At 58.0% G+C, this 57,671-nt stretch carries 46 protein-coding genes, 2 pseudogenes and 1 riboswitch (1 of these 49 running past the window's edge); of the genes and pseudogenes, 24 read left to right on the plus strand and 24 right to left on the minus strand.

What is annotated here, in order from left to right:
• A pseudogene (locus WA157_RS16400) lies at positions 1 to 492 on the plus strand (IS66 family transposase); the annotation flags it as partial.
• A 48-nt stretch (positions 493 to 540) separates the two neighbouring features.
• Here WA157_RS16400 and WA157_RS16405 read toward each other — a convergent pair.
• The 4 genes and pseudogenes from WA157_RS16405 to WA157_RS16420 all read right to left on the minus strand — a co-directional run.
• Positions 541 to 717, minus strand: a pseudogene (locus WA157_RS16405) (ATP-binding protein); the annotation flags it as partial.
• Between the two features lie 116 nt (positions 718 to 833).
• Positions 834 to 1,472: a hypothetical protein gene (locus WA157_RS16410; RefSeq protein ID WP_422621981.1), complete on the minus strand. Its 639-nt coding sequence runs from the start codon at positions 1,470 to 1,472 to the stop codon at positions 834 to 836.
• Positions 1,473 to 1,784: 312 nt separating this feature from the next.
• Positions 1,785 to 2,513, minus strand: coding sequence for a tRNA-uridine aminocarboxypropyltransferase (locus WA157_RS16415; RefSeq protein ID WP_422621982.1), 729 nt, complete (start codon positions 2,511 to 2,513; stop codon positions 1,785 to 1,787).
• Positions 2,510 to 5,518, minus strand: coding sequence for a DNA topoisomerase III (locus WA157_RS16420; RefSeq protein WP_422621983.1), 3,009 nt, complete (start codon positions 5,516 to 5,518; stop codon positions 2,510 to 2,512). Before WA157_RS16420 ends, WA157_RS16415 begins: the two co-directional genes overlap by 4 nt.
• 110 nt (positions 5,519 to 5,628) lie before the next feature.
• Between WA157_RS16420 and WA157_RS16425 the strand changes: the two genes are divergently transcribed.
• From WA157_RS16425 to WA157_RS16435, 3 genes are read left to right on the plus strand one after another with little or no spacing between them, the layout of a single operon-like run.
• Positions 5,629 to 6,108 carry an SET domain-containing protein gene (locus tag WA157_RS16425; protein WP_422621984.1) on the plus strand — a complete coding sequence of 160 codons (480 nt, stop codon included), beginning with the start codon at positions 5,629 to 5,631 and terminating at the stop codon, positions 6,106 to 6,108.
• A gap of 6 nt (positions 6,109 to 6,114) precedes the next feature.
• Positions 6,115 to 6,921: a biotin--[acetyl-CoA-carboxylase] ligase gene (locus tag WA157_RS16430; RefSeq protein ID WP_422621985.1), complete on the plus strand. Its 807-nt coding sequence runs from the start codon at positions 6,115 to 6,117 to the stop codon at positions 6,919 to 6,921.
• A 40-nt stretch (positions 6,922 to 6,961) separates the two neighbouring features.
• A complete protein-coding gene (locus tag WA157_RS16435; RefSeq protein WP_422621986.1) occupies positions 6,962 to 7,621 on the plus strand; it encodes an SPOR domain-containing protein in 660 nt (219 codons plus the stop codon).
• Positions 7,622 to 7,636: 15 nt separating this feature from the next.
• Here WA157_RS16435 and WA157_RS16440 read toward each other — a convergent pair whose 3' ends face one another.
• The 3 genes from WA157_RS16440 to WA157_RS16450 form a co-directional block, all read right to left on the minus strand.
• Positions 7,637 to 9,091, minus strand: a complete 1,455-nt coding sequence (locus WA157_RS16440) for a sensor histidine kinase N-terminal domain-containing protein (protein ID WP_422621987.1) — start codon at positions 9,089 to 9,091, stop codon at positions 7,637 to 7,639.
• A 30-nt stretch (positions 9,092 to 9,121) separates the two neighbouring features.
• Entirely contained in the window at positions 9,122 to 9,796 is a 675-nt protein-coding gene (locus WA157_RS16445; RefSeq protein ID WP_011466211.1) for a response regulator, read from the minus strand.
• Positions 9,797 to 9,901: 105 nt separating this feature from the next.
• Positions 9,902 to 10,441, minus strand: coding sequence for a MarR family winged helix-turn-helix transcriptional regulator (locus tag WA157_RS16450; RefSeq protein ID WP_422621988.1), 540 nt, complete (start codon positions 10,439 to 10,441; stop codon positions 9,902 to 9,904).
• A gap of 155 nt (positions 10,442 to 10,596) precedes the next feature.
• On the opposite strand from WA157_RS16450, the gene recA reads away from it, so the two are divergent.
• The gene (recA, locus tag WA157_RS16455) at positions 10,597 to 11,712 is read left to right on the plus strand and encodes a recombinase RecA (protein ID WP_422621989.1); all 1,116 of its coding nucleotides are present in this window, start codon (positions 10,597 to 10,599) and stop codon (positions 11,710 to 11,712) included.
• A 5-nt stretch (positions 11,713 to 11,717) separates the two neighbouring features.
• Entirely contained in the window at positions 11,718 to 12,167 is a 450-nt protein-coding gene (gene recX / locus WA157_RS16460) for a recombination regulator RecX (RefSeq protein ID WP_422621990.1), read from the plus strand.
• A gap of 93 nt (positions 12,168 to 12,260) precedes the next feature.
• On the opposite strand, the gene argC is transcribed toward recX, so the two are convergent.
• On the minus strand, positions 12,261 to 13,196 hold the full coding sequence (argC, locus tag WA157_RS16465) for an N-acetyl-gamma-glutamyl-phosphate reductase (protein WP_422621991.1): 936 nt from the start codon (positions 13,194 to 13,196) through the stop codon (positions 12,261 to 12,263).
• Between the two features lie 161 nt (positions 13,197 to 13,357).
• On the opposite strand from argC, the gene sucC reads away from it, so the two are divergent.
• The 8 genes from sucC (at position 13,358) to WA157_RS16505 (ending at position 24,006) form a co-directional block, all read left to right on the plus strand.
• Entirely contained in the window at positions 13,358 to 14,524 is a 1,167-nt protein-coding gene (gene sucC, locus WA157_RS16470; RefSeq protein ID WP_422621992.1) for an ADP-forming succinate--CoA ligase subunit beta, read from the plus strand.
• A 19-nt stretch (positions 14,525 to 14,543) separates the two neighbouring features.
• Positions 14,544 to 15,437, plus strand: coding sequence for a succinate--CoA ligase subunit alpha (sucD, locus tag WA157_RS16475; RefSeq protein WP_011466205.1), 894 nt, complete (start codon positions 14,544 to 14,546; stop codon positions 15,435 to 15,437).
• Positions 15,438 to 15,557: 120 nt separating this feature from the next.
• Entirely contained in the window at positions 15,558 to 16,256 is a 699-nt protein-coding gene (locus WA157_RS16480) for a TerC family protein (RefSeq protein ID WP_422621993.1), read from the plus strand.
• A 208-nt stretch (positions 16,257 to 16,464) separates the two neighbouring features.
• Positions 16,465 to 19,179: a CHASE2 domain-containing serine/threonine-protein kinase gene (locus tag WA157_RS16485; RefSeq protein ID WP_422621994.1), complete on the plus strand. Its 2,715-nt coding sequence runs from the start codon at positions 16,465 to 16,467 to the stop codon at positions 19,177 to 19,179.
• Between the two features lie 12 nt (positions 19,180 to 19,191).
• Entirely contained in the window at positions 19,192 to 19,977 is a 786-nt protein-coding gene (locus WA157_RS16490; protein ID WP_422621995.1) for a Stp1/IreP family PP2C-type Ser/Thr phosphatase, read from the plus strand.
• Between the two features lie 48 nt (positions 19,978 to 20,025).
• Positions 20,026 to 20,703: an FHA domain-containing protein gene (locus WA157_RS16495; protein ID WP_422621996.1), complete on the plus strand. Its 678-nt coding sequence runs from the start codon at positions 20,026 to 20,028 to the stop codon at positions 20,701 to 20,703.
• Positions 20,704 to 20,797: 94 nt separating this feature from the next.
• Positions 20,798 to 21,589 carry a 3',5'-cyclic-nucleotide phosphodiesterase gene (locus WA157_RS16500; protein WP_422621997.1) on the plus strand — a complete coding sequence of 264 codons (792 nt, stop codon included), beginning with the start codon at positions 20,798 to 20,800 and terminating at the stop codon, positions 21,587 to 21,589.
• Entirely contained in the window at positions 21,586 to 24,006 is a 2,421-nt protein-coding gene (locus WA157_RS16505; RefSeq protein ID WP_422621998.1) for a GspE/PulE family protein, read from the plus strand. Before WA157_RS16500 ends, WA157_RS16505 begins: the two co-directional genes overlap by 4 nt.
• A gap of 126 nt (positions 24,007 to 24,132) precedes the next feature.
• Here WA157_RS16505 and WA157_RS16510 read toward each other — a convergent pair whose 3' ends face one another.
• Positions 24,133 to 25,902 (minus strand): methyl-accepting chemotaxis protein, encoded by a 1,770-nt coding sequence (locus tag WA157_RS16510; protein ID WP_422621999.1) that lies wholly within the window; start codon positions 25,900 to 25,902, stop codon positions 24,133 to 24,135.
• Between the two features lie 481 nt (positions 25,903 to 26,383).
• A riboswitch (cyclic di-GMP riboswitch) is annotated at positions 26,384 to 26,471 on the minus strand.
• Positions 26,472 to 26,739: 268 nt separating this feature from the next.
• Here WA157_RS16510 and WA157_RS16515 point away from each other — a divergent pair.
• From WA157_RS16515 to WA157_RS16530, 4 genes are all read left to right on the plus strand, one after another.
• Positions 26,740 to 27,009: a YbeD family protein gene (locus tag WA157_RS16515; RefSeq protein ID WP_422622000.1), complete on the plus strand. Its 270-nt coding sequence runs from the start codon at positions 26,740 to 26,742 to the stop codon at positions 27,007 to 27,009.
• A gap of 6 nt (positions 27,010 to 27,015) precedes the next feature.
• Positions 27,016 to 27,702: a lipoyl(octanoyl) transferase LipB gene (gene lipB, locus WA157_RS16520; protein WP_422622029.1), complete on the plus strand. Its 687-nt coding sequence runs from the start codon at positions 27,016 to 27,018 to the stop codon at positions 27,700 to 27,702.
• A gap of 48 nt (positions 27,703 to 27,750) precedes the next feature.
• Positions 27,751 to 28,767: a lipoyl synthase gene (gene lipA / locus WA157_RS16525; RefSeq protein WP_422622001.1), complete on the plus strand. Its 1,017-nt coding sequence runs from the start codon at positions 27,751 to 27,753 to the stop codon at positions 28,765 to 28,767.
• A gap of 71 nt (positions 28,768 to 28,838) precedes the next feature.
• Positions 28,839 to 30,548 carry a hypothetical protein gene (locus WA157_RS16530; RefSeq protein WP_422622002.1) on the plus strand — a complete coding sequence of 570 codons (1,710 nt, stop codon included), beginning with the start codon at positions 28,839 to 28,841 and terminating at the stop codon, positions 30,546 to 30,548.
• Here WA157_RS16530 and WA157_RS16535 read toward each other — a convergent pair.
• Both WA157_RS16535 and WA157_RS16540 read right to left on the minus strand, forming a co-directional pair.
• On the minus strand, positions 30,518 to 31,039 hold the full coding sequence (locus WA157_RS16535) for a hypothetical protein (RefSeq protein ID WP_422622003.1): 522 nt from the start codon (positions 31,037 to 31,039) through the stop codon (positions 30,518 to 30,520). The genes WA157_RS16530 and WA157_RS16535 overlap by 31 nt on opposite strands.
• Positions 31,040 to 31,086: 47 nt before the next feature.
• Positions 31,087 to 31,956, minus strand: coding sequence for a hypothetical protein (locus WA157_RS16540; RefSeq protein ID WP_422622004.1), 870 nt, complete (start codon positions 31,954 to 31,956; stop codon positions 31,087 to 31,089).
• A gap of 154 nt (positions 31,957 to 32,110) precedes the next feature.
• Here WA157_RS16540 and WA157_RS16545 point away from each other — a divergent pair, with 154 nt between their 5' ends.
• Positions 32,111 to 32,515, plus strand: coding sequence for a very short patch repair endonuclease (locus WA157_RS16545; RefSeq protein ID WP_422622005.1), 405 nt, complete (start codon positions 32,111 to 32,113; stop codon positions 32,513 to 32,515).
• Positions 32,516 to 33,059: 544 nt separating this feature from the next.
• On the opposite strand, the gene WA157_RS16550 is transcribed toward WA157_RS16545, so the two are convergent.
• The 9 genes from WA157_RS16550 to WA157_RS16590 all read right to left on the minus strand — a co-directional run bounded on the left by WA157_RS16550 (position 33,060) and on the right by WA157_RS16590 (position 43,357).
• Positions 33,060 to 33,941 carry a hypothetical protein gene (locus tag WA157_RS16550; protein WP_422622006.1) on the minus strand — a complete coding sequence of 294 codons (882 nt, stop codon included), beginning with the start codon at positions 33,939 to 33,941 and terminating at the stop codon, positions 33,060 to 33,062.
• Entirely contained in the window at positions 33,934 to 35,661 is a 1,728-nt protein-coding gene (locus WA157_RS16555; RefSeq protein ID WP_422622007.1) for a hypothetical protein, read from the minus strand. The genes WA157_RS16550 and WA157_RS16555 overlap by 8 nt, the downstream gene beginning before the upstream one ends.
• Positions 35,654 to 36,697 (minus strand): HD domain-containing protein, encoded by a 1,044-nt coding sequence (locus WA157_RS16560; RefSeq protein WP_422622008.1) that lies wholly within the window; start codon positions 36,695 to 36,697, stop codon positions 35,654 to 35,656. Before WA157_RS16560 ends, WA157_RS16555 begins: the two co-directional genes overlap by 8 nt.
• An 8-nt stretch (positions 36,698 to 36,705) precedes the next feature.
• On the minus strand, positions 36,706 to 37,521 hold the full coding sequence (gene thyX, locus WA157_RS16565) for an FAD-dependent thymidylate synthase (RefSeq protein WP_422622009.1): 816 nt from the start codon (positions 37,519 to 37,521) through the stop codon (positions 36,706 to 36,708).
• A gap of 23 nt (positions 37,522 to 37,544) precedes the next feature.
• Positions 37,545 to 38,600, minus strand: a complete 1,056-nt coding sequence (locus tag WA157_RS16570) for a DNA cytosine methyltransferase (RefSeq protein ID WP_422622010.1) — start codon at positions 38,598 to 38,600, stop codon at positions 37,545 to 37,547.
• Between the two features lie 188 nt (positions 38,601 to 38,788).
• A complete protein-coding gene (locus tag WA157_RS16575; RefSeq protein ID WP_422622011.1) occupies positions 38,789 to 39,814 on the minus strand; it encodes a TniQ family protein in 1,026 nt (341 codons plus the stop codon).
• Positions 39,815 to 39,819: 5 nt separating this feature from the next.
• On the minus strand, positions 39,820 to 40,719 hold the full coding sequence (locus tag WA157_RS16580; RefSeq protein ID WP_422622012.1) for a TniB family NTP-binding protein: 900 nt from the start codon (positions 40,717 to 40,719) through the stop codon (positions 39,820 to 39,822).
• Positions 40,719 to 42,632: a helix-turn-helix domain-containing protein gene (locus WA157_RS16585; protein ID WP_422622013.1), complete on the minus strand. Its 1,914-nt coding sequence runs from the start codon at positions 42,630 to 42,632 to the stop codon at positions 40,719 to 40,721. Before WA157_RS16585 ends, WA157_RS16580 begins: the two co-directional genes overlap by 1 nt.
• Positions 42,629 to 43,357: a TnsA endonuclease N-terminal domain-containing protein gene (locus WA157_RS16590; protein ID WP_422622014.1), complete on the minus strand. Its 729-nt coding sequence runs from the start codon at positions 43,355 to 43,357 to the stop codon at positions 42,629 to 42,631. Before WA157_RS16590 ends, WA157_RS16585 begins: the two co-directional genes overlap by 4 nt.
• Positions 43,358 to 43,501: 144 nt before the next feature.
• On the opposite strand from WA157_RS16590, the gene WA157_RS16595 reads away from it, so the two are divergent.
• Positions 43,502 to 46,888, plus strand: coding sequence for an EAL domain-containing protein (locus tag WA157_RS16595; protein ID WP_422622015.1), 3,387 nt, complete (start codon positions 43,502 to 43,504; stop codon positions 46,886 to 46,888).
• Between the two features lie 133 nt (positions 46,889 to 47,021).
• The gene (locus WA157_RS16600; protein WP_422622016.1) at positions 47,022 to 47,885 is read left to right on the plus strand and encodes a hypothetical protein; all 864 of its coding nucleotides are present in this window, start codon (positions 47,022 to 47,024) and stop codon (positions 47,883 to 47,885) included.
• 477 nt (positions 47,886 to 48,362) lie between these two features.
• On the opposite strand, the gene WA157_RS16605 is transcribed toward WA157_RS16600, so the two are convergent.
• On the minus strand, positions 48,363 to 48,632 hold the full coding sequence (locus WA157_RS16605) for a BrnA antitoxin family protein (RefSeq protein WP_422622017.1): 270 nt from the start codon (positions 48,630 to 48,632) through the stop codon (positions 48,363 to 48,365).
• A 657-nt stretch (positions 48,633 to 49,289) separates the two neighbouring features.
• Here WA157_RS16605 and WA157_RS16610 point away from each other — a divergent pair.
• On the plus strand, positions 49,290 to 52,826 hold the full coding sequence (locus WA157_RS16610) for an SNF2-related protein (protein ID WP_422622018.1): 3,537 nt from the start codon (positions 49,290 to 49,292) through the stop codon (positions 52,824 to 52,826).
• A gap of 8 nt (positions 52,827 to 52,834) precedes the next feature.
• On the opposite strand, the gene WA157_RS16615 is transcribed toward WA157_RS16610, so the two are convergent.
• Complete coding sequence (locus WA157_RS16615; protein WP_422622019.1) at positions 52,835 to 53,626, minus strand: exodeoxyribonuclease III; 792 nt, start codon at positions 53,624 to 53,626, stop codon at positions 52,835 to 52,837.
• A gap of 11 nt (positions 53,627 to 53,637) precedes the next feature.
• On the opposite strand from WA157_RS16615, the gene pyrE reads away from it, so the two are divergent.
• The gene (pyrE, locus tag WA157_RS16620; RefSeq protein WP_422622020.1) at positions 53,638 to 54,360 is read left to right on the plus strand and encodes an orotate phosphoribosyltransferase; all 723 of its coding nucleotides are present in this window, start codon (positions 53,638 to 53,640) and stop codon (positions 54,358 to 54,360) included.
• 2 nt (positions 54,361 to 54,362) lie between these two features.
• Positions 54,363 to 55,025: a DUF4124 domain-containing protein gene (locus tag WA157_RS16625; protein ID WP_422622021.1), complete on the plus strand. Its 663-nt coding sequence runs from the start codon at positions 54,363 to 54,365 to the stop codon at positions 55,023 to 55,025.
• Positions 55,026 to 55,096: 71 nt separating this feature from the next.
• On the opposite strand, the gene gatB is transcribed toward WA157_RS16625, so the two are convergent.
• Both gatB and gatA read right to left on the minus strand, forming a co-directional pair.
• Positions 55,097 to 56,587: an Asp-tRNA(Asn)/Glu-tRNA(Gln) amidotransferase subunit GatB gene (gatB, locus tag WA157_RS16630; protein WP_422622022.1), complete on the minus strand. Its 1,491-nt coding sequence runs from the start codon at positions 56,585 to 56,587 to the stop codon at positions 55,097 to 55,099.
• Positions 56,588 to 56,589: 2 nt separating this feature from the next.
• Positions 56,590 to 57,671: the 3' portion of an Asp-tRNA(Asn)/Glu-tRNA(Gln) amidotransferase subunit GatA gene (gatA, locus tag WA157_RS16635; protein ID WP_422622023.1), read on the minus strand. The gene runs 400 nt beyond the window's last position; only the last 1,082 of its 1,482 coding nucleotides appear in the window; its start codon lies off the right edge, out of view; the stop codon is at positions 56,590 to 56,592.

Raw genomic sequence — 57,671 nt, forward strand, 5'->3', positions numbered from 1 at the left:
TCGCCAGGGTTTACGACATTGAGCGCGAAGTCAAAGAACTGCTTCCCGATGAACGAAGGCGAATACGCCAGGAGAAATCAAAACCACTGCTGGATGCTTTGCATCAGTGGATGATCCTGAATCGGCAGAAGATCACGGATGGTTCAGCCACGGCCAAAGCGTTGGATTACAGCCTGCGTCGCTGGTCTGCGCTGACGCGTTTCCTCTCCGACGGTCAACTGCCGGTGGACAACAACCACATCGAAAACCAGATCCGTCCGATTGCCATCGGGAGGAATTATCCAAGACAGAAACAACTGGCTGTTTGCGGGATCACTGCGTGCGGGCAAGCGCGGTGCTGCTGTGATGAGTCTGATCCAGAGTGCCAGGCTCAATGGGCATGATCCGTTTGCCTACCTCAAGGATGTTCTAACCCGGTTGCCTACGCAGCGGGCAAGTCAGATTCATGAACTGTTGCCGCATCGCTGGCAGCCGCAAATTCAATTCACTTGATTCCCAGACACAGCCACTGCGCTGTGGTCAAGATGGGTTGGCTGCGTGCTTACTACCCGTCTCCACGATGTGGCAATGGTGGGTGAACCGGTCCAGCAGCGCCGTCGTCATCTTGGCATCAATAAACACGGCCGACCACTCAGAGAAGCTCAAGTTGGTGGTAATCACCGCACTGGTGTGCTCGTACAGCTTGGAGAGCAGGTGAAACAGCAAGGCAACACCGGATTAACGCCAGAGCGGGCCTTGCAGTCCCTACGCGGAATTCAGCATCACAGGGTACCTGGATTGGGAGTACGCTTTGGTGGCGCAGTTGGGGCGCAATGGCAGGCCCCATTTATCGCTCATCTAATAGCAGAGAGGATTTCTCGTTCGAGAGCTCCGGTGGCTACGCACTCGGCAGCACGGCCGTCAGAACCGGCCGGAAAAGAAGTACCGCCGCCCGAGTTGAACGAAATGCTATCCGTGCTGGATTGAGGGAAGTTGTTTGCAACGTTTCGGATAACTTGCTGCCGTTGAACTACGTATCGAGTGTTCGCAGTGACTCTGGTTTGAGTGGGAGACAACTCCTCGAATACAAGATTGACTCGACCTTCCAATGACATTTTCCGTTCAATGTTGAAAAGCCCGGTTCCCGGAAGCATTATTTCGTAGGTCTGGTGGCCCTTTGCCCCCGCAAACTCATAGGTGCGCTCGCCTCGCGCATTTTTTACATATGAGGTTATGCGCCCACAATCGATGTACTTCTCGGGTTCGCCGTTGTAACTAACATTTATGAGTCCTGAGGACTTGTCGAGGTTGTTAATCATGAAAAATTGCTTCCCAAGTTCTGGAACGCTAGCGTTCCACACTGCTTCGCGTGGCTTGTCGACTACCTTGACATTCGAGGACGAAGTGGTTTGCGAGATTGGTCGAATGTAGTCAACTTTTCCTGCGCAGGCTGTGAGTGCGAGAACAGCTATAGTGATAACGTAAAGGCGCATGTGAATCCTCCCTGTTTGGTTTTTCAAATGGTGGTGCTTTAACCGCGATCTAATGTACAGGAAGCCCAGCGTAGTCATTTCACCGTGCATTTGCCCTTAGCTGACAGGCTGAAATGCTTACCATTTCAGCCGTCAATCGAAAACTCTCAATGTCAGCATGCAGTCTTGAAGAGTCAGTGGCTGCGGAGTTGAGAAATTTTCTCTTGAAGGGGCGGTTCCATCTGCTCAACCGACGATCACATAAATCGATACCTACCATTCAGCTTCACGACTTGTCTGTCGTGAATGTGGCAAGGAATTCAACTACCCAACCTACGCAAACCCAGCCAGATCGCGCAAACGCCGATGCGCCACGTCTTCCAGATCCGGCGGCACGGACTGCCTGGAATTCAGGTAATGGTTGCTGAAGACCTCCAGATAGGTCTCCAGCGTCTCGGCCGCATGTGTCTCGCCGCCCAAGGCCAGGCATAGTGCGGCCACCTCCGATGTGCACAGGTGGTCATCGCGGGTCGAGCGGCGCAGGCGGTAGCGCGAGAGTTGTTCGGGTTGCAGGCTGAGCACCGGCAAGTGGTTCAGATAGGGGCTTTTGCGAAACATCTTGCGTGCCTGCGACCAGGTGGCATCCAGCAGGACAAACAGCGGGCGTTTGCCGGCAAGCACGGGCACCTCGGTCACGACGCGCTCAGGGGCGACATACTCGCCGGGAAACACCAGATAGGGCGCCCATTGCGGGTCGGCCAGCAGAGTCAGCAAGGCGGGGTCCACTTGCGTGCGCGACCAGCCAAAAGCGGCGGTGTCCGGCACCACGTCGGCGATCAACCAGCCGGTATTGCTGGGTTTGAGCGGCTCCATGTCACACATGATCAGGCACATACCAGCGCGGGTAGTCACCTGGGGCCGCAAGGCACACAGGCAGTGGCTGAAGATCACCCGGCAAGCGGGACAGCGCGGCGCGTGCGAACCGCGGGCAACAAAGGGCTTGTCAAGGCTCGCCAGGCTCGCCCTGCGCTGCTCGCGCAGGCGGGCGACCGCATGGCTCATGCCAGGTGTTTTCCGGCGATGCCGGCCAGCTCGAACATCGTCACCTGCGGCTTGCCGAACACGGCCAGCAGTTTGGCGTCGGCGTTGATGTTGCGTTTGTTGACGGCGTCCTGCAGATTGTTGGCCTTGATGTAGTCCCACAGCTTCTTGATGACCTGCGGCCGCGCCACCGGCTCGGCGCCAATCACGGCGGCCAATGCCGCGCTGGGCTGCAGGCCGGCGGCTGGGCTGGCCACTTTTTTGACCGCTGCCTTGCGCGGCGTTTTGGCGCTGGCCTTGACCGCGGCTTTGGGACTGGCTACTTTTTTAGCTGCCTTTTTGGCTGTAGCCCCCGTTGTTGCTGCCTGAATTGCTCCTGTTTTGGTAGCTACTGCGGCCCCGGCTGCCGACTTGGCGGCGGTCTTGCGCGGCGGGAATTTGCTCGGTGCAAACTCAAAATTCACTTTGCCGGCCTCGGCGTCCCAGGCCAGCATGGCTTTGAAGCCGCGCCGGGTGCGCATGGAGACAAACTTGTCGAGCAAATCGGTCTTGCCGGTGGCCAGCAACTTGTGCATCTGCTCGCGCTCAACCGGCTGCTGCAGGATGATCTGGCCGGTCTTGAAGTCGCAGCTGGGCGTGGCCTGGGCGTCGGTGGGCACGGACTTCTCGCAGACGTAGTTCTTGCCATGTTCAAACACGGCGCTGCCGCACTTGGGGCAGGCGCCCAGTGACTCCTGGCCGCTGAAGTCGATCAGTTCACCGCTTTCCTCGCCTTTTTTGTCGTCGCCAAAGTCAAATTCGAGCTTGTAGTTTTTGGTCTCTTCGTCGAACTTGATCACCATCTCAGCCGTGAACGGCCAGCCCGCCTTGGAGCGGAAACCGTCCAGCGGGCCAATCTTTTTGTCGCGTAGAAACTGCTCCACTTCGGCCACTTCAAAGGTGCGCCCGGCTGGTGTTTTCCCGAACGAGAAGCCGCAGCCTTCCTCCGCGCCGGTCTTGCCGGTGCAGGTGTAGCGGCGGTAGTTTTCCTTGATGATGCCGCCGCAGTTCGGGCACGGTGCGGTCAAAGTGGCGTAGTTGCCGGGTACGGTGTCGCGGTCGTATTCCTTGGCCTGTTTCACCATGCGCTCGGTCATGGCGGCAATCTCGGCCATGAAGTCGGCCCGGCTGAGCTGACCGTGCTCCATCAGTGCCAGCTTGTGTTCCCACTCGCCGGTCAATTCGGCTTTGGACAACTCCTTGACATCCAGGCCGCGTAAGAGCGTCATGAGCTGAAACGCCGATGCGGTGGGGATCAGCTCGCGGCCTTCGCGCAGCATGTATTTCTGGGTCAGCAGGCCTTCAATGATGCTGGCGCGGGTGGCCGGCGTGCCCAGGCCTTTTTCGTGCATGGCGGCACGCAGCTCATCGTCTTCAATGGTTTTCCCGGCGCCTTCCATGGCGCCCAGCAGCGTGGCCTCGGTGTAGCGCGCGGGGGGCCGGGTTTTCAGGCCGCGGGCCTCGACCGTCTGCGCCGTGACGCGTTCACCGGGCTGCACCGGCACCAGGCGCTGGCCCTTGTCGCCGTCTTTGGCGCCGTCACGATCCGTCACTTCATCGACGGCCTCTTTGCCATAAATGGCCAGCCAGCCGGGCTTGACCAGCACCTTGCCTTCGGTCTTGAAGCTGTGGCCGACGGCAACGGAAATTCGGGTCGTGATCTGGTATTCAGCGTTGGGGAAAAACACCGCCATGAAGCGGCGCACCACCAGGTCATAAATCTTCTGCTCAGCTTCGCTCAAGCCGCTGGGCGCCTGCAGGGTCGGGATGATGGCAAAGTGGTCGCTCACCTTGCTGTTGTCAAAGATGCGTTTGCTGGGGCGAATGTAGTTGTTGTTCAGCGCCGTCAAGGCGTGCGGTGCCAGATGGCGCATGGCGCTTTTTGAGAGCATCTCGAACGTTTGCTTGACCACCGGCAGGTAGTCCTCGGGCAGCGCGCGCGAGTCGGTGCGCGGGTAGGTCAGGGCTTTGTGACGCTCGTACAGGCTTTGCGCAATCGACAGCGTGGTTTTGGCGGAAAAGCCGAACTTGCCGTTGGCTTCACGCTGCAGAGAAGTCAAGTCAAACAGCAAGGGAGAAGCTTGCGTGGTCGGCTTGCTCTCTTCGGTGACGCTGGCGGGCTGGCCACGCACGGCGTCGGCAATCGCCTGCGCCTCGCGCTGCTGCCACAGGCGGTCGGCCTTGAGCTCCGGGTCGGCCTCCTCAAGGTTACCGGCGGCGGCATTGGCGGCGGCTTTTTTCCACTGCGGGTCAAACCATTTGGCGGGGTAGTCGCCCGCCTGCGCGGCGAAGGTGGCGTGCACCTCCCAATAGTCGCGCGACACAAAGGCGCGGATTTTTTCCTCGCGCTCCACCACCACGCTCAAGGTCGGTGTTTGCACCCGGCCCACGGTGGTCAGAAAGAAGCCGCCGTCGCGCGAGTTGAACGCCGTCATGGCGCGCGTGCCGTTGATGCCGACCAGCCAGTCGGCCTCCGAGCGGCAACGCGCCGCGTCGGCCAGCGGCAACATTTGTTCGTTGGAGCGCAGCGTGTTGAAACCATCGCGAATGGCTTGCGGCGTCATGGATTGCAGCCACAAGCGGCGCACCGGTTTGCCCAGCGGCTTGGCCCCGCCCGCGTATTGCTCGATCAGGCGAAAGATCAGCTCGCCCTCGCGCCCGGCATCGCAGGCGTTGATGAGCTGGTCCACATCCTTGCGCTTGGCCAGTTTGACCACGGCGTTCAGGCGCGTTTTGGTTTTGTCCACCGGCTTGAGGTCAAAGTGCGGCGGAATCACGGGCAGGTGGGCAAAGCTCCACTTGCCGCGCTTGACGTCAAATTCTTCCGGCGCCTGAATCTCCAGCAAGTGGCCTACCGCACTGGTGACGACATAGCTGTCGCTTTCAAAATGCTCGTCGTGCTTGTCGAACTTGCCCGCCACCGGCGTGAGGGCGCGCACGATGTCTTGGGCAACTGACGGTTTTTCGGCAATGATCAATGTTTTCATCTGACTACAATCCAGTTTCTCGCGGGCGCCCGGGCGCTCGCACACACGTGGGCACGCACACACGCGCCCATACGAGTTCACGATACCAAATTTTTTAGGCCGGTCCCCAAGTGAGCAAGAAAAACGCCCCCGCAGGCAATCGCCGCATTCAAACCCGGCGCTCCGGTGTCCATGGCAAGGGGGTGTTTGCCGTGCAGCCGATTGCCGAGGGCGAAACCCTGATCGAGTACGTGGGCGAGATCATCAGCTGGCCCGAGGCGCAGGCGCGCCATCCCCATGACCCGGGCAACCCCAACCACACGTTTTATTTTCACGTCGATGAAGACCATGTGATTGATGCGCTGTACGGTGGCAACTCGTCGCGCTGGATCAACCATGCATGCGACCCGAACTGCGAGGCCGAAGAGCAAAACGGCCGCATCTTCATCAAGGCCTTGCGCAACATCGAGGCGGGCGAAGAATTGAACTACGACTACGGCCTGATCATCGACGAGCGTTACACCCCCAAGCTCAAGGCCGAATACCCGTGCTGGTGTGGTTCCGCCAAGTGCCGCGGCACGCTGCTGGCGCCCAAACGCGGCCGCCGCTAACGAGGCATGGACACCCACGTCTTGGACGCCATCCGGGAGGCTGTGCAGCCCGACCTGCCCGGCTTTCGCGTCGAGTGGCTGCCCCAAATCGATTCCACCAACAGCGAGTTGATGCGCCGCGCCCGTGCCGGGCGGCTGGAGCCGGTGCTGCTGGTGGCCGGGCAGCAAACCGCCGGGCGCGGGCGTTTGGGGCGGCAGTGGCTCAGTGACACTGGCGCCGACGCCAAACTGGGCAGCGAGGGTTCCCTTACTTTTTCGCTTGGCTTGCCATTGGCGCCGCTGGACTGGTCTGGCCTGTCCCTGGCCGTGGGTGTCAGCGTGGTCCGCAGTCTTCATCCCGATCTGCGTTTGAAGTGGCCCAATGATGTGTGGCTGCGCGATCGCAAGCTGGCGGGCATTCTGATTGAAACCGCCAATCTGGCCGACACCCCCGAGGCTCGCTATGCCGTGGTCGGCGTCGGCATCAACATGAAACCGCGTGCTGCCACCGGCTTGAGCACGCCGCCGGCTTGGCTGGGCGAGGTGTTGCCAGGCGTGGAAGCGCCAGAGGCGCTGCTGCGTATTGCCGCGCCGCTGGTGCGAGCGCTCAAGCTGTTCGAGGCCAACGGGTTTTCAACTTTCCAGACCGGTTTTAACGAGCGGGACGCGTTGGGCGGCCTGGCCGTTACCCTCAGCGACGGCACGACGGGTGTTGCGCAGGGTGTGGATGGCATGGGCGCCTTGCTGGTGCACACGGCGCACGGCCTGAAGAAAATTACCAGCTCCGAAGTGAGTCTGCGGCCCCTGAACCCGCCGTCCTACGAAAATCTCTAGCCCTCCCCAGCGAAGACCGCTTGCCGGCACTCTATCGACCATGCTACGTTCTTTTGTCCTGGCCCTGCTGCTGATCAATGGTCTTTACTTCGCCTGGTCGCAGGGTTTTTTGCAGTCTTTGGGGCTTGCGCCCGCAGCGCAGACCGAACCCCAGCGCCTGGCCCAGCAGATCAAACCCGAGGCCTTGCAGGTGCGCACGGGGCGGGAGTTGCGCCTGACTGCGGCGCCGCCCGTGGCACCCAAGCCCGGCACGTGCTGGCAGGCAGGCGTGTTTGAAGGGGCTCAGGCCATGCTGCTGCGCGAGGCACTGGTCGCGGCAGATTTGCCCGCAGGCGCGTGGTCGCTGGACCCGGTCCTGGAGCCCGGGCGCTGGATCGTCTACATGGGCAAATTCGCCAATGCCGAGGCACTGGCGAAAAAAAGTGCAGAGCTCGCCACCTTGAAACTGAAAATTGAGCCCTTGAAAGACCCGGCGTTGCGCCCGGGACTGTCGCTGGGCGGCTACGAGACGCAGGCAGCGGCCAATGCCGCACTCGCCGTCCTGGTCCAGCGCGGTGTGCGCACGGCGCGGGTGCTGCCAGAGCGCGCCGAGGTGCGCGGTGTGATGCTGCGGCTACCCGCGGCCGATGAAGCGCTGCGCCGCAAGCTCGATGCGCTCAAGCCCGTGCTGGCAGACAAGGCCTTGAGCCCGTGCCCGTGAGCGCCCGCCCGGGCGTCAGGCCGGCGCCGGCTCGGAGCTGCTGGCCCAAAAGCGCACGCTGAAGCGGGCACCCGGGCGCGTCTGCCCGGGGTGGGTGGGCTCCAGGCTGACCGTGGCGTTGTGCTGGTGCGCGATTTCCATCACGATCGGCAAGCCCAAGCCGGTGCCATCGGCCTCGGTCCCCAGCGCGCGGTAAAAGGGCTGGAAGATCAGCTCGCGCTCGACCTCCGGCACGCCGGGGCCGGAGTCCTCCACCTGCAGCATCAGCGTCTTGCCAAACGGGTCGGTCAGCACCCGCGCCGTGATGACGCCGGGTTGGCTCAGGCTGGACGGCGTGTAGTTGATGGCGTTGTCCACCAGGTTGCGTATCAGCTCCTTGATCAGCGTCGGGTTACCCGCCAACTGGCCTGATTCGGTGCCCGGTTGCGTGCCTTCATAACCCAGATCAATCTGTTTTTCAATCGCCCTTGGTACGCAGTCGCGCACCACCGCCATGGTCAGCTCGGCCAGATCGCAGACCTGGCGCGGCATCGCCTGGCCACTGCTTTCGGCCCGTGCCAGCGCCAGCAACTGGTTGACGCTGTGGGTCGCCCGGATACTGGCGCGGCCGATCTGGCGCAGCGATTGTTTCAACTCTTCGGCGCTCGCCCCCTCGCGTTGCGCCAGCTCCGCCTGCATGCGCAGCCCCGCCAGCGGTGTCTTGAGCTGATGGGCCGCGTCGGCCAGAAAACGCTTTTGGGTCGCAATCGAGTCTTTCAGCCGCAGCAGGAGGTCGTTGACCGAATGCACCAGGGGTGCCACTTCCAGCGGCACGGCCTGCGCCTCGATCGGGCTCAAGTCGTCGGGTTTGCGCGCCCGAATGCGCTCTTCGAGCTGATGCAGCGGCTTGATGGCCTGCACCAGCGCCACCCATACCAGCAGAACCGCCATGGGCAGGATGGCAAACTGCGGCAACATCACGCCCTTGACAATTTCGGTCGCCAGCAGGGATCGTTTTTCCAGGGTTTCAGCCACCTGCACCAGCGCCGGTTTGGCGCCGGGTAGCGGCAACTTGACCCAGGTGTAGGCGACCTTGACCTCGTCGCCGTGCACCACGTCGTCACGAATGCGAACCTCCCCCGGCTCGAAGCCCTCTTCTTTGGGCGGCAAGGGCATCTCACGCTCGCCGCTCAGGTACTCGCCACGGGTGCCCAGCACCTGGTAATAGACCGTGTCGGCGTCGTTGGCACGCAGCAGTTCGCGCGCTGGCAGGGGCAGGCGAAATTGCGCCCGCTGGTCGCTGATGGTGACCAGCTGCGCCAGCGCCCGCACGTTGTACTCCAGTGCCCGGTCAAACGGCTTGCCTGCAATGTTTTGAGCGACCAGCCAGGTCAACACCAGACTGACCGGCCACAGCAACAACAGGGGCGTGAGCATCCAGTCCAGGATTTCACCGAACAGGGAACGCTGTTCGTGGTGGGGAATAGTCACGGTGCTGCGCGCCGAGGCGACCTCATCAAATTATTTGGGGATTTTTTCCAGGCAGTAGCCCAGGCCGCGCACCGTGGCAATGCGGATGGGGCCTTTTTCAATTTTTTTGCGCAGACGATGGATGTAGACCTCAATGGCGTTGTTGCTCACCTCTTCACCCCATTCGCAGAGTCGCTCGACCAGCTGGTCCTTGCTCACCAGACGGCCGACGCGCTGCAGCATCACTTCGAGCAGCCCGAGTTCGCGGGCCGACAGCTCCACCATCACGCCGTCGATGGTGGCGACGCGGCCGGACTGGTCATAAATCAAGGGGCCGTGTTTGATGGTGCTGCTGGCCGAGCCCATGCCGCGGCGGCTTAACGCGCGTACCCGGGCTTCAAGTTCATGCAGGCTGAAGGGCTTGGCCATGTAGTCATCGGCACCCAGGTCCAGCCCTTTGACGCGTTCTTCCACGCCGTCGGCGGCGGTCAGGATCAGCACGGGTAGCGCGGAGCCGCGGGCGCGCAGTTTCTTCAAGACTTCGAGTCCGTGCATTTTGGGCAGGCCCAGGTCCAGGATCAACAGGTCGAATTCGGTGTTGGTCATCAGCGCGGCGTCGGCTTCCGTTCCGCTGGCGACATGGTCGACGGCGGCGCCCGAACTGCGCAGGGTTCGCAGCAGGCCGTCGGCCAGTACCTGATCATCTTCGGCAATCAGAATTCGCATCTTTGACTCCTCGTTGGGGTGGTGCCTGAGACCTTGTCAGGCTCTTGTCAGCCGATTCTAGGCGTCCCTGCAGGGACACTGTATTTCGTCAAATGAGTCTGACATTCACGCGGCATACGCTTCCAGGCCAAGCGCCATGACCGTGGCTACTTCCGTGCCGACCGCCGTGCGCAGCTCGGCCTGTGCCTGCACCACCGCTTGCCGGTACGCCTGCAGCCAGCTCAGGCCCACGGGGGTGAACACAATGCGCCGTGCCCGGGCATCGTGTGTCTCCTGCACGCGCAAGACCAGGCCCCAGGCCTCGCATTGATCCACCAGCTTGCCCATGGCCTGCTTCGTCATGCTGGCGCGCTGCGCCAGCTCGGTCAGGCGGGCGCCGCCTTGCGCCAGGTGCCGCGTGATGTGGATGTGGGAGGCGCTCAAACGCCCGCGTGCTGCCAGGTTCGACAGCGCCAGCGGCACGTCGTCATTACGCGCCATCAGTGCCAGCACGCGGGCATCAAACTTTTGCAGCGCCTGGCCCAGCCAATGACCTACATGCGCCTGGCGCCAGTCGTCGGGCAGGATCGCTTGCGCTGCGGGCGTCGTCTCCTGCGGCTGTGGGGCGAGGGCGCCAGGCCGGGCCAAGTCGGGTCGTTCAAACATGGCTTGAATAGTAAGCCAAATTGACTAAAAAATGTATTTACAGATTTGAACAACAGCCGCTAAACTACTGTTCAAGCATCCAGCCTGTCATTAAAGCCAGAGGATGCGGCAGATTTGCCCAGATTCAACCGGTTCCTATTTTCAAGGAGATTTTCATGGATGCACCCGTCGTCGCTCTCAAGGCCCCCACACCCACACCCACACCCGCCCCCACCCCGATCAACAGCGAAAAAGCCAAGGCCCTGCAAGTGGCGCTGGCCCAGATCGAGAAGCAGTTTGGCAAGGGCACCATCATGCGACTGGGCGAGGGTGAGGTGATCGAAGACATCCAGGTGGTGTCGACCGGCTCGCTCGGTCTGGACATTGCGCTGGGCGTGGGCGGTCTGCCGCGCGGGCGGGTGGTCGAGATCTACGGCCCGGAGTCCTCCGGCAAGACCACGCTCACGCTGCAGGTGATTGCCGAAATGCAAAAGACAGGTGGCCAGTGCGCTTTTATCGACGCCGAGCACGCGCTTGATATCCAGTACGCCCAAAACCTCGGCGTCAATCTGCAAGACCTGCTGATCAGCCAGCCCGATACCGGTGAGCAGGCGCTGGAAATTGTGGACAGTCTGGTGCGCTCGGGTGCGGTGGACCTGATCGTGGTCGACTCGGTCGCGGCGCTCACGCCCAAGGCCGAGCTGGAGGGTGAAATGGGCGACTCCTTGCCTGGCCTGCAAGCCCGGTTGATGAGCCAGGCGCTGCGCAAACTCACGGCCCACATCAAGAAGACCAATTGCATGGTGATCTTCATCAACCAGATTCGCATGAAGATTGGCGTCATGTTTGGCAGCCCCGAGACCACCACCGGCGGCAATGCGCTGAAGTTTTACGCCTCGGTGCGACTCGATATCCGGCGTACCGGCACCATCAAAAAAGGGGACGTGGCGATTGGCAACGAAACCAAGGTCAAGGTCGTCAAGAACAAGGTGGCGCCGCCGTTCAAGACCGCTGAATTCGACATTTTGTTCGGCGAGGGCATCAGCCGCCAGGGCGAGATCATCGACATGGGTGTGAATGCCAACATCCTCGACAAGTCGGGCGCCTGGTATGCCTACAACGGCGAAAAAATCGGCCAGGGCCGTGACAATGCGCGCGACTTCCTGCGCGAGAACCCCGCGCTGTCGCAAGAGATCGAAAACAAGGTGCGCGCCTCGCTCGGCATACCCTTGTTGCCAGGCGCCCCAGAGCCCGATGTCAAAGCCAAAGCTGCCGGCAAAAAGGCGGCCTAGTTCTCGTGTCATTTGCCCAGCCTTCGCTCAAAGGCCGCGCCTTGCGGCTGCTCAGTGGCCGCGAGCATTCGCGTGCCGAGCTGATGCAAAAGCTGCAGCGTTTTGAAGAAGAGCCCGGCAGCTTGGCTCAGGCCCTCGATGAGCTGCAAGCCAAAGGTTTCATCAACGAGCAGCGGGTGATTGAGTCGGTGCTGTACCGCCGCGCCGCCAAGCTGGGCACGGCACGCATCAAGCAAGAGCTGCAAGGCAAAGGCCTGGAGCCCCAGGCGGTCAGCGCCGCGCTGGCCGGTCTGCAGGCCTCGGAACACGAGCGGGCGCTGGCGGTCTGGCAGAAAAAATTTGGCACGGTGGCGGTGGACGGCGCCGACGCGGCGCGCCAGATGCGGTTTCTGGCGGCACGGGGGTTTAACGCTGAAGTGATCCGGCGTGTGGTCGCCGGGCGGCGGGGCGAGTGAACCGGCTGTTGACTTGTTTTATAAGCCAAATCAGGCTCTAGCCCCCGTGTAATAAGCGTTATTAGCTATCAATACTATAGCTAATTTGGCAAGCTACAGCCCCAGCATCAACTGCAAGTTCTGCACCGCAGCGCCGCTGGCACCTTTGCCCAGGTTGTCCAGGCGCGCCACCAGCACGGCGTGGTGAAAGTCATCGCGTACTTGCTTGTTGGCGAACACGCGCAGTTCCATCCGGTTGGTGTCTACCAGTGCCAGCGGATCGAGCTTGTTGTCCGGGGTGGCGGGCAGCACGCTGACCCACTCGCTGCCCGCGTAATGCTGCGTCAGCGCGTCCTGCAAGTCCTGCGCGCTCACGTGCCCCGGCAAGAGATCCAGATGCAGGGGTACTTGCACCAGCATGCCCTGCCTGAAATTGCCCACTGAGGGGATGAACAAGGGGCGGCGCAGCAAGCCGGTGTATTTCATGATCTCGGGAATGTGCTTGTGTTTCAAGCCCAGGGCGTACAGCTCAAACGCGGGTGCTTCGCCTTTTTCATAGGCCTCGATCATCGGGCGGCCACCACCCGAGTAGCCGCTGATGGCGGGCAGGGTGATGGGAAAATCTTTGGGGATCAGGCCCGCATCAATGAGCGGGCGCAGCAGTGCGATGGCCCCGGTGGCGTAGCAGCCCGGATTGGCGACCCGGCGTGCCTGGGCCACCGCCTCCCGTTGCCCCGCAACGAGTTCCGGAAAACCAAACACCCAGCCTGGCGCCGTGCGGTGCGCGGTGGAGGCGTCAATGATCTTGGGGCCGATCTGGCCGGTGGCACGCGCCATGTCGTCGATCATGGCGACCGATTCAATCGCGGCTTCGTCGTGCAGACAAAGCACCACCAGGTCAACCTGTGCCATCAGGGCGCGCTTGGCGGCCGCATCCTTGCGCTGTTCAGGCGCAATACTGATCAGCTCAATGCCCGGCAAGGTTTGCAGGCGCTCACGGATTTGCAGACCGGTGGTACCGGCTTCGCCGTCAATAAAAATCTTGTGCATGGTTCATCTCGGTCGGGAGGTGCTGGCTTGTCCTGTCAGCTGGCCTCAGGCTTGGTGCATTGCAGCATGATACAGTTGGAGGCTGCGTTGTCCAGTGCCTGCCGTAGAGTCCTCAAACTCTGCCGCCGGATGAAAAACTACCTGTTCCTGAGAGAGCCTTCATGAAAATTCACGAGTACCAAGGCAAGGAAATCTTGCGTCAAGCTGGTGTACCGGTGCCGCGCGGCATTCCGGCCTTCACCGTTCAAGAAGCGGTGGAAGCCGCTCAAAAACTCGGCGGCCCGGTTTGGGTGGTCAAGGCCCAGATCCACGCCGGTGGCCGCGGCAAGGGTGGCGGCGTGAAGCTGGCCCGCTCGATCGACGAGGTCAGAAAGCTCGCCGGTGAAATCCTGGGCATGCAGCTGGTCACGCACCAGACCGGCCCCGAAGGGCAAAAAGTTCGCCGCCTGCTGATTGAAGACGGCGCCGACATTCAAAAAGAATACTACGTGTCCGCCGTGACCGATCGTGCCAGCCAGCGTGTGGCCATGATCGTCTCCAGCGAGGGCGGCATGTCGATTGAAGATGTGGCGCACGACACGCCCGAGAAAATCATCACCGAGATCGTGGACCCCGCCACCGGCCTGACCGTTGCGCAAGCCACCAAACTGGCCAACGCCATCGGCGTGCCTGCCGGCTCGACCGCGCAAGCCGTGGACGTGCTGCAAAAGGTTTACAAGGTCTACATGGACACCGATGCCTCGCTGGTTGAAATCAACCCGATGATTCTGGAAGGCAATGGCAATATCAAGGCGATCGACGCCAAGTTCAACTTTGACGACAACGCGCTGTTCCGCCATCCCGAGATCGTGGCTTACCGCGATCTCGACGAAGAAGACCCGGCCGAAGTGGAGGCCAGCAAGTTTGACCTGGCCTACATCAGCCTGGACGGCAACATCGGCTGCCTGGTCAATGGCGCTGGTCTGGCGATGGCCACCATGGACACCATCAAGTTGTTCGGCGCCTCGCCGGCCAACTTCCTGGACGTGGGTGGCGGCGCCACCCCCGAGAAGGTGACCGAAGCCTTCAAGATCATGCTGAAGAACCCCAACGTCAAGGTGATTCTGGTCAACATCTTTGGCGGCATCATGAAATGCGACACCATTGCGGCCGGCGTCATTGCGGCTTGCAAGGCCGTGAACCTGAATGTGCCGCTGGTGGTGCGCATGAAGGGCACCAACGAAGAGCTGGGCAAAAAACTGCTGGCCGAATCCGGCCTGCCCATCATCAGCGCCGATACCATGGCCGACGCAGCGCAAAAAGCGGTGGCTGCCGTTAAAGCAGCCTGAGACTGACTAGGAACAAATCATGTCCATCCTCATCAATAAAGACACCAAGGTCATCACCCAAGGCATCACCGGCAAGACCGGTCAGTTTCACACCGAAAAGTGCCAGGAATATGCCAATGGCAAGAACTGTTTCGTCGCCGGGGTGAACCCCAAAAAGGCGGGCGAGAAGATTTTTGACATCCCGATTTTTGCCTCCGTCAAGGAAGCTGCCAGCCAGACTGGCGCGACCGTGTCGGTTATTTACGTGCCACCGGCTGGCGCAGCCGCCGCGATCTGGGAGGCCGTGGAGGCCGACCTGGACTTGGCGATCTGCATCACCGAGGGCATCCCGATCCGGGACATGCTCGAAGTGCGCAACAAAATGCGCGCCAAGGTGGCGGCCGGTGGCAAGGAAACCCTGCTGCTCGGCCCCAACTGCCCGGGCTTGATCACGCCCGACGAGATCAAGATCGGCATCATGCCCGCGCACATTCACCGCAAGGGCCGCATCGGGGTGGTCAGCCGCTCCGGCACGCTCACCTATGAAGCGGTGGCGCAGCTGACTGAAATTGGGCTCGGTCAGTCCAGTGCCGTCGGCATTGGCGGCGACCCGATCAATGGTCTCAAGCACATCGACATCATGCGTTTGTTCAACGACGATCCCGATACCGACGCGGTCATCATGATTGGCGAAATCGGCGGCCCGGACGAAGCCGACGCAGCACGCTGGTGCAAAGCCAACATGAAGAAACCGATTGTTGGCTTCATCGCCGGTGTCACCGCCCCTGCGGGCAAACGCATGGGTCACGCCGGCGCCTTGATTTCGGGTGGTGGCGACACGGCCGAAGCCAAGCTGGCGGTGATGGAGGAGTGCGGCTTCAAGATCACGCGCAATCCGTCCGAACTGGCCAAGCTGCTCAAAGCCATGCTGTAAAGGCGAGTCGCCTTTATCGGTGCGCCCCACGGCGGCGCTCAACCCACCTAGCCGGATTGCCTCAGGGACAATTCGGCTTTGTTGTTTATAAACCTCAGGCATTCAAAGAGACCCAGCACCGTGGAAGAATTTCTCACCGCTCACTTTTGGTTCGCTGTCGGTCAGATCATCATGATCGATATTTTGCTCGGCGGTGACAATGCCGTGGTGATCGCCCTGGCTTGCCGCCAGCTGCCGGTGCACCAGCGCCTGAAGGGCATTTTGTGGGGAACGGCGGGGGCGATTGTGCTGCGTGTCATCCTGATCGCCTTCGCCTTGACTTTGCTGCAGGTGCCATTTTTGAAGCTGGTCGGTGCCGCCTTGTTGTTGTGGATCGGCGTCAAGTTGCTGCTGCCGCAGGACGAAAACGGGCACAACAGTATTCAGGCCAGTGACAAGCTGTGGGCGGCGGTCAAGACCGTGATCATTGCCGATCTGGTGATGAGCATCGACAACGTCATCGCCATCGCCGGTGCGGCCACAGGCGCTGGCAGCCAGCACCAGTTGCCGCTGGTGATTTTTGGTTTGCTGGTTAGCGTTCCGATCATTATTTGGGGCAGTCAACTGGTGCTCAAACTGATGGACCGCTTCCCGGTGATCATCACGGTGGGTGGTATGTTGCTGGGATGGATTGCCGGCACCATGGCGCAGAGTGATCCCGCCGTGCAAAACTATTTACCCCAGTCCATGGTGTGGCACTACGGCTTCGGCTTGGTGGGCGCGCTGGGCGTCCTGGTGATGGGAGCGGCGCTCAAGAAACGCCGGCAAGCACCCACCTGAGTCTGTGCCAGGTGTGTAGGCAGGGTTGTGGCTGGCCGTGGCTTGTGCGGCGTTTTTTGCATAAAGCTGCGAAATTTCTTCAAGATGCCTCTTGTTGACGGTGGTTCCATCTGCTACCGTAGCCGTGAGCTGGATCTTTGCGGTTGACATTTTGCGGGCTGGTGCGCCGCTGATCGGTTTCAGCCACACAAAGGGTTAAAGGTGCCAGGTGGCGAGATCTTCTTTATCAAAATCGGTTTCCTTCTGGCGCACCGACTGGTTTGTGGGTGTCTTGGTTGTGCTCACCGTGATGCTGTTGCAGCTGGGCAGCGACTTTGTTGGCACCTTGGAGCGGCGGTTTTATGACGTCGCCAGCAGCAGCTCGCACCAGCCGTCCGACCGGATCGCCGTCATCGCCATCGATGATCGGAGTGTTGCCAACATCGGTCGCTGGCCCTGGCCAGGTGGTATTCATGCCCAGTTGATTGACAAATTGTCGGCCGCCAAATCCAAGGTTGTGGTTCATACCGTGTTCTTTTTTGACCCCCAGGTCGACGGGGGTCTGAGCTACATTCGCAGCTTGAAGGAGCTGCTGGGCGCTGACGCCGATCCAGCCGGCACCCCCTCCGCTCGGAGCGGACAACTGGCGCGCTTGATGGCCGAGGCCGAGACAGCACTCGACTCCGATGGTCAACTGGCTGCCAGTCTCAAAAGCGCCGGCAACGTCATCCTTGCTTCGCATTTCACCTTGGGCGAACCGCGGGGCAACGCCGACCAGCCCCTGCCCGCGTTTGCGCTCAAGAGTGCGCTTGATGAAAACAGCGCTTTCTCGCTGCCAGCGCTCAGAGGGCAGCAGCCCATCGAACGCATGGGGGCGGCCGCAGCCGGTATCGGCCACCTGAACCAGACGCAGGACGTGGACGGCGCCGTTCGATTTGAGCCCCTGCTGGTCAATTACGACGGCAAGGCGGTTCCCTCGGTGGCGCTGCTGGCCGCCACCCAAAGTCTCAACCTGAGCACGGCTGATATCACGCTCCATGAGGGTGAATCAGTGCAAATCGGCAAACTGCGCATAAAAACCGATGCGGCGGCGCGCATGTTGCCCCAGTTCTATCAAGGGCGTGACGGCAAACCGGCCTTTAGCGTGGATTCTTTTGACGATGTGCTCAGCGGCAAAATCCCCGCCTCCAAATATGCAGACAAGATTGTCATCATTGGGGTTACGGCAACGGGCGTGGGCACCCAGTTCCCTGTGCCTGGCAACCCGGCCTTGTCGCCCGCTGAAATCATCGCGCACACAACCTACAGCATCTTGGGTGAACACTTTATTGTTCAGCCAGGCTGGGGGGCTGGGGCCAGCCTGGCGGTGTTGCTCCTGGTCAGCGCCTATCTCATTGCCGCCTTGCCACGCTTGCCGGCGGGTCGGGCAGCCGTGTCCACCCTGCTGTTAGTGGCGGTTTTACTGGGCACCGAGTTTGGCCTGTTATCGGGCGCTGCGCTGTGGCTGAAGCTGGTGTTTTCGGCGACGCTGCTGCTGATTGGGCATCTGGCCCTGACGACCAAACGACTCTTGATGACGGAGGCCGACAAGCTCCAGCCGGATGAAGAGTCGGCTGAAACCAGGCGCATGATGGGCTTGGCGCTGCAAGGACAGGGTCAGCTCGACATGGCCTTTGACCGGTTCCGCCGCGTGCCCATGGCAGAGGCTGTGATGGGCGATTTGTACCGCCTGGCACTTGACTTTGAACGCAAGCGCCAATTGGACAAGGCCGGGGCCGTGTATCAATACATGGCGACCTACAACAAGGACTACCGAGATATCAAACTGAAGTTGAACCGGGCCAGGAATCCGTCCGAAGCCGTGCTGATCGGTGGCAACAGTTCCCGCCCGGGGGGCGACCTGCGGCTCGACGCAAGCGCGCTTGAGAAGCCCATGCTGGGGCGTTACCAAGTGGAAAAAGAACTTGGCAAAGGCGCGATGGGCGTGGTGTATTTGGGTAGAGACCCCAAAATCGGTCGGGTGGTGGCGATCAAGACCCTGGCCTTGAGTGAGGAATTTGAAGGTGATGAACTGGTGGATGCGAGGGAACGTTTTTTCCGCGAAGCCGAGACGGCCGGGCGTTTACAGCACCAGAATATCGTGACGATTTTTGATGCTGGCGAGGCGCACGATCTGGCCTATATTGCCATGGAGTTCCTTAAGGGCAAAGACTTGGCCGACTACTGCCAGGAGGGTCGTTTGCTGGCAGTACCTACCGTGCTTTCCATTGTGGTGCGGGTGGCGCAGGCGCTGGACTATGCCCACCAGCGGCATGTGGTGCACCGCGACATCAAGCCGGCCAACATCATGTACGAGCTCGAGAGCGATACCGTGAAGGTGACCGACTTTGGAATTGCGCGCATCACCGATTCGAGCAAAACCAGGACCGGCCTGGTGTTGGGTACGCCCAGTTTCATGTCGCCCGAACAACTCGCCGGTAAAAAAGTGGATGGTCGATCGGATCTTTATTCGCTCGGTGTCATGCTGTTTCAGTTGTTGACAGGCGTGTTGCCCTTCCGTGGTGACTCCATGGCCGAGTTGATGCACCACATTGCGAATGATGAGGCGCGCGACATCTGCAGCATCCGCCCGGCGTTGCCAGCGGCGCTGGCGCGCGTGGTCGCGCTGTCACTGAGCAAACGCCCGGAGGCCCGCTACCAGGACGGGGCGCAGTTTGCCTTTGAGCTGCGGGCGGTATTATCGGCACTGACGGGTGACGTGGCGGCGCCTGGAGGTGCCCTACCGATGGCGGACCGGCAGGCGTCATCCGTTGCTGAAAAGGCGACGCAGTTTGTGGCAACCGTTCCTGCATCGGCGACAGAATTTGAAAAAACGGTTGTGCTTGCCAGCACAACCCTCACGTTGAAACCGCCCAGCGCCAACGCAGGCGGCCTTGACACCTAGCCTGGTACTTCCATGAACTACACCTTCTGTGCGCAAACTGACCCGGGCCGGGTCCGGGAAAACAACGAAGACTCCGTGGCTTTTGATGCGGCCACAAACCTGGGCGTTTTGGCGGATGGTATGGGAGGTTACAACGCCGGCGAGATTGCCAGTGGCATGGCGACCGCCTATATCAAGTCCGAATTGGCGCGCTGGTTATCGGAGGCCAGCCCGCAGGCCAACGCCGGGGAAGTCAGGCGCGCCATTGAGATTTGCGTTGGCAATGCCAATCGTTCCATTTTTGCCGCGTCCTGCTCCAACAGGCAGTATGCGGGTATGGGGACCACCCTGGTGGTCGGCGTTTTTCTGGACAACCGTTTGTTGCTGGGGCATGTCGGGGATTCCCGCTGCTATCGCTGGCGCGGCAACACCCTGCTGCAGATCACCAAGGACCATTCGCTGCTGCAGGAGCAAATTGACGCCGGATTGTTAACGCCCGAGCAGGCGGCGACAGCGCCCAACAAAAATCTGGTCACCCGGGCACTGGGCGTAGATGATGTGGTTTCACTGGAACTCAACGAGCATCGCGTCGAGCCTGGTGATATTTATTTGATGTGTTCCGATGGACTTTCTGACATGATGCCAGACGCTGCGATGGCAGAAGTCCTGCAACATGGCGTATCACTGCTGCCAATGGCGCACGAGCTGGTAACCTTGGCCAACGAGAATGGCGGACGCGATAACATCACGGTATTGTTGATTCAAGCTTCAGCCGGCCCGGAAAAGCGTGGATTGATGGCCAGATTGCTTGGTAAATAGCTAGCGCATGAGAAACCCAATAATCAATTTCAGGAACAGGAGTCGGCCATGCCGAAAATGATCGTATCGATCGACGGTGTTGTCATCAAGGAAGTCCAGTTGACAAAGGACCGCACGACGCTGGGTCGGCGTCCCTACAACGACATCGTGATCGACAACCTGGCCGTCAGCGGCGAGCACGCGGTGGTGCAAATGACGGGTGGCCAGGTTTATCTGGAAGACCTGAACAGCACCAATGGCACCTACGTGAACGGCAAGGCGGTCAAGAAGCAGTTGCTCCAGGATGGCGACTCGGTCGAAGTCGGCAAATACAAGATCAAATTTGTCAGCGATGTGCTCGGCGAGAGTTATGAAAAGACCATGATGGTCAAAGCGGGTGCCAGTGGATTGGCGCCATCCGCTGCACCGACGTCGTTGACGCCGCCCGCGACCGCTGGTTTCGCAGCGCAAGCGAGCGCCGAGCCGCCGAGCGCCGCAATCAAGGTCTTGTCAGGGGCTGCGGCCGGCCGTGAAGTGCCCTTGACCAAAGTAGTCACCACGATCGGCAAGCCGGGTGTCGCCGTTGCCGCGATCACCCGACGCCAGCGTGGTTTTGTCGTGCACCATGTTGAGGGGGCGGGCAACCCGACCCTCAACGGGGCGCCCGTCGGGGCAGAGCAGGTGGCCTTGAAAAATGGCGATCTGATTGAGCTGGCCGGGACCCAAATGCAGTTTGTTCAGGCTTGAGCTGGCCGATTGACAGGCCAGGCTTGCGGTCCGGCCTGACGGATCAAGATCACGTACAGCGAGGCGTTATGGGATATTTTTCGAAGCATTCGTCATGAAAGTACGTGTACTGGGCTGTTCAGGCGCGATCTCAAAGGATTGCCGAACCACGTCATTCCTGATCGATGGGGACATGTTGATTGACGCCGGCACCGGGGTCGGTGACCTCACGCCGGATGAAATGAGCGGCATTGAGCACGTCTTGCTCACGCACTCGCACCTGGACCATGTGCTCGCCCTGCCCTTGATGGTGGATGCGATCGCCGCCCGGCGCACGGCGCCGTTGCAGATTCATGCACTCGCTGGCACCATCGCCGCCTTGAAAATGCATATTTTTAATGATGTCATCTGGCCCGATTTCACTCGCATTCCAACGCCAGAGGCTCCCTTTGTCACTTTTCATGAAATCCAGGTGGGCCAGACCCTGCAATTCGGGCGCAAGCTGGTGGAGGTATTGCCTGCGGTGCACACCGTCCCCGCTGTGGGTTATGCCGTTACCGCAGGAAACGGCTGCTGGGTGTTCACCGGTGACACCGAACGCAACCCGGCATTCTGGGACCGGCTCAACCAACTCAATGTGGCGATGCTGGTGATCGAAACCGCCTTCAGCAATCGCGAAAAAGACCTTGCACAACGCAGCTTGCACCTGTCACCCCACGTACTGGCCGACGAACTGGACTGCATCGCGCCCGGCGCGGGTTATCCCATTTACATCACGCACACCAAGCCTGCGGAAACCGAGTTGATCATGGCCGAGATTCAGTGTTTTGATCAGACCTTGGCCAATGGACCCCATGTGACCCACGACATTCGCTGGTTGCGCGCCGGGCAGGAGTTTGAGTTATGAGCGCCGTGATTAAACCAGCCAGTGGCGAGAGAAATTCCGAGCAGGTTTTTTTTGAATCACAAAAGCTGCCCAGCGAGAAACGGGGCATGCTGTTTGAAGCCCTGTTTTACAAGCAGCTGCAACAGGTTACCACCCGGATCCACGAAACCGAGAACCTGGAGCAGATCATGCTGGAGGCGAGCCAGGATATCTGCAAACTGTTCAATGCAGATCGTCTGACCCTTTATGCCGTCAATGAGGACCAGAGTGCCATTGTCTCCAAGGTCAAGACCGGGCTCAACAGCAGTCGGGACCTCAAGTTGCCGATCACGCCCCAAAGCATCGCCGGTTACGTTGCCTTTAGCCGACGACTGCTCAACCTGCCCGACGTCTATGACGACGACGCGCTCAAGCAAATACACCCGGCCCTGACCTTTCTCAAGGAAGTGGACAAACGATCGGGCTACCGAACGCGGCAGATGCTGGTGGCCCCCATTCTTGAGGGCAAGACACTTTATGGCGTGCTGCAGGTCATCAACAACAAGAACGATCAGCCCTTTGGTGAGCTTGAGGTGGAAGGCGTGTCGCAACTGTGCAAAACACTGGGCACCGCCATTCGGCAACGGATCCAGAAGGCGGAAGCGAGTGCGCGGCGCATGGCCACCAAATACGATGGTTTGGTCGCCGATGGTGTGATGTCGGCGCAGGAGCTTGAGCATTGCCTGCAGCAAGCGCGCGGCGAGGGCAAGTCGGTGGAGCAGGTCTTGATCACGCAGTACCAGGTCCGGCCAGCCCAGATTGGCCCCTCACTGGCCAAGTTTTTTGGTGTTCCCTATGAGCCCTTCAGTGCGGGGCGCATCCGCTCGGAGATGCTGCATGGTCCGCTCAAGCGCGAGTTCATTGAACAGCAGGGGTGGATACCGCTGGAGGAGTCCCCCGAAGGCCTGGTCATCATGTGTGTGGACCCCGAAGCGGCGCTCAGCTCGCGCGTGGTGCCGCAGGTATTCCCCCGCATCATCAGATTCTCCTACCGGGTCACGACGCAAACCGAATTTGCCGATACTTTGGGTCAGATATTCGGTCTGGAAGCGGCGGGCGGGTCGATCGACGAGTTGCTGGCCGACATGGACGGCGGCGCCATTGACGACGGCAGCAATGACGACTCGCTGGAGTCGGCGGCGGCTGACAACGAACTCGTGAAGTTCGTCAACAAGGTGATCATTGACGCCTACAAGCAGGGGGTGTCCGATATTCACATCGAGCCGATGCCGGGCAAGCTCAAAACCGGCATCCGGTTTCGCATCGATGGCACGCTGCAGCCGTATATCGAGGTCCCGGCCCATTTTCGCCAGGCCATGGTGACCCGTTTGAAGATCATGTGCGATCTCGACATTTCAGAGCGCCGCCGGCCCCAGGACGGCAAGATCAAGTTCAAGAAATACGGTCCGCTCGACATCGAACTGCGGGTGGCCACCATACCGTCCGCTGGCGGGGTGGAAGACGTGGTGATGCGGATTCTGGCCGCCGGGGAGCCGATCCCCATGGACAAGCTGGGCCTCACCCCGCACAACATGGAGCGCGTCATTCGCACCGTCGAGAAGCCCTACGGCTTGTTCTATGTGTGCGGCCCCACCGGCTCGGGTAAAACCACCACGCTGCACTCCATCCTCAAGCACCTCAACACGCCCGACACCAAGATATGGACGGCCGAAGACCCGGTGGAAATCACGCAAAAAGGCCTGCGCCAGGTCCAGATCAACCGCAAAGCCGGCATCGACTTTGCGCTCATCATGCGGGCCTTCTTGCGCGCCGACCCCGACATCATCATGGTCGGCGAGTCGCGCGACAAGGAAACGGTGGCGATGGGCATCGAAGCGTCGCTGACCGGCCACCTGGTGTTCTCAACCCTGCACACCAACTCGGCGCCTGAATCCATCACCCGCCTGCTGGACATGGGCATGGACCCCTTCAACTTTGCCGATGCGCTGTTGGGCATACTGGCGCAGCGGCTGGCCAAAAAACTGTGCGACTGCAAGGAAGCCTATGTGCCCGACTTTGATGAGCTGCGCCTGTTTGCGGCCGAATATTCCGATGAGCTGCGGCACTCGCAAGCCTGGGTGGCCGACTATGAAGGCGAAACCGATAAGCTGATCGCGAGCTGGCACCGGCAATACGATCAGGACGGCCAACTCCGGTTTTACCGCCATGTGGGCTGCGACAAGTGCCACAACACCGGCTACAAAGGCCGCATCGGCCTGCATGAGCTGCTGATCGCCGACGACGGCATCAAGAAACTGATCCAGGAGCGTGCCCGCGTCGCCGAGATTTTTGCCGCCGCGGTGGAAGGTGGCATGCGGACCTTGAAGATGGACGGCATGGAGAAAATCATGATGGGCCTGACCGACATCAAGATGGTCAGGTCGGTGTGCATCAAATGATGCCAAGCCGAACCCATATCAAGTCACATCACATCCAATAGCCGCAGCGTGGGCTGCAGGCACGCAGCTTTTGGCTGTGCCGGGTCAGAAACCCGTCTTCGCTACCGTGAATGTCGAGACGTGATCTTAAAAGCTTTCCCAGTCATCTCCACCCGCTTTGCCTGTGGCGGCTCGCGGGGTCTTGTGCGCGGTCGTAACGGGCGCTGCCAGCGAGCGCGGCGTAGAACTGGAACCGATTTTTGTCTTGGCGCCACTTCCCGGTGTTCTGTCGGCCGGGGCGGGGCGGGTGTTGATCGTCTGTTGCGGCGTTGTGTTGTGCACCCTGCCGCCGACATGGTCCTGCGACAGCTTGAACACCGCGACTGTCCCGACCAGATCCTGTGCCTGTGTCTTCAAGCTCGAAGCGGCCGCCGCCATCTCTTCCACCAGCGCGGCATTCTGTTGCGTCGTCTGGTCCATCTGCGTCACGGCCTCGCCGACCTGCGCCACGCCCTGGCTTTGCTCGACGCTGGCGGCCGTGATCTCGCCCATGAGGTCGGTGACGCGGCGGATTGAACCGACCACTTCGGTCATGGTGGCGCCGGCCTGATCGACCTGCGCAGTGCCCTGCTCAACCCGCTCGACGCTGGTATTGATCAGGCTCTTGATTTCCTTGGCGGCGTTGGCCGAACGTCCCGCCAAGGACCGCACTTCACTGGCTACCACAGCGAAACCACGCCCCTGCTCGCCCGCGCGCGCCGCTTCCACCGCCGCGTTCAGAGCCAGGATGTTGGTCTGGAAGGCAATGCCGTCGATCACGCTGATAATGTCCGAGATTTTGCGCGAGGCGTCATTGATACCCTTCATGGTATCCACCACCTGGCTCACCATTTGACCGCCCTGGATGGCGACGGTGGAAGCACTTTGCGCCAGTTGGTTGGCCTGTTTGGCGTTGTCGGCGTTTTGCTTGACGGTGGCGCTGAGCTCTTCCATGGACGCGGCGGTTTCTTCCAGCGCGCTGGCCTGTTGCTCGGTGCGGGCCGAGAGATCCTGGTTGCCCTGGGCGATCTCGGCGCTGGCGGTGGCCACGCTCTCGGAGCCTTGGCGCACCGTGCCCACCACGCGGGTCAACGACGTTTGCATGCGTTCCACCGCTGCCAGCACACTGGCTGTGTCGCCGGTACGCAACTGCAGCCGGGCGCTCAGATCGCCATCGGCAACGCGGCTGACGGCATCGCACAGCTCGGCGGGCTCGCCGCCCAGTGAGCGTGACAGATTACGCGTAATCGCCCAGCCCACACCCGTGCCAATCAAGAGCATCAACAACGCAAGGCTGATCAGGACCGACATCGATGCTGTGGCCTCAGCTGCGGCATCATTCGCCAGTTTGGCGGCGAGGGTCTGCTGTAGGGCCATCGAATCACCGACGGCCTTGAATAAGGTGTTTTGCAGGTTTTGCACTTCGCCCATCAGCACGCCGCCAGCGCTCGCGTCCGCGCCGCGGCTGGCAAGCTCGGAGACTTGATCGATACCAGTGTAGTAGCGAGGCCCCGCCTCTTTGATGATTTTCAAGAACTCAGTGGCCTGAGGTGAGTGAGTGGATTGTTCTATCAGTGCCAGGAGCTTGGCGTTAGCGGCCCGACTTTCTTCAATTTTTTTCTTCTCGCCGTTACGAAGGTTGTTGTCCTGCGTAATAACCATGTTGCGCACGGAGCTTGCCACGACGTTGAGGTTGTCTTTGTAGGCGGCAAACTGGAATGTCTTGACCATCCGGTTATTGGCCACCTCATCGAGATTGCCGGCCAGCGTGCGCATTTTGAGCGCCCCAAAGACCGAAATGGCAGTGCCGATCAGGACGATCGCGCCAAAGCCGAGTGCCAGACGGGTCGAAACTTTCATGTTGGTAAAAAATGCCATGGGAATCCTCTGGGGTTCTTGAGATCAATGGGGAATTGAATTGAGCAGCCCCATGTTGGCGCTGCCCATTGGTTTTTCGATGTCGTGCAGGACCGGCATGCGCTCCTGCGTCGAGCTTGTACAACCGCGCGCGGACTCATGCGGGGAGCTTTCTATCGCTTGGTTCACTGCGTGCAGCACTTGTACCTTGGGTGATTCTTTGTTGGTGCAATGGGAGTGTTATCGGCATGACTCTTGATAATTCAAGCGTTATCCGCATGTCCTTGAGTTGCAAAACGTGCCCTTCGTATGACGCATAAAATTTTTCTGCAAAAGCCCGTGACACAGAGATGACGGTCACGGGTTCGACGGCTCACAGTCAAGGGCGCATCAGGCAGAAAGAAGAGGTGGCAGGGCTTCGGACTAAAGAGAGTATGCGGCAATGGTTGCCGACTTCGCCCTGTCGGCGAAGTTAGAGGGCACCAGTTGGACTGGACCCGTTTTGGGCAACCCCGCTACCACTTCGCACGAATGCGTCAGGCCGGAAGCTTTGCGACCCCGTCTTTCAATCGGGTGTGCTTTTGAACTTGGACGCATTATATGTTTGCCAGTATTGGCGTGACAGATGCGGCAATACCCAGAAATGATGAGACCATTTGCCCCTGCGGGTTTCGGCTGAATTTGTGACCCCCGTCGGGGTCGAACTGACGCTTGGCGGGCTCAATTCTGTTGCCTTCAACTCGGCGTTGCTCAGGCCAGCGATAATTTCCGGATGAACAAGTCACCCGCTTTGCCCTGCTGCCGCAACTGCGAATTCACCACGCTGCCTCGCGTCCAATGTCTTAAACACCTGTGATCATGCCCATACCCCCCGAGTCGCTCATTAGCTATCCGTCGCGGTTTCCCATCAAGGTCATGGGCGCCAAAGTGGACGGTCTGGTGCATGCGATCACCCTGATTGCCCGCCAGTTCGACCCCATGTTTGATGCCGCTACCGTTGAGCTGCGCGAGAGCAAGGGCGGCAAGTATTTGGGTGTGACCATCACCGTGACTGCCACCAGCCGCGAGCAGCTTGACGAGCTGTACCGCACGCTTTCCACGCATCCGATGGTTAAAGTGGTGCTGTAGATGGCCATGGACCTGTCGCTGCACCGACTTGGCCGGATCGACTACCTGCCCACTTACGAAGCGATGCAGGTTTTCACCGCTGCGCGCACGCCCGAGACGCTTGATGAACTATGGATTTGTGAGCACCCCCCGGTCTACACCCAAGGGCTGGCGGGCAAGGCAGAACATGTGTTCAACCCCGGCACCATCCCGGTGGTGCAGACCAACCGCGGTGGTCAGGTCACCTACCACGGCCCCGGCCAGGTGGTCGCGTATCCGCTGCTTGACCTGAAGCGCGCCGGGTATTTCATCAAGGAATATGTCTACCGGATAGAAGAAGCGGTGATTCGCACCTTGGCGAAGTTCGGCGTGACCGGGCACCGGGTGGCGGGTGCGCCGGGTATTTACGTGCGACTCGATGACCCGGGCTCGCACGCGTTGCTGCCGCAGCGGCCGATGAAGTCGGCGCTGGCCAGCCCCAGTTTTGGAGGACTGGGCAAGATCGCTGCCCTGGGACTCAAGGTCAGCCGCAACTGCACTTACCACGGCGTGGCGTTGAACGTGGCGATGGACCTGGAGCCCTACACGCGTATCAACCCCTGCGGCTATGCGGGTTTGCAAACAGTGGACCTTTCTACAATCGGTGTTTGCGTTGGCTGGGATGAGGTCGCGGAGCTGCTGGGCGACAAGCTCACCCGCTACCTGGCGCCCTGACCCGGCCAGCAAGCCTGCTTGCCTCCTTTACCTACCCTTTTTGCCACCATGAGTCACAGCCCCGACGACCTTGCCACCCCAGCCATCCCTGCGTCCGTGCGCGAGGTCCAGCCGCCAGAAGCCTACGACCCGCTGGTCAAACAAAAATCCGCCGCCAAACTGTCGCGCATCCCGATCAAGGTGGTGCCGGGCGAAATTCTGCGCAAACCGGCGTGGATTCGCGTCAAGGCCGGTAGCCCGACCACCCGCTTTTACGAAATCAAGGACGTGCTGCGCAGCAACAAGCTGGTGACGGTGTGCGAGGAGGCCAGTTGCCCCAACATTGGCGAGTGTTTTGGCAAAGGCACCGCCACCTTCATGATCATGGGCGACAAATGCACCCGGCGTTGCCCGTTTTGCGATGTCGGTCATGGCCGCCCCGACCCGCTGGATGTGAATGAGCCTGCCAACCTGGCGACCACCATCGCCCAGCTCAAGCTCAAATACGTGGTGATCACCAGCGTCGACCGCGACGACCTGCGCGACGGTGGTGCCGGGCATTTTGTGGCCTGCATCCAGGCCATCCGCGACAAGTCGCCGCAGACCCAGATCGAGGTGCTGGTGCCCGACTTTCGCGGCCGTGACGACCGCGCGCTGGAGATTCTGAGAGCCGCGCCGCCCGACGTGATGAACCACAACCTGGAAACCATCCCCCGCTTGTACAAGGAAGCGCGCCCCGGCAGCGACTACCAGTTCAGCCTGAATCTGCTAAGCAAGTTCAAGGCGCTGTTCCCCGATGTGCCGACCAAGAGCGGTTTGATGGTCGGCCTGGGCGAAACCGACGAAGAAATTTTGGCCGTGATGCGTGACATGCGCGCCCACGGCATCAACATGCTGACCCTCGGCCAGTACCTCGCGCCCTCCAGCGCGCACCTGACGGTCAAGCGCTACGTGCACCCCGACACTTTCAAGATGTTCGAGGCCGAGGCTTATGCGATGGGCTTCAGCCACGCCGCCGTCGGTGCCATGGTACGCAGCAGTTACCACGCCGACCAGCAGGCGGGCCATGCGCTGAGTCAGTTGTGAACAATCAGAAGTAAATGAGAAAATTTAGTAGTTATTGAGACAATGTTCAGAAGTTAGTGGGATAAATTAGCGTGGCGGGCACTGGAAATAGCTTAGAAAACCCGAGTTCCTCCAATGAATCACCACGGATTGCTGTCTTTCCAAAGGGCCAAACTCCGTGGCGAATTGATTGGTTCGGCGATATTGCCTTTCCCGACCGTTCTGTTCGCCGCAAGCAACCCTCTGTATTCATCCACCTGTCCCGGGTAACGGATTCACGGTTCCGCGATGACCCAGCAGTCTTGCTCTCTGCGCATAGCACGGTATCGCCGAATTTCCAACGACGTGTCTGGGTTTCTGTCGGCACGCTCCCCCTGCTGCGCATTGGCGATGTCTGGCGCGATGGTCAGCTTGATGTCCGACCCGACTACCAACTGGAAGAATTCACAGATATCCACATCGACCAGAGCACGACCACGCTGATCAAGGCCGGGTTGAATCTGGACGAAGGCGGTTTCTTGCTTCCGTTGTCCGAGCACCCGTGGCACATGCAGTGCACACAATCATATTGCGTGATGGTCGACCTGCCTGGTGCCCGCCGATTGATCATCCCCTGCATGGAGTTGGTCAGGTTCTACTTCGGCTCTTCAAGCAGCCTGATCACCAAGCTTTTTCTTCCGCCGCTTGCACGCGATTCGCTGTATGAAAATGCCACCCTGAACACCAAGTCCGGGCGACTTGTGCTTGCGCTGGCCGAAAAAATGTCTGGGGCCTCCGCTGCCGACATCGGGCGTCTTCACTTGGAGCCGGCCGCCTGGCGCGCTGCCGCGCATGTGGGGGCGTCCATCCTGAAGGCATCCGTGGCCAACCATGCCGTCTATCCGCAAGCACTTTTTCCTTTCGAAGGGAAAAGCACTTTGGTAGCCTCAGGCAAGTGGCTGTCTTTTGCTGACCAGCCACAGGCTACGTTCCTCGTCTACAACTTGCGCTCCTGCGCACATCCCTTTCCGTTCCGATCGCTTCGCTACGAGGCCAAAGGGGGCCGCCCCAAACCACCACCTCCCGAAGGAGGGGCAGCAAATTCCAACGCCAACCAAACTCTGGCATCCGCTAAGGATGCCAAAGATCAACTCATCGCCGAGCATGACCCTTCCAACAATCTGGCGCCGCGTACCCGCTCTTTTCAGGTCGAACCCCGGTTTCCCGATCTAATACCAAAATCCATCTGGAAAAGTAAAAGCATATCCCTTGAAGATCAAGCTGCAAGAAGGAAAAGCAAGGCCGCACCCGTCGAGAGTGCAGCTTTGGGTGAGCCGGGGTCTGAGCGGCGCACCCGCCCAATGGATCTCGCGTTGTTGGCCACTTCCGAATTCTGGAAGTCTCAACTGATTCCTGAATTTCTGCGCGATACCGTCTTTCAGCTCCGTTTTCTGCAAGGCATAACTGTTGAGTTGCTTACCGAAAGCGGCCATGACGGCTGGACAGTTCCAATTTCGATCCTCTCCGACGAAGACGGGGAGATCAATAGCCAACTGTTTATTACCGAGCCTGGCGGAAGTTCTCGTTTGCGACGGGCCAGCGTGTTTGCGTTTGAACGCGACAATGACCATGTGTGCGCCGTAGTGATCGAGTCCGACCCCATCCACGTCAAGTTTTACCCCACGACAGGTCAAGATTCAAACGAGGTATGGGAGACGTTGCGTTGTGCTGCAGTGGATTTCCTGAAGGGATCCGATAGTGATCTGGAAGGCCTCGGTTTGTCTGATTTGATTCATTGGGTTTTTGATCTCGTAGAGAGATGACAATTAGCCTCAATACTCGGGGCCGGTGGAATGCGTCGAAGTCGCACTTCCGCGTCTACCTTATCTAACTGGAGGCCCCACCAAGTAATCGCATCCGCAAAAACCTCTCGGCAGTCGATACCTTCCCACGGACCGTCCAGCATCGGACGAAAGAGGTTTTCGTCGAGGTCCAAAGCAAACGCTGCAACCACCGGATCACCACCTGCTAAGGGCATGAGAGATATCTGAACGGCGACCACAACGTTATCAGAAGGATGCACGTCGCTACGGTACTCTTTCAGCAGGCTGTTTCTTTCGTGCTCCACGAACTCTCTGAAAATTCTGTCGTCGTCACCGTTTTTCCAGCGCGCGAAGAATTCACCAGCTACCCGCTTCACAACCCGATCTTCCCCGTCGACCTTGTCGAGGACATGGCCGACCGCGCGAATAAGGGCCACTGAGCCCGCCCATACGATGCGCCATTGTCGAAGGTCCTTTTCGTCTTCTAGCATGCGAAGCGCAATCCTGCAATCCTCGAGTACTTCTCTCGCCATTCGAGTCATGACTGAACGCTCCCTCCAGACGACGGCCCGGAATCACTTTCGCCCGTTCCGTATCGACGCTGCAAAATTGTGCAGGCCGCGAGCAAGGGATCGGCCTTGCGGCGCTGCTCGAGTTGGTCAACCAAAAGCTCCGCCCATTCTTGGCCAAATGGATCATGAGGAAACCCTCCGGCTGCCGAGCTACTGACCGGGGGACGCGATAACCGCGTGAGAATATCGAAATCAAGGCCGTCGACGTTCCGGCTAAGAAGTCTGAGTTGATCGGCTAACGGGAAATCGCTTCCGGTTTGGATCCACTCCGGACGGAATCCCAATTCCGCGCCCAGTTCCTCAATCTTCAAACCGAGTGCCCGAATTTCATCGGGCGTCATCGCTCGGCGGGGACAAGAGTGGTACGGGAATCGCTCGGCACAAGCAAGCACGACGCGTGCAAGCTTACCGACGTGTTCGACACAGCAGTCGGTGACATTTCGCTTCAGTAGCTGAGCCGGCACCTTCTCTGACGTCCCGGCAAATCGGTACGTCCATCGCATCACCTTGCCAGATCTACCTGAGCAGCTCCCCACTAACGAAATTCGCCCCTCCTTCTGAGAAAAATTGCGCATCTTGAGGAAAAAACGCGCGGCCGGGTCCGAACCAAGCACCTGCTGCTGCTCGCCCCACCAAACGTCGAATCCGGGAACTCGCGCCATCTCCTTCTGGATGAGAAAACTGACGCTACGCGCGGCTGACACGAAGGCGTTGAGGCAGTACCCAAATTGGCTACCCGGTCCTTGTCGTCGCATCAAACGGACAAAGTAGTCGACCTCGAGCAACCGCTCTTCCACGAGGAGCAAACTTGTCAGCATTTGACGTGGCGCGGTCATAGATGTTATGTTTGTCTATTTTGTGTCGCCGCATCCTAATCTTAATTCGCCCTGGCCGGAACCCCTACGGCTGAAGATGTGCTATTTTCGAACATAGAAAGGTACCAGTTCGATCCGTTTCGGTCAAAGACGCGGTTGAGCTGCATTTGTCCAATTGGATCGACTCACAATCGAACAGCGCAGCCGTTTGATGGCTCGCATTAAGAGCCGGGACACTAAGCCGGAAATGGCGGTCAGGTCGACTCTCCACCGGCTCGGTTATCGCTACCGACTGCATGTGAAGGGCTTGCCCGGCTGTCCCGATCTCGTATTTCCCGGCAGGAGAAAGATCATCCTGGTGCACGGATGCTTCTGGCACGGTCACTCCTGTCCGCGCGGGCGATCCGTCCCGAAAAGTAATGTCGATTTTTGGACGACAAAAATACAAGCCAATCGGAAACGCGATGCGCGGACACTCAGAAAACTCCGGCGTGTCGGCTGGAGCGTTCTTACCTTGTGGGAGTGCGTGATCAATAAAAATCTCTGGCTTAGCAAAGCGCTCAACTTCTTGGGTGAGTGAGGTCCAAAGATACCCTCACCTTCATCGCGTCGTTACAGCTCTAGTCGTATATAACTTGGCTACTCGTTTCTATAGGTTGCATATTGTTCGAGTGTAGCTTTCGATTTTTGTCGTGAACCTGCCACGTGATAGTTCAAAAGGTCATATAAGACATCTTCTACTGAAGGTGGTATTTGAATATATGGCAGCGCTTTATTGATTGTTAAACGTTCCTGGAAACTAAGGATGGGAACATCGATCTCTAACAATTTATCCCATTTCCTGTCGACGAAAGAGAGTTGCTTTTTCAAACATGCGTAAGTACTCCGAATCCACTTGCGAACAGGCGATGGTGAGTCTGGGGTTAGCCTGTCCGGTAGGGCAAACAGCGGATTCTTGACTTCGCCGCCGGCATCAGGTTCTCATGGGAGCTTCTGGCTCAGGGGGACTCGTTTATAACGAAATGGGGAATGCTGTCCCATTCTTTATGATTATTTTATCTTGCTACTAAGGAAAGGGTAGCCTAAAGAGGCGATTTTCGAAATTTCACATTTTAATTAAAAAGTCACCATGAAATATCGACCAAAGTCCGATTATTCAATTCAATACCAGTCGAATAATTTTCACTATAGTCACCTGCTGGAATGTAAACCAGCCCGATCTCAGGCCTTAGTTGCGTTAATTTAAAAAGAGTTATAGCGCATGGCTTTGGCCCTAAAGAGGCCGCAATTACGTTATATGATCCCTTTAATTCGTCGAGTTTTTCACACAAAATTTCCACAGAAATATCGCTTGTATCATAACAATCGAAATCGAAATATGATTTTTCATCGGCAGGATCACAGTCGACTGAGATATTTCGGTGTTTGTTACCTAATTGATCCCCAGTTTGACGACCAATCAACATTTTTCTAGGCTCATAACGCTGCTTTAACTGGGCCAATCTTTCTTCATCGAATCCAGAAAGAGCCAAAACGCACGTCGGTTGATCAGGGTACGCAATACCTGAACGTTTTAGAACAAACCTCGGAGCTCTAGCATCACGGCTTAGATAGCTTCCGTACTCCAACGGACGAAAATAGCTGAATTCAGTAGGTATTTTTCTTCCAGACAAGAAATGCAGTGCGTACCAAATTAAATCTCTTGGCGCTGTCGTCCCATTAAATCTAATCTTAGATGCGGTAAAGACATGATCTTCAAATACCTTCAAAAGAGATTTATATAATGACACCGCATCGCAATAATCATGTTCAAACTCAAGATATTCGATACTGAGCGACTGTGCCTTGGCTCTGATTCTATTTCTAAATGGTAGTGTTCTCTCTGAATATTCTTGAGAAAATGAAATCAATATTTTCGATGGTTTAAAATCTATTATATCGATATAAACACCTTCCTCGAAACGAGGTTCCCATCCTGCAGGGGCCAATAAGATACGCTCACTCATCGAAGAGTCCCCCTTGTTGTTTAGGCACGTGCAGATCATCACTGTTGGTTGGTATTGATCGGCCTTGTGTAGCGTTAATTAGATCAACCGCCTTTAAAGAAGCACGCCCGTGTTGACCAACCACATCGAGGCTATATTCAGGCCACAACATTCGATTAGGAGTATAAAAATCTTCGCGCCCCCCCCCATCCTTTGCAGGGCCACTTCTGACGTAAAGCAGCTGAGCTTTTTGCGCAAGATGAAGGATTGGTTCGAGCTCTTCACGCAGGTGTTGTTCGTATCCAGAAATTGAAAATGTTAGAACCCGAGGTTCAGATTTATGATTCAATAACCGATAGCGAAAGTGCTCTGCCAACTTAGTAAGTAATTGCCTCAATTTTTCCGCCTCAGTTTTGCCACAACCTTCGACTTGGGTTTCTAACTTATTCCTAATAAATTCCCAAAGTTTTTCACTGCGCTCATGAATAATTTTAGACTGCACTTCTGAAGAAATATACGTATTTACGTTTACTTCATCATTCGATTGCAACGCCTCAAACATCCAGTAGCATGGAACGAGTAAATGTCTTATTACGCCAGTAGACAGGTGAACTAGCGTATCAAATCCGGCATATACGGGCTTATTTGCTTTGGCGGGCCTTTCTTGAAAATATCGGGCACGCGCATATTTATATACATAATCATTAATTGCTTTACTGTTATCAGGAGAAACCCCTTTATTAATAGCCTCTTTTTTTGTCTGCTTTTCATACTCATCCATCTCTTTGCGAAAAGACACACTTTCGGGGAAAAATTCGTCAATGGTGAGTTCAATGCCGACATTCTTAAGGCGCTTTGCAACCACATCACGAGCAAATTTACCAAAACCGGATTCTTTATTTTGATATGGCTGCTCAAGATCTATCGTAATGTAATCATGGCCTTCAAGAATAGTTCCTCCAAATGCAGTTCGCATATCGTAGCGATGAATACCGGCGATCGCAACCTTGAAAGAAAATACAGAATGATCTCGATACCCCAACCAGGAATTTAAAAGCTTTCGCTGATATGGATTCAAATCATGTGCATCATCAATAAGAAGAGATAAATGAGTGTTTTGCAGCAAAGTTGTTTGCTTGAGCGCCGTTAAAATCGGAAGTATTAAAGTATAAAATGAACTGATCTCAAAACTTAGCTCAACACCATTGCCACTGGCTATTTGCAATTGATCTGTTTTGATGCGATCGCGAATTGCACGTTGTAAAAATCCAAACGGGTTTTTATTCTCAGTTGGTTTTACACCTGTCAAATATGCAAATTCGTCGATTAAGAAAGCCTGGTCTTCCCTGGAAAAATCGTCCGCTATTCGAGAAAAATCTTTAGCGATAGCCGCACCAATTCCATATGCCAAATTATGTTCGGATAAGATTGCTTGCTCCACCTCCGGAAGAAGACGATATTCCTCTTTGTGCGTTAGCGCGGTATTGCAAGGAACATAAATTCCAACGTAGGAAGGTGGAAATGTTTCACTCTTTAACGTTTGCCGAAGTTTTTGATAGACAAGTGAGTTGTAAATAAGGGCCATGCTTTTCCCTGACCCTCGCTCGCCATTGATGAGTACATTCCTGCTAGATTCAACGAAACGTGAAAAATTGTGATCTTCAATGAACCATTCAACGAGTAATTCAGGTGCAAGATTTGGTGCCGCGTCATATTCGAAGGGGTTTGTTGGCTTAGACATTTTTGACCCCCAAGGCAGAGTCAACGAGAGGGCCTACCAAATAGCGTTGATCAACTTTTTCAATTAAACCGTCTAGATCACCGGGCGAGCTGAAATCGTTTAAAGTAATTGGCTCCAATCCGATGCCGAGAGGCTGTCCCGTCTTTTGAAAAGTGAGACTGATAGATGTTTCTCGAAATGGCATCAAAACATCAGCGTAATGGCGGGCGAACTGTCTCTCATTATTCATTTTTGCCGCCCGTGAGTAAACCATTTTTAATAAAGCTGAAAGGTGACTCCGTCTTTTTACCTCATCGACAGGGTATGCAGAGTTGTCAACATTGATATGAAAAGTGAGTGCAACTAATCCCCGCTTGCGATCGATTGCGACTTGGGTAATTTGAGCGTAGTGATGATATAGTTCACTACCTTCATCTATCAATTTGCAATCAATGAGAAGTCGAGAAGTCCGCTGAGGTCCTTCGGCAAGCTCATCTGCGAAACGAATTACTGCCGCAATTGGTCCCAACCGTACAGGTTGCTTGCAGAAGTATCTTGAACTAACTGAAAGGGGTTTAAGTGTATCCGTCGCACCGGTTAAAGTCAGTCCGGAATGTGCTCGACCTACCTCAATTATGATATTGCGATCGTTGTCTGTCCAACTACCCCACGTAGGAAGCTTGGACCATACATCAGCAATCTTGAGATTGTGTTTATTCCGTCCAAATATATTACCTACATCATGGAATAGAAGGCCGCATAACAGTACATACATTTCGTCTGGAGTGAAATCATGCATTATTGGTCGTTCGGCTTCAATGCAATATTGATTAATAAAACCCATTAACTCCGATGCTCTATCAATGACATCTTGAATGTGATCTATTCCATGATCTGTTAAGTCCGGCGCTTGATTTTTTATCCAAGGTAAAACATGGTCAACAACTTCGGTTCTAGTGGCTTCATAGTTAGTCCAAAGACGTTTTCCTCGCTCCCCCAATTTGTTTTTTATAAGCCATTCAACATGTTTTTCTAAAGGTCGTTCTTCCCAGCTCATGATTGCCTCTAGCTTATTAAAAATTTTTGTTTCAGCATTTCAGAGAGCGTAATATTGTCGGCAGTTATTGCTCTACGAACCTCTAAGGCTTCGCTTGCCGACAACGTTACGGAATTCATAACATGTTCTTCAAATGCCTGATATGCGATCGGCGCGACAACTTTTGCACACTGTGCAAGCGCCTCGCCATAAACGCGAATCTCTTTTTGCGCGTGAGGATCCAATCTCAATCTAAGAAAATGTAACAGATTATGTAGATCAATCTGCCAATAAAACTGAGTGTAAAGGCTAAGCGGCAAATTCACACGCGCCAATTCACGTGAAATATCATTCTTTAAATATGTCTCGTAGCGCGAATATACTGCTGCTTGGTCAGATTCTAGTGAAGTGAGAAATTCGTTCTTGATCTCACTCTTGAGAACATCATCGGCTCGTCCTTGTTTGTTCAATTTATTCTGCGGACGGATATCGACATTCTCCGGAACGTAGAACTCATCTGCCATAACGCTGTAACGCCCTGATATTTCATTCATACGAGCCGTCCGGTGCCTCACCCACTGACGCGCTACAAAAATTGGCGTCTTAATATGGAACGTGAATACTACTTGCTCAAAAGGTGAGGTGTGCTTGTTCCGCAGGAGGTAACCAATGAGAGAGGCATCTTCCCGAATTGTTTTCGTGCCATCACCGTAAGATACACGGGCAGATTGGACAATTCGCGCGTCACCACCCATGTAATCAACGAGTCGAACGAACCCCTTGTTCAATACCTTGATTTCTTTGTCTAAAAAAGCCTCTGCTTCAGGTACTACTATGCGCGCCATATCACCCCCAAATTTAAATAAGATTATCCATGTGCCAGTATTTTTGAAAACACTGCTTTCGCCAGAATTGGCGGGACTGCATTCCCAACTTGCTGCTGCTGAAAACCGATTGAACCCGCAAATTTAAAGGAGTCAGGGAACGACTGAAGTCTCGCAGCTTCCCTAACCGATAATCCTCGATCCTTCCAGGGATGAATTAGCATGTTTTTACGGAAATTCCCGATAACGACCGAGGGCTCGTCTTCCTTTAGGCGGCGATAAATTCCAGTATGACATCGAGTTACATCGGTATAGTTTCCCATAAGATGTTTTGGTATATTTTCCCAATTACCCCCTTGAGGAATGTGGCTGTAGCGCTCGACGATGTGTGGTGCGTTATTCGTCACAAGATTGCTGTTACAAAGCTTAAGTGCACCACGAAGAGCTTTGGCATAGTTGGTACGTGCAGGTGTTGCATACTCTTTTTCGTCTGGCGCATCACCATTTTCTAAATCTGGCAAATCTTTAAACGCCTGAGAAACAGTCACGTGCTTTCTTTGCGTCCGTTCGGGAGCTGTTATCTTCACTCCATGCAAAGAACCTATGATAAATAACCTATTTCTCTTCTGCGGCACACCGTAGTCGGCTGAATTCAGTACAAAATGATTAGTTGTGTACCCTGCTTTTTTAAAGCCTTTTAGTACAGCATCGAGAAAATATCCATTTTCAGTTTCAAGCAAACCCTTGACGTTCTCAAACACTACCCAATCTGGTTTTACTTCACTCACCAACCTTAAATATTCACGGTACAGCCAGTTATTTTCGTTTTCGATGTCACGATTTTTTTGATTAGATGTGGAGAAACCTTGACATGGTGGACCACCAAAAACAATTACAGGATCCTTGCGGTCGACCGATGCGAAGTCGCTGCCGTTTACCTTCCTTATGTCACAGTCGAAGAGCTTGGCACTTTTGTGATTCAACTTGAATGTGTCTGCGGCGAATTTATCCATCTCCACAGCAAAGCGAACATCAATTCCGCACATGGATGCGCCCGTTGACATTCCGCCAGCTCCGCTAAATAGGTCGATAGCTTGCATTTGTTTTCAATACGATAGTAAGTTCATGATGGCCGCAGCGTGACATACATTCCCATGCAAGTCAAGAAATAGCCTTCAGGCCTTGATTTCACATGTGCCTTTGCGGACAATTCCAGGCAACATGCTGGGCCTGACTAGTCATTTTTGGACATGCGCCCACTTTTCACGATGTCGTGGGGCATCTCACTTCAGCCAGTTGACCACCCACTTCTCCAATCCGCAAACGCTTCAATCATTTTAAGATACCACCCGGGTGCACTCTCAAAGTCCTTACCCAAATGGTTGTACCGAACTGCCTTTGCACGCCAGGCCATCCTTAGCCTCGGCTCCAGATTCACCATCAGCCACGCAGCCAGCTGAACGAGGTGATGCCGCTCACGCAAAGTCCGCGTTTCAGTGGCAACCCGTCCCGCGGTCAGCGGCATTTCCAGCACTCCCAGTTGATCGCACACATACGCACGTAATTTGACCGTCGGATACCGCGAAGTCAGCAGCATGGCCAATTGCCGCATAACGCCGAACGAGTCAAGATCAATTACTGGCTGAGCAGAATCCGGTCTGGTCAGTTGCCCGCACAATCCTGCATGCCAGTCACTGGCCTGCACGTCATAGCTGATGATGGGCTCTGCAACCGACTCACCCAGATCGAATCCACACTGATGGCACCCAGCCAATGATTCCGTGGCAGCGGCATCGATATGCCCCATATCCCTGCGATGAAAGGCCACGCCCGCGCCGCAGTTCGGGCAGCGATCCCGCAGCATGCATTGATGCTGGACGCACACCGTATTGAAAGCCACCCGCCACGATTTCCGAAAGTACGGTTCCGGCTCCTCCAGCAGGCACAGCGGACAGTACTGAAGCCCGAAACCCTCGTGCTTGCGGTGGTACATCTTGAGCGTCAGAATCCATTGCAGTACACCCGAGAGCTTGAACTGTGGATACAGCAGGCCTTCGTAGGCCCGCAGTGTGGTGCCGTAGGCGATCTCCAGCGGGGTCCCAGTCCGGGCGCTGAGTTCATTGACCAGCCAATCGGGGCCCAGCCGGTCAATGTCACGATTCCAGACCTGCAGCCGGTTGCCAAAGATGAGGTTGCAGAAGGTCTGGACCTTCAAACCATGACCGTGTGCCAGGCGCACCAGCCAGGACGAGAGCAGTTCATCCGGCAATGGTTTGTACCGAATGGGCCACAGCAGTGATATGAACCCTTTCACTGACGTCAGAGCCGCTGGTATTGTTTCCGTTTGGACGGCGGCACCCAGCGCAAAGATCGAATCTGCTCCAGGGTAATTTGTTCCGCGTTGCCGCGAATGGCATCCACGGCCAGTTCCTTGAACAGGTCGCACATGTCACCTAGCGTCCCCTCGCTACGCGTATGTATTTCCAGCATCATGGCTGGCTCTTTCAGTTTCGAAGGCTTTTTGAGCGGCGTGCGCAACTCCAGGGTGGCCAGCAACGAACCAAACTGGTTGTCGGCGCGCCAGAGCGGCAGCTCTTCAGGCGAAAAACGGCTGGACATTTGCGGGTCGGTGTTGAAGGCGTTGAAGGCGTCCTCGATTCCGGCGGCCACGATCACGACCTTGGTTTCATTGCCCAGGCTCTTCAACGCATTCCTGAAGTCTTTCTGCCGGTTCAAGCTACCGGCAATCAGGTGGTGGATCTCATCAACGATCAGCATCTTGACGCCCAGCTGTTTAAACAGCAACTTGATCTGGGAGTTCTTGTCCTGCGCAGACGCTGCCGGCTTGTAGGGCGCCATCAAGGCGTCAAGGATCCGCGAATAGAAAGCGGATACGTCGGGCGTTGGCGGCGACTCCACCATCACGACCGGACAAATCGTGGTTTCGCCCAGGGGGTCGAGATCCGGTGGATGCTGCGCCAAAAAGCGCTCCAGTATCGACGTCTTGCCATTGAACGATGGCGCCACCAGCAACATATTGGGCATGCGCGTGATGCGCGGGTATTCCAGCAAGTCCTCCATGCGGGTCAGGACTTCTTTGGCCCGGGAATAGCCGAGCCAGGTTCCGGAGCGGATCGAATGAATGCGCGCCGCGTCAGGCGCGTTGACCAGCGCCTTGGCCGCCTCATTCAGATGCGAATAATCTGTTGGGTTGTCCATCATTCGTCATCCAGGGGTTGGACCATGTCCGGATCGTAGCCGCGCACCGCTGGCGCTGGCGTGCTGGGACCAGGTGCGCGTGAAACGGTCGGCATGGTCTTCACCTTGTCACCACGCTGCTTGTCATGTTCAGTCCGTCGTTGCTGCTCGCGCCGCGCCGTCTTCGTTTTGGATGCGGCATCGGCCTCGAGGGCGCGCTGTTCGTTGATGATCGTAAAGATGGCTTTCTCGTTTTCCGGTGGTATGCCACGTTCGGCACCTCTGCGATGCGCCTCGCGCAGCTCCCAGATGCTTACTGGCGGCAAACTGGTGTCCCGATAGGGAATGTGGACGTAACGCCTGGAGAGTTCGTCGAAAAAGTACAACTGGCTGATATCGCGCGGATCCCGGTGAAACCGGAATTTTCGTTTGTGCTTGGGAAACTCCGGATGCGGCGCATTGATCCAGGGCCGCAACACATCGTGGTAGTAGTGCACGTCATCGATCACCACGCCGTAGCCTTGAATGGTGCGCTCGATGTAGGGCGTGAAATTGATGCGCAACACTTCTTCGTCCAGCCGACGTGCCGGCAGGCCCCGCCCGGGCTTGCTTTTGGTGCCGAGCAGGCCTTCACGCCATTTCTTCAAAGGTGACGTGCCAATGCCGTCGTGCTTGCTGATGTGGTACCTGGCAAAGAAAAGGACCAGCCACTTCTCGATCTCATTGAAGGTCATGCAGGCATTGCCTTCGGCGTCGTACTGCCCTTTTTCATCCGGCCCGGAAAACGTAGCGCCCTTGACGGTCTTGAGGCCCTGGGTGACCGTGCCCATCAGGCGTTCGATGTGGGCACCGTAGCGTGGCGTCTTGACCGGTCGCAGGTGGACATCAATGTCGTACTCGCGGCAAGCCGCCTTGAGCATATCGCCACGAAACTCGCGCGCATTGTCCATGTGCAGCGCGCCCATGACGCCCCAGAAAGGCCATTCGACGGTAGTCACATCGTGTCGGCGAAGCCAAGCCTCCTTTGGCAGGATGGCGTGCGCGACGCACATGCCGGCCGACATGGCCGAAGGCGCCTCAAGGGTCAAGAACATTCCCAGGCACACGCGGCTGTACACGTCGATCGCCAAAGTGACCCAGGCCCGATTGATCGACTTGCGATGCACATCGTCCACGATGATGACCGGCAACAGGGTGTGGTCGATTTGCACGATCGACAACGGCCAATCCGCATCCGGGATCACGCCCTTTATCGGATCATGCTGGTCATGCGCCGCTGCGGCGCCCGCGCGGCGACTGGTGCGCTCACGGCCGTCGGTGCGAGCCAGCCGCGCCCGGATGGTGTTGATAGCCGGCAGCGTCAACCCGGCGTTGGAACAGCGCCTGCGGATTTCGGTCACCGTCGCGGCAATGGACTGCTGCTGCGTTGTGTCGTGAAAGTTCTCCAGGGCATCCTGAATAAGCGCCTCCACCTCCGGCGAAATTCGGCTTCCCTCTTTGCCGCCACGTTGCTTCGTGTTGGGCAACAAGGAAGACAGCAGTCCGGTCTGCCGGAAAGCCGCAACCCATCGATAAACAGTGGCCCGGCTCACACCCGCTTTGACGGCAATCTGGTCGCCAAGCATTTGCGCATAATTGCCACCGCTGACAAGTAGTGGCTCGATCAATTGACGCCGTGTTTGCGCGACTTCCCACAAATCATCGGATACATCCAATAATGCGGTTCCACGTTGAGGTGCAGGCGTCGCCCCACCAATGACTCGTGGCGGGCCGAGGTCTCCGATCTTGAGCAGGACACGCTCGCCGGATTCAGTGTCCCTGGCCAATACCAAGTTGATGTCCGCCAGACTGAGAACGACATAATCGCGCCCCTCGTTGGTAACCGTGGCGCCTTTATTGATCCACAGCTGCGTTGGTGGTGCACGCCGCGTCACGCGCAAACTCCCGGCAACCACAGAGGCACATCGTTTGTGAATGGCTTATCCAGGTCAGCGAGCAAATGCCCCGTCAAAACCATGGACCAGATGACGGGAAGCCAGTACAGCTTGCCATCATCCGTTGGCGCCAAGGCATCAATCAGCCGCTGCGATGAGCCTTCACCGTCGGCGTTTGCCATGTGTTGCTGCACCGTTTGGATATCTTCACTCGAAGGACTGAAATTGCGGTACTCGCGCAGGAACTTGAGGTTGGCCAGCCGTGGTGAGCGAATTTCGTTCTGGTCAACTGTCCTGAATTCCCAGCCTCTTTCCTCAGCATATTGGCGGGCTGCCGCGAACTTGGGTGCATACTTTTCGGCATTGCGCACCAGATCTTCGGCGGACTTGACCTCGACCAGCGAAGGCTTGCGAATCTCACCGGTTTGCGGGTCGGGGCGGTATTCAACGAACACATCGGGCACGTAACCCTTGGGGACGCCCGGAACCGGTATTCGAACAGGCTGGACTTCAAACTTGGCCACGGCATCATCAAAATCCAGAGTCAGCAGGTAATCCTTCTCCAGCAACGACTCGAAAGCATCCATCTCTTCGTTCTTTCGGCTGGAGTAGCCACCAGTGACGAACAGATAGTTCTTCGGGATTTTCCGAACCGCCATGCAGGATTCTTTTTGTGAAAAAGCAAGTTTGCAATGCGGCCATCGTAATTCAAAAGGCGCATTCACCCAATAGCAGGCCGCGGCAATCCGTAGCGATGCGGCTCAACCATGAAATTCCCACGTCATTGGAAAGGTTGAAGCTCAGAATAAGCAGCAACTGGTGACACAATGCCCGCTGGCTTGAAGGTCAAAAAAGATGGGGAGTCTTACGTGAAAACGCGCTCCAGTTTTGAAACAAAAGTACTGGCCGCGTTTACCGCTGCCGTGCTGGTGGTTGCGGGACTCGCCACCACCACCTGGAAGGTGGCGCAAGGCGCTGCCGAAGCGGCACACCGGGTAGCGCATACGCATGAGGTGCTCGATAGCCTTGCCCAAACAAGGGCAGACACGCTTCAGATCGAATTCAGCACGCAAAGCTACAGGATTTCGGGCGACCCGGCGCGACTTGCCGAACGCGATGCGACGATTGCGACACGGGAAACCCTGATGAGCCAGGTCAAGCAGCTCACTGGCGACAATGCCCGCCAGCAGGAGCGCTGGATGCGGCTGCGCGAGGTCATTAATGAACGACTCGCAATTTCCAGACGTGTCGAATTCTTGCGAAAAACCCAGGGCCTCGAAGCCGCGAGCGCGTTTGTGGCCAGCGCTCCGCTGCAGGAAACGCGCGAGCGCACCTACGGCCTATTGCGCGAGATGAGCGAAGAGGAGCGTCGGCTCTTGGAGGGCCGCAATGCCGAGCAGTTGCGCGCTCGCCAAAGCTTGGTGGCTGCCGGCGCGCTGGTCGCGCTCTTGCTGCTCGCGCTGCTTACGGCCACCTATGTGTTGATCCGGCGTCAGTTGCGCGAAACAGAAGCAAGCCGACGCGCGCTCGCCGACAGCGAGGAAAGTCTCTCCACCACGCTGTACTCGATCGGCGATGCCGTGCTGGCGACGGACACCGAGGCGCGTATCACCCGCATGAATCCGGTAGCGGAAGCTCTCACCGGCTGGCCCTTCGCCGACGCGCAGGGCCGCCCCGTCGAAGAGGTATTTCACATCGTCAATGAACACACCCGGGAGCCGGCCGAGGTGCCGGTGGCCAAGGCGCTGGCCACCGGCGAAATCCAGGAGCTGGCCAATCACACCGTGCTGATCGCGCGCGATGGCAGCGAGCGCCCTATTTCCGACAGCGCGGCGCCAATACGCGACGCCAGAGGGCGGGTGGGTGGTGTGGTGCTCGTTTTCCGCGATGTGACCATTGCGCATCAGGCCCAACGGACGATCCGCGAGCAGAACGAGCTGCTGGAACAGCGCGTACGCGAACGCACGGCGCAGTTACGCGAGAGCGAGGATCATCTGCGCAGCGTGATCAGCAACGTGCCGGCGATGATCGCCTACGTTGATGCACGGCAGCGCTACGTCTATGTCAATAATCAATACCGGGAGCGCTTCGCGCCCGGGCAGGCCGACATCGCAGGTCAGACGGTGCGCGGCATCCTGGGCGACGAACGCTATGCCGTCGCCGCCCCGCTCATCGCCAAGGTCTTGCAAGGACAGCCGCAAAGCTACGACTGGCAACCGTTCCCGGGTGTCTGGCAGCTCATCAACTATGTGCCCAGGCGCGATGCACGGGAGGGGGTGGTCGGCTATTACGTGCTGGGCACCGACCTCACCGAGCGCAAACACACCGAGGAAAAAATCCAGACGCTCAATGCAGAGCTCGAGCAGCGCGTGCGCGAGCTGGAGCATGTCAGTCGCGCACTGCGCACCCTGAGCGCGGGTAACCGCACCATGCTGCGCGCGACCGACGAGCAGGGCTTGCTCGACAGCATGTGCCGGGCCATCGTGACCAACGGCGGCTATCAAATGGCGTCGGTGTGGTACCGGATTGATGATGAATTCAAATCACTGCGGGCGATGGCGGAGAGTGGTCATCCGGGCGGCCTGGACGCTCTGCATCAGATGAAAGGTAGCTGGGCCGACAACGAGTACGGCGGCGGCGCGGTCGCCTCTGCGATCCGCACTGGACAGGCCAGCGTGGTCCAGAACATCCTCGCCGATCCGAATTACGCACCGTGGCGGCCCTATCTGCCCGGCTATGCCTGCGTTGTTGCCTGCCCGCTGCGCGTGGACGGCGAGGTCATCGGTGGGCTCGCTATTTACTCTACGGAGCGGGATTTCTTTGAATCGGATGAAGTCACGCTTCTCACTGAATCGGCCGATGACCTGGCGTTTGGCATCGCCACCTTGCGCGCACGCGCCGAGCAACAAAAGATCCAGCAGGCAATGGTCCGCCTGACGCGCTACGACGCCCTCACGGGACTACCCAACGAGGCGCAATTCGCGGAGTTTCTCACTGCCGCCATAGAGGCCGCCAAGCGGCCCAACCGGCCATTCGCCGTGCTGCAAACCAATGTCGAACGGCTGAGTGAGATCAATGATGCCCTTGGGTTCGGCCACGGTGATCAATTGCTGCGGGAGTTTGGAGCACGGCTATGCGTCGCCGCGCCAGCGTCTGCCATGGCCGCGCGCCTGCGCGGTGACGAATTCGCGATCCTGCTGCCCGACAGCAATGCCAATAGCGTCATCACCATGCTGCAGCGCGTGGAAGACGTGTTGGCGCAGCCGTTCCCGGTCGCCGACATTGCGCTGGATGTGTCGGCCAAAATCGGTGTCGCGTTGTTTCCACAACACGGGGCGACACCCCACGACCTGTTCCGGCATATGGACATGGCTGTGCAACAGGCCAAGAAAAAAGGTGTGAAGCACGCCATCTTCGATCCAGACCTGAACCAGGACCAATCGCGCCGTCTGACGATGGCCGGGGAACTGCGGCGGGCGATCGAGGGCGGTGATCTGTTGCTCTATCTGCAGCCGAAGGTGGAGATCACCACGGGGCGCGTGTGCGGCGCCGAAGGACTGGTTCGCTGGAAGCATGCAGAGCGCGGGCTGATTCCGCCGGGCGAATTCATTGGGCTCGCCGAACAGACCGGGCTCATCAAGCCGCTCACCGAATGGGTGATCAAGACCAGCTTGGGCTTGAACCAGGCTTGGCAGTGTGAAGGCTGCGCACTGCCAATCGCCGTTAACCTCTCTGCACGCAACCTGCACGACGACAAGTTGCTGCAGACAATCCGCCACTTGCAGACCACATATGGCGTGGCTGCCGGACTGCTTGAAATTGAAATCACCGAGAGCGCGGTGATGGACGACGCCGAATTCGCACTGCGTGTGCTGCACAGCCTGCGTGATGAAGGCATACCGCTTTACATCGACGACTTCGGTACCGGTTATTCTTCGCTCAGCTATTTGCAGAAACTACCGGTGGAGTACATCAAGATCGATCAATCGTTTGTACGCGACATGACGATCAGCAAGGATTCCTCGCTGATCGTGCGATCCACAATCGACCTGGTCCGTGACCTTGGACGCAAGACGGTGGCCGAGGGCGTCGAAACCCGGGAACAATGGGATCAACTCGCCGCAGCTGGTTGCAATATCGCGCAAGGCTACTTCATCGCCAGACCGATGCCGGCCGAGGACTTCCAGAACTGGGTCAAACAATTTTGTGCGCCTGCCACGACGCCGTCGGGTAAAGCTGCGTATTCCGGCCAATAAAGCCAGCAAATCCGATCCAAAGAAGCCACTGATTCCGGTGTCGGACTTGCCAGTTATTCCGATTCAAAAAAGCCATCCGTTCTGATTTCTAATGGATGTCATTGAAGTCCGCAATGAAAGATGGAGGTTTGATATGAGCACACCAACCCCGCCGACTGACTTTAAGTCCTGGCTTGACTACGCCATCGCAACCATGGACGTGCGCGGAGCACACCTGGACCGCATCTTTAGTGAGGACGACATTCCATCTCAGGACGATATCCGGGCTGCAGCCCAGGAAGAGCTTAATCATCTCAAACAAAAAGCAGTCATGCCATGGATCGGTATGCTGGAGAACTGGCAGTTTGCACTTTCAAAGAGACTGGGCCGCTCTGCCGAAAACATTGTTGAAGACAACCTGTTGGCGACGGATTTTTCAAATGACAGTGTTCACGTCCAATTTGAGGATGGCACCGATCTGACGTTTCGGCGTGCGTTTTACGTAGGCGAGACACCCGCTGATGGGTCCATTCATCGAGTCGCAGTGTTTACAGAGCATTGCGGATATCACGAGTTCTGGATTGGACCCAGTGATCGAATTTCGGCAAATTCAATGCCTGGCGCTCGATATAAGCCCTCTGACGAAGATTTGGCATGGGACTCAATGGCACCAGTAGGCCGTGAATTTGGAAGCCCTGATTTCGACAGACTAATGGACGAAGACGCGAAGAGATTTGCGTCAGATTTAGCCCGATGGATCCAACAAAGCAGCGCCTCAAATGCAGCTCTGCAACTGGAGGAGGATGAGGTATCAGACGCGCGCAATGTTCAACTCGCATTACGTGAACTTGGGCAAGACGTCACAATTGATGTCGCCGCTTCGGTTTGGAAGCACTATTCACAATCATTGATGGCGAACTGGATGTCAGGCGCGGAGACGGTACAGTCTGCAGCCAGAACCCTGTATCTAAATTGCCCGAGAGATCAGTCGCACCATGAACCCATGAACGGCGGCTGACCGGCCTCTTAAATCGTGAAACTGGCCTGCCCGGAAGCTGGTATTGGTGGTCGCCGGATTCCGATGCATAGCGGGTGCTCCCCCCTCAATAATCTATAGCCGCATCGGGTGGCTACATTGGATCGGAATGGCTGGTCTTTTTGAATCGGAACTGGTGGCGTTTTTGCGCCATTCAGCATTCAATTTTTCCATGTGCGAATTTTATTGCGGTTGGCCGCATGAAACAGGCGTCAATTATCTTGACATTCGCCGGGTGCAAACCAGACACATGTTTGAAATTCTCGGTTGGAATATTTCGACAAGACAGCCGCTCTTACCGTATGCGCGCGAACCACACCATCCAAACAAGCACTCGTGTACCAGAAATGTCTCACTTCACGTAGAGCTGCCGTTTCTGACTCGCTTCCAGCATCTTGCCGGTCAATGCGAGCAATCAGAGGTAAGAAGTAAGTGTGAAAACCAAACCAATCAACCAGCTCATGCAAATCGTTCGTCGTTGCACTTCAGCATGGCGCGTAAAACGCCAACTGTAACTGGTGCCGCATCGGGGTCAATGGCGGCGCGCAGGGCTGCATTGATCATGGTTTGGTAGCCCTGACCCGCTGCATTGCCACGGGCTCGGAAGGTCTCGATCACATCGTCATCGAGCATGATGGTGACGCGGGTTTTGCCAGGGGATGGCAACACTGCGCCGCGCCTGCCGTGGGTGAAGTCGTACTCTTTACGCATGATATGTTGATTATGCATATTTTATACATATTGTCAATGTCAAGCGATTTGGCGCTTTCGCGATAACCCATTGATCTAAATTGTGATTTCAAATCTTTTGACTTCCCCGTCTACCGGCAAATCTGCGGCGGTGCCGATCGCAGCGGTGATCGGGCTGCGCAGAAGTTATCTTAGAGGCCAAGGTAATGGCGCCAATCAGGACACTGATTTTCGTGCGCGAAACTTGAGCCAAATTCGTCTATCACCCCACTGCTGTGTTGGCAGTAACACACTCTTCCAGATTCATTGCGCGAGGCAGTCCTTCGCGGCAAAGCGTCTTCCCGTCTCAAATGGTCACTACCAATAAAGTGGTCAGAATAGAGCGGAACGGTGGTCAGTGGTTTCCAGCATATACAAACATTTTGAATGGCCTGCGCCTTGGGGAATAATTCTTTATTTCCAATTGATTGCGCTTATCAGCGACGCTTAAACTACTCGGAGTAGGCATCCAGGCTGACGCTTACAAGACAGTCTCGATAACTTCTAAACTTTATCTCATTAACTTTTGAATGAAATCATGAAAAATGGCTCGACTGTCTCATTTGCTTCTGATTGTTAACATCAGTTGACCGTCTGATATTGCTATTATTATAATAGCTACATAGACAATGTTGACGAGGGCTACAGCCCTATTTTATGCAAAACGATAGCGCCGCTGTCGGCCCCTGGTTCAGCACCCAGTCACTGGCCAGCTCGATCGATCGCGCCACCTGGGACCGCGGCCTGACGCTGTACCTGACACAAAAAGTGCTGTCGCTGGAAATCAAGCCCATGGGCGACTACTGGCAGTTGCTGGCCGCGGTACAGGGCAGTCAACGCTGGCCCTACCAGGTGTCGATCGAGCTCACATTCAAGCCCAATGGCGAAGTCGCCAACTGGGACAGCGACTGCAGCTGCCCGGTTGGCTACCAGTGCAAGCACGGGGTGGCGGTGCTGCTCAAGGCGGCGCAGCAGGGACGCCGGCTGATGGACCCCAGCGCGGCGCTCAGTGCGTGCGCGCCTGCCGCGCCCACGCCCGAGCAGATTGAAGCGGCGGAGCAGGCCGCACTGGCGCGCGCCGCCGAACAAGCCCGCCGCGAGGCCGAGGCGCCGCTCTTACACTGGCTGCAGGAGTTGAACCAGGCTGCGCGCCAGGGTGCGCAGGCCGGCATCGACACGGACGCCCGCTTGGCGCACGAGCAGTATCTGTACCTGTTGTCCGTGGCCGGCGCCAAGGGCCGCACGCCCGAACTGCAAATGGACGTCGTCGTGTCCTGCCCCAAAGTCCATGGCGGCTGGGCCAAACCCAAAGCCTTGCGCATTCCGCCGGCGCGGGGGCAAACCACATTTGACCAGGCCACGGAGGTCGATCAGGAGTTACTGCAACTGATGCGTGCCCTGCCCAGTGGCAGCAGCGGCTACTACAGCTACGGCTACAAAGCCAAAGTCACGTTGTACGGCAAGATCGGTGTCATGGCGCTGCAGCAAGCGGCCAGTACCGGGCGCCTGCTGTTGGAGAGCGGCAAGGGTCTGCCGGGCGCCCCGGTGCAATGGGGCGCGCCGCAGGACTTGCGCTGGGAATGGCATGAAGTAGCCAGCCCGAACGATGCCGAGCCCGCCTGGGCCCTGCGCGCGCGCTTAGGCAACGCTAGAGCGCAACTGTGCCTGAACACGCCGCCCTTGTACCTCGATGCGGCCAGCGGTCTGTGCGGCCTGGTTCAGGCTGAGGGTGTACCGGCCGCGCAGCTGTCGGTACTGCTGAAGGCGCCGCCGCTCAAACCCTCGGCGTTGAAGACACACCAACTGGCACTGCTGCAACAGCTGGGCCCGGTGCCGCCACCGCCGGTGCTGGAGCAGTTGCCCACACTCTCGGGCATCACACCGCACGCCTGCCTGCACATCGCACCGCTGCCGGCGTCAGACACCCTGCTCAAAGGTTTGCTGCAGGCGCAACTGCAGTTTGACTATGCGGGGCGCCGGGGTTGGTGGGCGGGTCTTGGCACCACGGTGCTGGTGGATGACGCGCAGGGCCGCGTGCTGCTGCACCGCGACCTGGAGGCCGAGTTTGAAGCCGTCGCGCAGTTGACGGGAATGGGGCTGCGCTCCACCGAGCCGGGCCGCTTTGGTCTTCCCGGCGACACTTCGCAGCAAAGCTGGCTGCAATGGGCGGACACCGGTTTTGCCGTGTTCAAGGCGGCCGGCTTTGAGGTCACGCTGGACGACGCGCTGATTGACTGGATCAGCCACGCCGATGCTCTCGACGTGAAGCTGCAGGGTCAAAACGATGATGACGCCGGCGCGCATGGCCCGCATGCCGGTCACGCCGGCGTCAATGGCCATGAAGACGATGACGGCGATGAAGGCGTCACCTCGCCCTGGTTTGACCTGTCCCTGGGAATGGAGATCAACGGCGTGCGCCACAACATCCTGCCCTGGCTGCCGACGCTGATTGCACAGGCGGCCACCAGCCCGCTCGACCCGGCCACCGGCTTGCCGACCATTGCGCCGTTTATCTTTGTGCCCAACAGCGCTGGCCAGGGTTTCATCCGGCTGCCGACCGACGCGCTCAAGCCCTGGATGGCCGCGCTCTTGGAGCTGGTGGGCGACCGCAGCCATGATTTCACCGGCGACAGCCTGAAACTCTCGCGCCTGGATGCCATGCGCACCACCGCTTCGCTGGGGGAAGGCGCGGTCTGGGACGGCGCACAGGCGCTGCGCAAGTTGGTCAAGCAACTCAGCGGCCAGACCGAATTACCCGCGGTGCCTGTCCCGACCAGCGTGCAGGCCAGCCTGCGCCCGTACCAGCAGCAGGGCCTGAACTGGTTGCAGTTTTTGCGTGAATACAGTCTGGGCGGCATCCTGGCCGACGACATGGGGCTGGGCAAAACGCTGCAAACCCTGGTTCACATCCAGGTTGAAAAAGACGCGGGCCGCCTGAAATACCCGGCGCTGATCGTGGCGCCGGTCAGCCTGATGGGCAACTGGCAGCGCGAAGCGGCGCGCTTTTGCCCCAACTTGCGTAGCCTGGTGCTGCATGGCAAAGACCGGCACGAGCTGGCCGACAGCCTGCACGACCATGACATCGTCATCACGCCTTATTCGCTGCTGGAGCGCGACCGCGAGCGCTGGCTCAAGACCCGCTGGCACCTGGTGGTGCTGGACGAAGCGCAAAACATCAAAAACGCCAGCACCCAGGCCGCGCAGGTGGCGAGCCAGTTGCGCGCGCGCCAGCGCCTGTGCCTGTCGGGCACGCCGATGGAAAACCATCTGGGCGAAATCTGGAGCCTGTTCCACTTCCTGATGCCGGGCTTTCTGGGCAGCCAGAAGAAGTTTCAGGACCTGTTCCGCACGCCGATTGAAAAACTGGGCAACCCGGAGCGGCTGGAACAATTGCGTTCGCGCGTCACGCCCTTCATGCTGCGGCGCACCAAGGCGCTGGTGGCGGGCGAGCTGCCGCCCAAGATCGAGACCGTGATGCGCGTCGAGCTGACCGGCAAACAAGCCGACCTGTACGAAACCATTCGCTTAGGCATGGAAAAGAGCGTGCGCGAAGCGCTCGACACCAAAGGCATGGCCAAGTCGCAGATCACGATTCTGGATGCGCTCTTGAAGCTGCGCCAGGTTTGCTGCGACCCGCATCTGGTGACGCTGGCCGCCGCCAAAAAAGTGAGCAACTCGGCCAAGCTGGAGCGGCTGATGGAAATGCTGCCCGAGATGTTGGCCGAGGGCCGGCGCATCTTGTTGTTTTCGCAGTTCACCAGCATGCTGAAATTGATCGAGGCGGAGCTTCAAAAGTGCAATATCCCATGGGTCAAGCTCACCGGCCAGAGCCAGAAGCGCGACGCGCTGATCGAGCAGTTCACCAGCGGCGCCGTGCCGCTGTTCCTGATCAGCCTGAAAGCCGGTGGTGTCGGCCTGAACCTGCCGCAAGCCGACACGGTGATCCACTACGACCCGTGGTGGAACCCGGCGGTCGAAAACCAGGCGACCGACCGCGCCCACCGCATCGGCCAGACGCAAAGCGTGTGGGTCGTCAAGCTGGTGGCGCAAGGCACGATTGAAGAGCGCATCCTGGGTCTGCAGGAGCGCAAAGCGGCGCTTGCCGACAGCATGTACAGCGGCGCAGTCGGGCGCAAACAGCCGCTGTTTTCCGAGAGTGACCTGGCGGAGTTGCTCAAGCCGCTATCGGTTTAATAGCTACTTCAAAGCGTCCAGTCATACTCGATGGTGAGCGGCGCGTGATCCGAGAATTTTTCAGCTTTGTAGATGGTTTCCGAGCGTGCCAGCGCCGCCATGGCTGGCGTGGCCAGGTGGTAGTCCAGCCGCCAGCCCACGTTCTTGGCATAGGCCTGACCCCGGTTGCTCCACCAGGTGTAGGCTTCGTCCGTGGCGGTGGGTTGCAGTTGCCGGTACACATCCACCAGCCCGGCCTCGGTCAACAACTTCGTCATCCAGGCCCGCTCTTCGGGTAAAAAGCCTGAGTTTTTGCGGTTGCCTTTCCAGTTTTTCAGGTCAATTTCCTGGTGCGCGATGTTCACGTCACCGCACAGAATGAACTCGCGCCCGTTCTTGAGCTGCGTCAAATGCAAATAGAACTCTTCGAGGAAACGAAACTTCGCTTGCTGGCGTTCCTCGCCGGACGAGCCGCTGGGGAAGTAGCAACTGATGAGGGAGCGCTTGGCCGAGGGTGTGTCAAAACGCAGTTCCACGTAACGGCCCTCGGCGTCAAATTGGGACGAGCCGTAGCCGACCCGCACATCGCTGGGTTCGTGCCGGGTATACAGGCCAACACCGGAATAACCTTTTTTCTCGGCAAAATGAAAGTGGCCGCGCAGGCCGGCCAGGTGCTCAAATCGGTCTTGCAGGTCCAGGGCCTGGGCCTTGACCTCCTGTACACAAATACAATCTGGCTGAGTTTTGGTGAGCCAGGCTTCCAGGCCTTTGGCGGTAGCAGAGCGGATGCCATTGAGGTTGAGGCTGGTTAATTTAAACAAGGAATTCCCCGATGTCGATAAGTGTTGGAACTAAAACCGGCGCCGCCCCCGCGCCGGACACATTGGCCCAGGAGTTTGTGCAGTTTGCGCTGGATTGTGGTGTTTTGCGTTTTGGTGAATTCAAAACCAAAGCCGGTCGCCTGAGCCCCTACTTCTTCAATGCCGGCTTGTTTGATGATGGTGCCAAATTAGGACGACTGGCGCAATTTTATGCGCAGCGCCTGTTGGCCAGCGGCATTGAATTCGACATGATTTTTGGCCCCGCCTACAAAGGTATTCCGCTCGGTGCGACACTGGCGGTGGAGCTGGCCCGCCTGGGCCGCAACGTCCCCTTTGCCTACAACCGCAAGGAGGTCAAGGACCACGGCGAGGGCGGCACCCTGGTCGGCGCCCCGCTCAAGGGACGGGTGCTGATTGTGGACGACGTGATGTCCGCCGGCACCGCCGCCCGTGAATCAATCGCCATCATCGAGGCGGCGGGTGCCACGGCCCACGCTGTCGTTATTGCGCTGGACCGGCAAGAAATGGCGACCGAGCGGCGTGGCGACTCGGTGGTCGACGTGCCCTACAGCGCAGTGCAGTACGTGCGCTCCCAGCTCGGCTTGCAGGTTTGTGCCATTGCCAATCTGGCGGATCTGATGCAGTATCTTGCCAGGGACAGCGCAGGCGGACTGGCCGCCGACCATCAGCGCGTCCTGGCCTATCGGCAGCGCTACGGTGTAGAAGAAAGTTAAACATGTTCAGATGGACCGGGTTGGATGCGAGGCAAACGTTCCTGGGTGTGTTGCTGATGGTTCTGTCAGGCATGACTGTTGCCCAGGCGCAGCAGACGGGCGGCGGCAATGGGCAGGGCATTTACACCTGCGTCGACGCACGGGGCCGGACGCTGACCTCTGACCGGCCCATTCCCGATTGCAGTGACCGCGAACAAAAAGTGCTCAACCCCAGCGGCACGGTCAGAGCCAAGGTAGGTCCAATCCTGACGGCGCAGGAGCGCGCTGCGCTTGACGCCCGGGAGAAAGCGGCGCAGGAAGAGCGGGCCCGCCTGAATGAAGAAAAACGGCGCGACCGGGCGCTGCTGGCCCGCTACCCGAATCAGGCGGTGCACGACAAGGAACGCGCCGAGGCACTGGCCCAGATTGGCGTGGTGCGCCAAGCGGCGGTGCATCGGGTGGAGGAGCTGCTGCGCCAGCGCACAGTGGTCAGTGAAGAGATGGAGTTTTACAAGAAGGACCCGAGCAAAGCCCCGCCTTCCGTTCGGCGCCAGGCTGACGAGCTGACCCAAAGCCTGGCCATTCAGGGTCGTTTTATTGCTGATCAGGACGCGGAACTCAAGCGCGTGAACGTGCGTTTTGACGAAGAACTGACGCGGCTCAAGCGGCTGTGGCTGCGGCCTTGACCCATGCCCCCGGACAGCCCTAGCGGGTGCCAAACGGGGCAGGGACCTGACGCATGGAAGCAAACCTGGAATCAGTCCAGTTTCTTGCGCAGCAGATCGTTGACTTGCTGCGGGTTGGCCTTGCCTTGGCTGCCCTTCATGATCTGACCGACCAGCGCGTTGAGCGCCTTGCTGTTGCCGGCCTTGTACTGCTCGATGTTTTTCGGGTTGGCCGCCAGCACCTCGTCGACAATTTTTTCCAGCGCGCCGCTGTCGTTCATTTGCTTGAGACCTTTGGACTCAATCAGCGCATCGACATCAGGGGACTCGCCAGCCCACAGCGCATCGAGCACCTGTTTGGCTGCGTTGTTGGACAGGGTGCCATCCACAATGCGGGTGATTAACAGGCCCAGCTGCGTGGCGTTCACGGGTGACTGCGCGATGTCAATTTCATCGGTATTGAGTCGGCGTGCCACGTCGCCCATGATCCAGTTGCTGGCCAGTTTGGCCTGCCCGCAGGCTTTGGCGGTGGCTTCAAAATAGGCGGCGATGGCATGGCTTTGAGTCAGCGCCGTGGCATCGTAGTCAGAGAGCCCATAGTCAGCGACAAAGCGCTGCGCCATCACGCGCGGCAGCTCGGTCATCTCCAAGCGAACCCGCTGCACCCAGTCATCGGCAATCACCAGCGGCGGCAAATCCGGGTCGGGAAAATAACGGTAATCGGCCGCATCTTCCTTGCTGCGCATGGAACGCGTCTCGCCGCTGTCGGGGTCGAACAATACCGTAGCCTGTTCAATCGCGTGGCCGTCTTCAAGCTGCTCGATCTGCCAGCGCACTTCATAGTCGATGGCTTGCTGCATGAACTTGAAGCTGTTGAGGTTCTTGACCTCGCGCCGTGTGCCCAGTGGCGCGCCGGGCTTGCGCACCGACACATTGGCGTCGCAGCGGAAGCTGCCTTCCTGCATGTTGCCGTCGCAAATACCAATCCAGGTCACGATCTTGTGCAGCTCCTTGGCGTAGGCCACGGCCTCCGCGCTGGAGCGCATGTCGGGCTCGGTCACGATCTCCAGCAGCGGCGTGCCGGCGCGGTTCAGGTCGATGCCGGTTTGGCCCACATAGTCTTCGTGCAGCGACTTGCCGGCGTCTTCTTCCAGGTGGGCGCGGACCAGCCGCACTGAACGTTTTTCGCCGTCCAGGTAGAACTCAACCTCACCACCCACCACCACCGGAATTTCAAACTGGCTGATCTGGTAGCCCTTGGGCAGATCGGGATAAAAATAGTTCTTGCGCGCAAAAATGCTGCGTGGCGACACCTGGGCGCCAATCGCCAGCGCAAACTGAATGGCCCGTTCGACCGCGCCCCTATTCATCACCGGCAAGGTGCCCGGCAGCGCCAGGTCCACTGCGCAGGCTTGCGTGTTGGGCTCGGCGCCGAAAGCGGTCGAGGCGCGGCTGAAGATTTTGGATTGGGTGGACAACTGGGCGTGGGTCTCGAAGCCGATCACGACTTCGTAACCCAGCACCAGTGGGGATGGGAGGGCAGCCCGCGAGGCTGACGGTGCTTTTTCAACAAACGTATTCATGCTCAAAATCCTTCTGGCTTGGCAAGGTGCCAGTGCGTCGCCTGCTGGAAGCGATGTGCCACATTGAGCAATTTCGCCTCCTGCAGATAATTGCCGATCAGTTGCAGCCCGACCGGCATGTGGTTGGCGCCAAAGCCCACCGGCAAACTCATGCCCGGCAAACCGGCCAGCGAGCCCGGCAGGGTAAAGATGTCGGCCAGGTAATCGGCCAGCGGATCGTTGCCGTGCCCGCCCAGTTTCCACGCCACCGTGGGAGCCACCGGTCCGGCAATCACGTCGCACTGCAGATAAGCTTGCTGAAAATCGTCAGCAATCATGCGGCGGATCTTTTGCGCTTGCAGGTAGTAGGCATCGTAGTAGCCGTGGCTCAGCACATAGGTGCCAATCATGATGCGGCGCTTGACCTCATCACCAAAACCCTCGGCGCGGGTCTTTTTGTACATGTCGGTCAAGTCCGCGTACTGCGCGGCCCGGTGACCAAACTTGACGCCGTCAAAACGGCTCAGGTTGCTCGACGCCTCGGCCGGTGCAATGATGTAATAAACCGGAATGGACAACTCGGTGCGCGGCAGCGAAATCGGCACCAGCCTGGCACCCAGTTTCTCCAACTCCCTGAGTGCGCCGTCCACGGCGGCGCGCACGTCATCGGCCAGGCCTTCGCCAAAAAACTCAGCCGGCACGCCAATGCGCAAACCTTCGATGGATTCGTTCAGAGACTGCGTGAAATCTTCGGCCGGCACGTCCAGCGAAGTGGAATCACGGTCCGGGTCCGGCCCACACATGGCTGACAGCAGCAAAGCGCAGTCTTGCGCTGTGCGCGCCATCGGCCCGGCCTGATCGAGACTGGAGGCAAACGCCACCATGCCGTAGCGCGAGGCGCGACCGTACGTGGGCTTGATGCCGGTGACGCCGCAAAACGAGGCCGGTTGCCGAATCGAACCGCCGGTGTCGGTACCCGTGGCGGCGGGCAGCAGGCGCGCTGCCACGGCTGCCGCGCTGCCGCCGGACGAGCCGCCGGGGGTACGGGTCAGGTCCCACGGGTTCTTGACCGGGCCAAACGCCGAATTTTCATTCGCCGAGCCCA

This window comes from Rhodoferax ferrireducens, assembly GCF_049302455.1.
In the GTDB taxonomy this organism is placed as follows: Bacteria; Pseudomonadota; Gammaproteobacteria; order Burkholderiales; family Burkholderiaceae_C; genus Rhodoferax; species Rhodoferax ferrireducens_B.

What these genes read in the sequence shown, in the direction of transcription:
- sucC (WP_422621992.1), top strand. Translation starts at nt 13,358, where the DNA reads ATGAAAATTCACGAGTACCAAGGCAAGGAAATCTTGCGTCAAGCTGGT.
- WA157_RS16450 (WP_422621988.1), bottom strand. Translation starts at nt 10,441, where the DNA reads ATGTTTGAACGACCCGACTTGGCCCGGCCTGGCGCCCTCGCCCCACAG.
- WA157_RS16420 (WP_422621983.1), bottom strand. Translation starts at nt 5,518, where the DNA reads ATGAAAACATTGATCATTGCCGAAAAACCGTCAGTTGCCCAAGACATC.
- WA157_RS16500 (WP_422621997.1), top strand. Translation starts at nt 20,798, where the DNA reads ATGAAAGTACGTGTACTGGGCTGTTCAGGCGCGATCTCAAAGGATTGC.
- WA157_RS16515 (WP_422622000.1), top strand. Translation starts at nt 26,740, where the DNA reads ATGCCCATACCCCCCGAGTCGCTCATTAGCTATCCGTCGCGGTTTCCC.
- WA157_RS16445 (WP_011466211.1), bottom strand. Translation starts at nt 9,796, where the DNA reads ATGCGAATTCTGATTGCCGAAGATGATCAGGTACTGGCCGACGGCCTG.
- lipB (WP_422622029.1), top strand. Translation starts at nt 27,016, where the DNA reads ATGGACCTGTCGCTGCACCGACTTGGCCGGATCGACTACCTGCCCACT.
- WA157_RS16625 (WP_422622021.1), top strand. Translation starts at nt 54,363, where the DNA reads ATGTTCAGATGGACCGGGTTGGATGCGAGGCAAACGTTCCTGGGTGTG.
- WA157_RS16555 (WP_422622007.1), bottom strand. Translation starts at nt 35,661, where the DNA reads ATGTCTAAGCCAACAAACCCCTTCGAATATGACGCGGCACCAAATCTT.
- WA157_RS16560 (WP_422622008.1), bottom strand. Translation starts at nt 36,697, where the DNA reads ATGAGCTGGGAAGAACGACCTTTAGAAAAACATGTTGAATGGCTTATA.
- WA157_RS16410 (WP_422621981.1), bottom strand. Translation starts at nt 1,472, where the DNA reads ATGCGCCTTTACGTTATCACTATAGCTGTTCTCGCACTCACAGCCTGC.
- WA157_RS16505 (WP_422621998.1), top strand. Translation starts at nt 21,586, where the DNA reads ATGAGCGCCGTGATTAAACCAGCCAGTGGCGAGAGAAATTCCGAGCAG.
- WA157_RS16535 (WP_422622003.1), bottom strand. Translation starts at nt 31,039, where the DNA reads ATGCTAGAAGACGAAAAGGACCTTCGACAATGGCGCATCGTATGGGCG.
- WA157_RS16605 (WP_422622017.1), bottom strand. Translation starts at nt 48,632, where the DNA reads ATGCATAATCAACATATCATGCGTAAAGAGTACGACTTCACCCACGGC.
- WA157_RS16490 (WP_422621995.1), top strand. Translation starts at nt 19,192, where the DNA reads ATGAACTACACCTTCTGTGCGCAAACTGACCCGGGCCGGGTCCGGGAA.
- WA157_RS16430 (WP_422621985.1), top strand. Translation starts at nt 6,115, where the DNA reads ATGGACACCCACGTCTTGGACGCCATCCGGGAGGCTGTGCAGCCCGAC.
- WA157_RS16495 (WP_422621996.1), top strand. Translation starts at nt 20,026, where the DNA reads ATGCCGAAAATGATCGTATCGATCGACGGTGTTGTCATCAAGGAAGTC.
- recA (WP_422621989.1), top strand. Translation starts at nt 10,597, where the DNA reads ATGGATGCACCCGTCGTCGCTCTCAAGGCCCCCACACCCACACCCACA.
- WA157_RS16540 (WP_422622004.1), bottom strand. Translation starts at nt 31,956, where the DNA reads ATGACCGCGCCACGTCAAATGCTGACAAGTTTGCTCCTCGTGGAAGAG.
- WA157_RS16600 (WP_422622016.1), top strand. Translation starts at nt 47,022, where the DNA reads ATGAGCACACCAACCCCGCCGACTGACTTTAAGTCCTGGCTTGACTAC.
- argC (WP_422621991.1), bottom strand. Translation starts at nt 13,196, where the DNA reads ATGCACAAGATTTTTATTGACGGCGAAGCCGGTACCACCGGTCTGCAA.
- WA157_RS16415 (WP_422621982.1), bottom strand. Translation starts at nt 2,513, where the DNA reads ATGAGCCATGCGGTCGCCCGCCTGCGCGAGCAGCGCAGGGCGAGCCTG.
- thyX (WP_422622009.1), bottom strand. Translation starts at nt 37,521, where the DNA reads ATGGCGCGCATAGTAGTACCTGAAGCAGAGGCTTTTTTAGACAAAGAA.
- gatB (WP_422622022.1), bottom strand. Translation starts at nt 56,587, where the DNA reads ATGAATACGTTTGTTGAAAAAGCACCGTCAGCCTCGCGGGCTGCCCTC.
- lipA (WP_422622001.1), top strand. Translation starts at nt 27,751, where the DNA reads ATGAGTCACAGCCCCGACGACCTTGCCACCCCAGCCATCCCTGCGTCC.
- WA157_RS16580 (WP_422622012.1), bottom strand. Translation starts at nt 40,719, where the DNA reads ATGGACAACCCAACAGATTATTCGCATCTGAATGAGGCGGCCAAGGCG.
- pyrE (WP_422622020.1), top strand. Translation starts at nt 53,638, where the DNA reads ATGTCGATAAGTGTTGGAACTAAAACCGGCGCCGCCCCCGCGCCGGAC.
- WA157_RS16570 (WP_422622010.1), bottom strand. Translation starts at nt 38,600, where the DNA reads ATGCAAGCTATCGACCTATTTAGCGGAGCTGGCGGAATGTCAACGGGC.
- WA157_RS16610 (WP_422622018.1), top strand. Translation starts at nt 49,290, where the DNA reads ATGCAAAACGATAGCGCCGCTGTCGGCCCCTGGTTCAGCACCCAGTCA.
- WA157_RS16550 (WP_422622006.1), bottom strand. Translation starts at nt 33,941, where the DNA reads ATGAGTGAGCGTATCTTATTGGCCCCTGCAGGATGGGAACCTCGTTTC.
- WA157_RS16435 (WP_422621986.1), top strand. Translation starts at nt 6,962, where the DNA reads ATGCTACGTTCTTTTGTCCTGGCCCTGCTGCTGATCAATGGTCTTTAC.
- WA157_RS16510 (WP_422621999.1), bottom strand. Translation starts at nt 25,902, where the DNA reads ATGGCATTTTTTACCAACATGAAAGTTTCGACCCGTCTGGCACTCGGC.
- sucD (WP_011466205.1), top strand. Translation starts at nt 14,544, where the DNA reads ATGTCCATCCTCATCAATAAAGACACCAAGGTCATCACCCAAGGCATC.